Source organism: Pseudomonas sp. PWP3-1b2 (assembly GCF_049896045.1).
Lineage (GTDB): Bacteria > Pseudomonadota > Gammaproteobacteria > Pseudomonadales > Pseudomonadaceae > Aquipseudomonas > Aquipseudomonas antarctica_B.
In genome coordinates this window covers 1-52375 of the sequence record NZ_JAFCTN010000038.1, presented here as the reverse complement: position 1 = coordinate 52375, position 52375 = coordinate 1, and the positions used below count along the sequence as shown (strand labels likewise).

At 61.0% G+C, this 52375-nt stretch carries 30 protein-coding genes; 16 read left to right on the top strand and 14 right to left on the bottom strand.

The annotated features are described in order from the left end of the window. Positions 1–130: 130 nt before the first annotated feature. The gene (locus tag ACP7A2_RS21335; RefSeq protein ID WP_426135825.1) at positions 131–784 is read right to left on the bottom strand and encodes a DsbA family oxidoreductase; all 654 of its coding nucleotides are present in this window, start codon (positions 782–784) and stop codon (positions 131–133) included. 56 nt (positions 785–840) lie between these two features. After that, on the bottom strand, positions 841–1860 hold the full coding sequence (locus ACP7A2_RS21330; protein ID WP_426135824.1) for an alpha/beta fold hydrolase: 1020 nt from the start codon (positions 1858–1860) through the stop codon (positions 841–843). A gap of 182 nt (positions 1861–2042) precedes the next feature. Between ACP7A2_RS21330 and metR the strand changes: the two genes are divergently transcribed. Beyond that, a complete protein-coding gene (gene metR / locus ACP7A2_RS21325; RefSeq protein WP_057012200.1) occupies positions 2043–2960 on the top strand; it encodes a transcriptional regulator MetR in 918 nt (305 codons plus the stop codon). A 52-nt stretch (positions 2961–3012) separates the two neighbouring features. Here metR and ACP7A2_RS21320 read toward each other — a convergent pair whose 3' ends face one another. From ACP7A2_RS21320 to ACP7A2_RS21310, 3 genes are read right to left on the bottom strand one after another with little or no spacing between them, the layout of a single operon-like run. Then, entirely contained in the window at positions 3013–3519 is a 507-nt protein-coding gene (locus tag ACP7A2_RS21320; RefSeq protein WP_426135823.1) for a GNAT family N-acetyltransferase, read from the bottom strand. Further along, positions 3516–3923 carry an NUDIX hydrolase gene (locus ACP7A2_RS21315; protein WP_426135822.1) on the bottom strand — a complete coding sequence of 136 codons (408 nt, stop codon included), beginning with the start codon at positions 3921–3923 and terminating at the stop codon, positions 3516–3518. The genes ACP7A2_RS21320 and ACP7A2_RS21315 overlap by 4 nt, the downstream gene beginning before the upstream one ends. A 40-nt stretch (positions 3924–3963) precedes the next feature. Beyond that, positions 3964–5286 (bottom strand): HD domain-containing phosphohydrolase, encoded by a 1323-nt coding sequence (locus ACP7A2_RS21310; protein ID WP_426135821.1) that lies wholly within the window; start codon positions 5284–5286, stop codon positions 3964–3966. Between the two features lie 238 nt (positions 5287–5524). Between ACP7A2_RS21310 and ACP7A2_RS21305 the strand changes: the two genes are divergently transcribed. From ACP7A2_RS21305 to ACP7A2_RS21290, 4 genes are read left to right on the top strand one after another with little or no spacing between them, the layout of a single operon-like run. Beyond that, positions 5525–7399: a putative bifunctional diguanylate cyclase/phosphodiesterase gene (locus tag ACP7A2_RS21305; protein WP_426135820.1), complete on the top strand. Its 1875-nt coding sequence runs from the start codon at positions 5525–5527 to the stop codon at positions 7397–7399. A gap of 23 nt (positions 7400–7422) precedes the next feature. Beyond that, positions 7423–8391: a cytochrome-c peroxidase gene (locus ACP7A2_RS21300; protein WP_426135819.1), complete on the top strand. Its 969-nt coding sequence runs from the start codon at positions 7423–7425 to the stop codon at positions 8389–8391. A gap of 10 nt (positions 8392–8401) precedes the next feature. Then, positions 8402–10213 (top strand): DAHL domain-containing protein, encoded by a 1812-nt coding sequence (locus tag ACP7A2_RS21295; RefSeq protein ID WP_426135818.1) that lies wholly within the window; start codon positions 8402–8404, stop codon positions 10211–10213. Next, the gene (locus ACP7A2_RS21290; protein WP_426135817.1) at positions 10210–11589 is read left to right on the top strand and encodes an ATP-binding protein; all 1380 of its coding nucleotides are present in this window, start codon (positions 10210–10212) and stop codon (positions 11587–11589) included. The genes ACP7A2_RS21295 and ACP7A2_RS21290 overlap by 4 nt, the downstream gene beginning before the upstream one ends. 30 nt (positions 11590–11619) lie before the next feature. On the opposite strand, the gene ACP7A2_RS21285 is transcribed toward ACP7A2_RS21290, so the two are convergent. Next, positions 11620–12945, bottom strand: a complete 1326-nt coding sequence (locus tag ACP7A2_RS21285; protein WP_426135816.1) for an APC family permease — start codon at positions 12943–12945, stop codon at positions 11620–11622. 244 nt (positions 12946–13189) lie between these two features. Beyond that, positions 13190–14017 (bottom strand): carbon-nitrogen hydrolase family protein, encoded by an 828-nt coding sequence (locus ACP7A2_RS21280; RefSeq protein WP_426135815.1) that lies wholly within the window; start codon positions 14015–14017, stop codon positions 13190–13192. Between the two features lie 94 nt (positions 14018–14111). On the opposite strand from ACP7A2_RS21280, the gene ACP7A2_RS21275 reads away from it, so the two are divergent. The 4 genes from ACP7A2_RS21275 (at position 14112) to ACP7A2_RS21260 (ending at position 24388) form a co-directional block, all read left to right on the top strand. Further along, on the top strand, positions 14112–14876 hold the full coding sequence (locus tag ACP7A2_RS21275) for a response regulator transcription factor (protein ID WP_426135814.1): 765 nt from the start codon (positions 14112–14114) through the stop codon (positions 14874–14876). Positions 14877–14905: 29 nt separating this feature from the next. Beyond that, on the top strand, positions 14906–16525 hold the full coding sequence (locus ACP7A2_RS21270) for an FMN-binding glutamate synthase family protein (protein WP_426135813.1): 1620 nt from the start codon (positions 14906–14908) through the stop codon (positions 16523–16525). 171 nt (positions 16526–16696) lie between these two features. Continuing rightward, positions 16697–17812: an OpgC family protein gene (locus ACP7A2_RS21265; protein ID WP_426135812.1), complete on the top strand. Its 1116-nt coding sequence runs from the start codon at positions 16697–16699 to the stop codon at positions 17810–17812. 69 nt (positions 17813–17881) lie between these two features. After that, positions 17882–24388: an NEL-type E3 ubiquitin ligase domain-containing protein gene (locus tag ACP7A2_RS21260; protein WP_426135811.1), complete on the top strand. Its 6507-nt coding sequence runs from the start codon at positions 17882–17884 to the stop codon at positions 24386–24388. A gap of 4 nt (positions 24389–24392) precedes the next feature. Here the strand turns inward: ACP7A2_RS21260 and ACP7A2_RS21255 are convergent, their stop codons facing one another. Next, positions 24393–25805: an amino acid permease gene (locus ACP7A2_RS21255; RefSeq protein WP_426135810.1), complete on the bottom strand. Its 1413-nt coding sequence runs from the start codon at positions 25803–25805 to the stop codon at positions 24393–24395. 257 nt (positions 25806–26062) lie between these two features. Here ACP7A2_RS21255 and ACP7A2_RS21250 point away from each other — a divergent pair, with 257 nt between their 5' ends. From ACP7A2_RS21250 to ACP7A2_RS21230, 5 genes are all read left to right on the top strand, one after another. Then, positions 26063–31462 (top strand): hypothetical protein, encoded by a 5400-nt coding sequence (locus ACP7A2_RS21250; RefSeq protein WP_426135809.1) that lies wholly within the window; start codon positions 26063–26065, stop codon positions 31460–31462. A 193-nt stretch (positions 31463–31655) separates the two neighbouring features. Then, entirely contained in the window at positions 31656–36716 is a 5061-nt protein-coding gene (locus ACP7A2_RS21245) for a dermonecrotic toxin domain-containing protein (RefSeq protein WP_426135808.1), read from the top strand. 162 nt (positions 36717–36878) lie between these two features. Then, positions 36879–39965 carry a transglycosylase domain-containing protein gene (locus ACP7A2_RS21240; protein WP_426135807.1) on the top strand — a complete coding sequence of 1029 codons (3087 nt, stop codon included), beginning with the start codon at positions 36879–36881 and terminating at the stop codon, positions 39963–39965. A gap of 111 nt (positions 39966–40076) precedes the next feature. Then, positions 40077–40598 carry a PadR family transcriptional regulator gene (locus tag ACP7A2_RS21235; protein WP_375070089.1) on the top strand — a complete coding sequence of 174 codons (522 nt, stop codon included), beginning with the start codon at positions 40077–40079 and terminating at the stop codon, positions 40596–40598. Beyond that, entirely contained in the window at positions 40595–41362 is a 768-nt protein-coding gene (locus ACP7A2_RS21230) for a siderophore-interacting protein (RefSeq protein WP_426135806.1), read from the top strand. The genes ACP7A2_RS21235 and ACP7A2_RS21230 overlap by 4 nt, the downstream gene beginning before the upstream one ends. 114 nt (positions 41363–41476) lie before the next feature. Here ACP7A2_RS21230 and ACP7A2_RS21225 read toward each other — a convergent pair whose 3' ends face one another. Both ACP7A2_RS21225 and ACP7A2_RS21220 read right to left on the bottom strand, forming a co-directional pair. After that, positions 41477–42103, bottom strand: a complete 627-nt coding sequence (locus tag ACP7A2_RS21225) for a Pr6Pr family membrane protein (protein WP_426135805.1) — start codon at positions 42101–42103, stop codon at positions 41477–41479. A 4-nt stretch (positions 42104–42107) separates the two neighbouring features. Further along, positions 42108–42341, bottom strand: a complete 234-nt coding sequence (locus tag ACP7A2_RS21220; protein WP_348057334.1) for a VF530 family protein — start codon at positions 42339–42341, stop codon at positions 42108–42110. Between the two features lie 212 nt (positions 42342–42553). On the opposite strand from ACP7A2_RS21220, the gene ACP7A2_RS21215 reads away from it, so the two are divergent. Further along, complete coding sequence (locus ACP7A2_RS21215) at positions 42554–44572, top strand: TonB-dependent receptor (RefSeq protein ID WP_426135804.1); 2019 nt, start codon at positions 42554–42556, stop codon at positions 44570–44572. Positions 44573–45044: 472 nt separating this feature from the next. Continuing rightward, a complete protein-coding gene (locus ACP7A2_RS21210) occupies positions 45045–47462 on the top strand; it encodes a glucose/quinate/shikimate family membrane-bound PQQ-dependent dehydrogenase (protein ID WP_426135803.1) in 2418 nt (805 codons plus the stop codon). 102 nt (positions 47463–47564) lie between these two features. Here ACP7A2_RS21210 and ACP7A2_RS21205 read toward each other — a convergent pair whose 3' ends face one another. From ACP7A2_RS21205 to ACP7A2_RS21190, 4 genes are read right to left on the bottom strand one after another with little or no spacing between them, the layout of a single operon-like run. Continuing rightward, positions 47565–47984, bottom strand: coding sequence for a group I truncated hemoglobin (locus ACP7A2_RS21205; RefSeq protein ID WP_426135802.1), 420 nt, complete (start codon positions 47982–47984; stop codon positions 47565–47567). Beyond that, positions 47984–48847: a DUF3034 family protein gene (locus ACP7A2_RS21200; protein WP_426135801.1), complete on the bottom strand. Its 864-nt coding sequence runs from the start codon at positions 48845–48847 to the stop codon at positions 47984–47986. The genes ACP7A2_RS21205 and ACP7A2_RS21200 overlap by 1 nt, the downstream gene beginning before the upstream one ends. A gap of 5 nt (positions 48848–48852) precedes the next feature. Then, the gene (locus tag ACP7A2_RS21195) at positions 48853–51201 is read right to left on the bottom strand and encodes an EAL domain-containing protein (RefSeq protein ID WP_426135800.1); all 2349 of its coding nucleotides are present in this window, start codon (positions 51199–51201) and stop codon (positions 48853–48855) included. Further along, the gene (locus ACP7A2_RS21190; RefSeq protein WP_426135799.1) at positions 51185–51868 is read right to left on the bottom strand and encodes a methylamine utilization protein; all 684 of its coding nucleotides are present in this window, start codon (positions 51866–51868) and stop codon (positions 51185–51187) included. The genes ACP7A2_RS21195 and ACP7A2_RS21190 overlap by 17 nt, the downstream gene beginning before the upstream one ends. Between the last annotated feature and the right edge of the window lie 507 nt (positions 51869–52375).

The following is a 52375-nucleotide window of genomic DNA, read 5'->3' as shown; positions in this document are numbered from 1 at the left end:
GGTGCCTAGTGGTGGGGCGAAGGCCTTTTGGTTACTTTTGGGCCTTTCCAAAAGTGACCCGCTGTAAGAGCGGAACCCATCTCAGCCATCATTCAAATAACGGATATGTACTCAAAACCCCACCCAAAACTCACCCCTTCGCCTCCCGAATAATCTGCCGAATCGCCCCGACAAAGGCTTCAACCGGTTGCCCACCGCTGACCGCATACTGCCCATTAAAAACAATAGTAGGCACCGAACTCACCCCCCGAGAAACCCACAGCTTCTCCTCTTCACGCACCTCAGCCGCATACTCATCCGAAGCCAGAATCTCAGCAGCCCGCTTGCCATCCAGCCCCACACCATCAGCAATGCTCGCCAAAGTCCCATGATCAGACGGGTCCCGCCCCTCACTGAAATAAGCCGTGAACAACGCTTCCTTGAGGTTGTACTGCAACCCCTCCAACCCCGCCCAATGCAACAGCCGGTGCGCATCAAACGTGTTGTAAATCCGGCTCTGCCCGTCCGTACGAAAAGCAAACCCCAACTCAGCCCCCATATCGCGAATCCGCGCACGGTTAGCCTGGGACTCCTCAGCAGTCGAGCCGTATTTTTCCGTGATGTGCTCAACAATGTTCTGCCCTTCGGCAGGCATATTCGGATTCAGCTCAAACGGCTGAAAATGAATCTCGGCCTGCACTTCAGCGCCCAATTGATCAAGCGCTTCAGTCAACCCTCGCAGCCCGATGACGCACCAGGGGCACGACACATCGCTGACAAAATCGATTTTCAGGGGAGTACTCATGACCAGGCGACCTCGCTGGCGTCGATGCGCCGCAAAAGCTCTACGATACACCAACTTCACAGCACCTTCGAAGGCTCGCCCAAGTCAATCTGTGCCCAGTGCGCCGCATCTTCGCGATGAGCTTTGAGATACGGCAACACCGCCGTCAGCAACGGCGCCTTGAACGCCTCCTGAAAACGGTGAGCCATGCCAGGAATCAGTCTCAGCTGGCTGCCCTGGATATGCGCAGCCAGATGCACGCCGTGCATCACCGGCAACAACGGATCAGCGGTACCGTGCACCACCAGCGTCGGCACGCGCAGTTGGTTGAGCAGCGGCACGCGGCTTTGTTCGGCGAGGATCGCCATGATCTGGCGCTTCACTCCGTCAGGGTTGAACGCACGATCGTAAGACAGCGCCGCCTGATGCAGCAACATCTGGCGGTCATCTTTCACGTAGGGGCTGCCCAGCGCGGCGAGCAAATCGGCTTGCTGTTCAAGCGCCACTTCGCGATTCGGCGCGCTGCGCCGCGACAGCAGTTGCACCAGCGCCGCACTCGGTGCCGGCAGGCCTTCGGCGCCAGAGCTGGTCATGACTAACGTGAGGCTTTCGACTCGCTGCGGCGCCATCGCCGCCAGGTGTTGGGCGATCATGCCGCCCATGCTTGCGCCCAGCACGTGGAATTGCTGGATCTTCAAGGCGTCCATCAAACCCAGCGCATCGTCGGCCATATCGGTCAGCGTATACGGCGCCGCCACTGGCAGGCCGAGTTTGTAGCGCAGCACTTCGAAGGTCAGGTTGGCGCTGGCCGGCGCATGGCGCCAGGTCGACAGGCCGACGTCACGGTTGTCATAGCGAATCACCCGAAAGCCTTGCTCGCACAGCGCAACGACCACTTCATCGGGCCAGTGAATCAACTGCCCGCCCAGGCCCATCACCAGCAGCAAGGCAGGGTCAGACGCGCGGCCGATACTCTGGTAGGCAATGCTTACCTGAGCCAGATCGACCGTTTGAGTCGGGACATTGACGTCACATCGAGAAGCCGCAAAAGACGGCAGGCCGAACAATAGAGCGGCCAGTAAAAGCAACACGCGCATGAAAAACACCGAAACGCAGAACCCCAGTAGAGCGCGAGTCTGATGAAGTTTGTTAAAGCGCGCTGCCACACTTCCATGACAGTTTGATGAAGAGTGCCCGGTGGTCGAAGTCGACACGCAGAGCAACATGAGACAAACTCACGTGATTCAACTTTGACACAAATTGTCTTCATGGAGAGCCCGTGCTCGAGATCCGTCACCTCAAGACCCTCCACGCCCTGCGCGAAGCCGACAGCCTGGTGGAAGCTGCCGAGCGCCTGCACCTGACGCAGTCGGCGCTGTCCCACCAGTTCAAGGAGCTGGAAGAGCGCCTGGGCATGCAGCTGTTCGTGCGCAAGACCAAGCCGCTGCGCTTTACCAGCGCCGGTTTACGCCTGCTGCAACTGGCGGATGCCACCCTGCCGCTGCTGCGTGGCGCCGAGCGTGATATCGCGCGATTGGCCGGTGGCACCGCCGGGCGTTTGCATATGGCAATCGAGTGCCACAGCTGCTTCCAGTGGCTGATGCCAACCATCGACCAGTTCCGCGACGCCTGGCCGGAAGTCGAGTTGGACCTCGCGTCGGGCTTTGCTTTCGCGCCACTGCCCGCCCTCGCCCGTGGCGACCTGGACCTGGTCGTGACGTCTGACCCGCTGGAACTGCCGGGCATCACCTATGTGCCGCTGTTCACCTACGAAGCCATGCTGGCGGTGGCCAACCAGCATGCGCTGGCGAACAAATCGTACATCGTGCCCGAAGACCTGCTGACCGAAACCCTGATCACCTACCCGGTGGAACGCGACCGCCTGGACATCTTCACCCGGTTCCTGGAACCCGCCGACGTGGAACCGGCGCAGGTGCGCACCTCGGAGCTGACGGTGATGATGATGCAGCTGGTAGCCAGCGGTCGTGGCGTGTGCGGCATGCCGCATTGGGCGCTGCATGAATACAGCTCGCGCGGGTATGTGAAGGCCAAGCGGCTGGGCGAAAAAGGCTTGTTTGCGACGTTGTATGCGGGGATTCGGGCGGACATGCTCGACGCGCCGTATATGCGCGACTTTTTGCTGACGGCCAAGGACACGTCGTTTTCAACGCTGGATGGAGTCAGCGCAGTTCGCTAGACCCCACACATCAACTGTGTGGCTTGGGTGGGGAGCTCCCACATTTGGATCTTCAGTGGTTGCTCAACTCGCGCCACATGTGGATCTTGTCGAAGTAATCAACGCCCACCCGCACTGCCAGTGGCTCCAGGCCGTACTGGATGAAGCCGCAGCGCTGGTACAACGCAAACGCTGCGTCATTCCCGGCGGTGACGGTCAGTTGAATCAGTTTCAGGCGGGGATGCTTGCGCGCTTCGTCGAGCGCCGCCTCGACCAACTGGCGGCCCAAGCCTTGCTGCTGACAGGCCTCGGTCACGTACATACCAAACAACGTCACCTTGTGCCGCGCCTTCTCGCGTGGCTCGAAGGCCAGGCCAACAATGCCTGCCAGCTCATCGCCGTCAAACCCGCCGAGCAACCGATCCAGCGGGCTGTCCAAGCGCTTTTCCCACCAGCTCAGCGGCATCGAAGCGCGCTCCGCCACACTGGAGGTAAACGCCTGCGGGTAGGCGCCGTACGCTTCGAGCATCAACGCCCGATAGGCCTCGGCATCGCTGGCCCCCAGGGCGCGAATAATCATTGCGTCAGCGAAGCGCGGTAAAACGGCAGGATCAGGTCGCGCGTCAACGGTGCCAACTGCAGGCCACCGTCACCGGCCGGGTCGATCCAGCGCACTTCTTCGATTTCAGCCGCGGGCGTCACCGCCACGTCGATGTGCACCTGGAACAGTTCGGCTTCCACGGTGAAACCTGGCTCGTTGGCGGCCGGCGCCGAGAAGTTGCCCAAGTAGACGGCGTCGCCGGGGTCAATCGTCAGGTTCAGTTCTTCGTGCAGTTCACGGGCGAGCGCCTGGGCCGGTTGTTCGCCTGCGTCGATCTTGCCGCCAGGCTGCATGAAGGCCTGGGTACCGCGCTTGCGCACCAGCAGGGTTTGGCCGTCGCTGCCGATCAGGACGGCGGCGGCGATGCGGATGGTTGTGGACATGGAGTGAAACCTTGCAGTCAAAAAAGTGATGGTAAGGGAGTCAGGCTTGGGCCTCCTCCTCCGGGATCGTGACAAATACGCTGTACTTGGTCTTTTCCATCGCCTCAAACGCGATCAGCTTGTCCACCAACGGCAAGTTCAGCACCTTGCCCGCGTTGAGCAGCAACATGCCGTTATCGGCGTTGAGGTTACGCGCCAGAATCATCCCCGCCGCCAGCTCGCGGGTGCTCAGGACCTTGACCGACGGGTCACCCAGGGTCACATCACTGAGGAACGTCGCGCAGGCCTTGATGAAGTCCTCGACCAGATCAGGATCGTAGAGGCGCCCGGCATACTTTCGGATATAGACCAGCGCCTCGTCACTGTTCATGTGCCGCTCGAGGATCAGCCCCTTTTGCAGCTCGATGAAGTCCACCGCCAGTTTCAGCAGCCGCGAACCCATAGGGATCGCGTCCCCCTTCAGATGATCCGGAAACCCCGTGCCGTCCCAGCGCTCCTGGTGATGACGGATCAGCCGCGCGGCATCCTTCATCGGCTCCAGGGTCATCAGCAGCGACTCGCTCTGGGTCGGGTACGCCCGGTAACGCTCACGGTCGGTGCTGTGCAGCATGTCCGACGGCGAGGTCATCATGCTGTCGCTCCAGCTCAGCTTGCCGATGTTGTACAGCGCTGCGGCCATGGTCAGGTCGCGCGTACTGGCTTCATCCATGGACTGGGCAGCGCAATACACCCTGATCAGCTCGATCAACGCGCGGTTGGTCTGCTTGTCCCTGGGCAACCGCAGGTTCGCCAACAGCGAAAACACTTCGGTGCCGGTCACGTAGCTGCGCTTGAGCTCATCGTAGGCCAGGTCAAGCATGTCGGCGGTCTGCTGCAACTCGGCGGTGCGGGCTGCGACGCGTTTTTCCAGCGTCGCGTTCAGCACCTTGAGCTGGGCGTTCTGCTCCTGACTCAAGCGCTCCAGGCGCCGATGCTCAAGGGCCTGATGCAGGATCAGCGGCAACTCTTCGTCATTCCAGGGCTTGCTGATATAGCGGTGAATCTGCCCGTCGTTGATCGCCTTGATGATCGTGGTCAGGTCGGCGTAGCCGGTCAGTAGAATCCGGCTGGTGGCAGGGTACAGCTGATGGACCCTGGACAGCAGCTCAGCCCCATCCATGCCGGGCATGCGCGCATCGCTCATCACCAGATCGACAGGCCGCGCCGCCATGATGTCGAGGGCCTGGGCCCCGCTGCCGGCGAGCACGACGTCGTAGGGCTGGCCACGCAGCAGGCGCCGCAGGCTATTGAGGATCGATTCTTCATCGTCGACCAGCAAAATAGTGGGTTTATCGCAAGCGATCGTAGCAAGTGGTTCATCCATGGACTTTGCCTTCGAGTTAAACAAACGTGATCTGAGTCCAAACCCTGTACCGTGTGGATGGGCACACTGACTGGCGCTGCATGCCGCAATGCATGTGCCGCGTTGATTTGACGCCAACTGGCCGTCGATATCAAGGGAGCTCGACTATGCTGTCATGGCAGGTCGGCAATCCGACTCGCCGTAAAACCAAGGAAGAATTCGTTATGCAGTCGAGCCGTTTGCCAGTGCGCAACGCGTCATGACCCCGGATTCGGGGCGGGCCAACCGTCGTATTCTGATCGTCGATGACACCGCTTCGATCCACCAGGACTTCCGCAAGATCCTGTGTGCCGATGCCATTAGCGAGCAGTCCCTGGACAGCCTGGAGGAAACGCTGTTCGGCAATACCACCACAGTTCGCCAGGCGTTCGAGCTTGACTCTGCCTACCAGGGCCAGGAAGCCCTGACCATGGTCAACACGTCCCTGGCAAAAGGTGCGCCCTATGCGATGGTCTTTATTGACATGCGCATGCCCCCCGGCTGGGATGGCCTGCAAACCATCGAACAGCTGTGGAACGTCGACCCCAACCTGCAGATCGCCCTGTGCACCGCTTTTTCCGATTATTCGTTTGAAGCCATCGAAGCGCGGTTGAAATTCAACGACCAACTGCTGATCCTGAAAAAACCCTTCGATCACCTGGAAATCCGCCAGATGGCCAGTGCCCTGACCTGGAAATGGCAACTTGCCCAGGACATCGCACTCAAGGTGATCGGCCTGGAACGCATCATCGAAGAGCGCGTACAGGAGCTGCTTAAGGTCTCGCACTTGCTGCAATACGACATGCTGACAGAGCTGCCCAACAGCACCTTGCTGGGTGATCGGCTCACCCAGGCAATTGCCTTGGGCCGCCGACATGACACGCAACTGGCAGTGATGTTCATCGGGCTGGACCGGTTCAAGCGTATCAATAACGCCCTGGGCTACCCGGTGGGTGACAAGGTGCTCTGCCTGGTCAGCCAGAGCCTGGTGGCTGCGGTACGCGAGTCGGATTCGGTATTTCGCTACGGCTCCGACGAGTTCGTGGTGGTGCTTAACGACATCCAGCATCCCCAGCAAACCCAGCACTTCGCCCAAAAGCTGCTCAAGGCCGTGAGCACCACACGACATGTCGCGGGCCACGATCTGAGCGTGACCGCCAGCCTGGGTATCAGCCTCTGCCCCAATGACAGCGGCACTGCGGTGGAGTTGATCAAGCACGCTGAAACTGCCATGCATAACAGCAAGGAACGGGGCCCGGACGCTTTCAGCTTTTATATCAAGGACATGAACCTGCGCGCGCAGCACCAGCAAAACCTGGAAAGCGCGATCCGCCTTGCCCTGCAGCGTAATGAGTTCGTGCTGCACTACCAGCCCAAGCTGAATTTGCAAACCGGTCGAATCGTCGGCGCGGAGGCATTGATTCGCTGGTTTCAACCTGGCTCAGGCTGGGTCAGCCCGAGCGTGTTCATACCCGTCGCCGAAGACAGCGGCCTGATTGTGCGCTTGACTCAATGGGTGCTGCACAACGCCTGCGAGCAGGCGCAGGCCTGGAGAGTACGGGGCCTGCCCTCTGTCATCGTTTCCGTCAATATATCGACCATCGATGTTCGCCAACGGGATTTTGTCGCCAACCTGACGGCTATCCTGCAGCAAACCGACTTGCCGCCCGCTCAGCTGGAGCTGGAAATTACCGAAAGCGTACTGATGCAGAATGTCGACGACACGGTCGACATTCTGCAAAAGATCAAGGCCATCGGCGTACGCCTGGCGCTGGATGACTTCGGCACGGGCTACTCCAGCCTCAGCTACCTGCGCCGCTTTCCCATCGATGTGCTGAAAATCGACCAATCGTTTATTCGCGGCCTGAGCACAAACAGTCGGGACGCTCAGTTGATCAGCGCTATCATCGGCATGGGCAAGAGCCTGGGCCTGAACATCATTGCCGAAGGAGTGGAAACCGTTGAACAGCTCAAGCTTCTGCAAACCCTGGCGTGTGAAGAAGGCCAGGGCTTTCTGTTCAGCCAGGCCGTGACGGCGCAGGAGTTCGCCCAGTTACTGCAGGGCAACCGCGCTGCCTTGATGCCCGATCACTAGTTACGCTTGCAAGGAGTGCTCCCTTGGGTGAAGTCTCAATCTACCGGCTCGGCCTCATCTTCACCTTGTGGTTGGGCCTGGGTGTGCCACTGATCGCTGCGCCGCTGGATGAGGCACTCAAACCCTTGCCCGAGGCGCCTGCACTGGACCCTGCCAGGGTTGACCTGGGCCGCCAACTGTTCAACGAGCCGCGCCTGTCGGCCAACCAATCGCTGTCCTGCGCCAGTTGTCATCATTTGGCGTCCGGCGGCGCCGACGACAAGCCATTTTCCATTGGCTTTGACGGCAAGCCGGTGGGCATCAACACCCCGACGGTGTTTAACGCCAGCCACAATTTCAAGCAGTTCTGGGATGGCCGGGCAGACACACTGGAAGCGCAAGTCAAACACGTCGTCACCAGCCCCGTGGAGATGGGCAGCGACTGGGCAACGGTGGTGCGCAACCTCTCTGCCCTGCCCGCCTACCGGGCCGCGTTCGCACAGACCTACCCCGACGGTGTCACCGCCGCCAACGTGCAAAACGCCCTGGCTACCTATGGACGCACGCTGTTAACCCCCAATTCGCGGTTTGACCAGTACCTGCTGGGCAACACCGAGATCCTCAGCCGTCAGGAAAAATATGGCTACCAACGCTTCAAGGACTACGGCTGCATCGCCTGCCACCAGGGGGTCAATATCGGCGGCAATATGTTCCAGAAATTCGGCGTAATGGGCGATTACTTCAAGGCGCGCGGCAACCCGACCGAATCAGACCTGGGCCGCTACCTGTTGACCCAGGACGAAGAAGACCGGCACGTGTTCAAGGTGCCAAGCCTGCGCAATGTGGCCGTTACCGCGCCGTACTTCCACGACGCCTCGGCCAAGACCCTGGAAGAAGCGGTCGATGTGATGTTCAAGTACCAGTTGGGACGCGTACCGTCCCAGGAAGACAAAGACCTGATCATTCAGTTTCTCAAGACGCTGACCGGCGAATGGGCAGGTAAACCTTTATGAGCATACCGTCATGAGCCTGTCTCGCCGCCGCTCCGGCCAAATGCTGCTGGGCTTGATTACCCTGATGCTGGCTTCGACGCTGGTGTTTCTGTACTTGAAGTCCACCCGGGATCAGACGGCCTCTTACACGCAGTCACGGGATCTGATCCGCCAGTTGCAGCAGCTCAATGCCCAATGGGACAGCGAAGTGCTCAAGGCGAGGATCGCCCTCACCCACAACTATGACCCTCTGGTAGCACCGCTGCTGCAAATGACAAAGATCTGGGCCGACCTCGAAAACCGCAGCGCCTACCGCAATTCTGCGGACCCGCGCTGGCAGGCTAACCGGGACGCTTATCAAGCCGCCATCCGGGAAAAAGCACGGCTGGTGGATCAGTTCAAATCCCACAATGCGGTGCTGCGCAACTCCCTGGCCTTTTTACCGACCGCCGAAGATGACATCCAGGCCCAGTTCCACCGCTATGAAGGTGAGGATCGACTGCAACTGCAAAGCGTTGCCACCGACACCTACGACCTGCTGCTCAGCAGCCTGGAATTCGCCCAGGTAACCAGTGACGATCTGGCTGCCGACATCCTGGTGGGCCTGGGTAAACTGGCGGTGAATAAAGAGCGCTTGCCCAGCGATTTCCAGGCGCCGGTCGATATCCTCAGCAATCATATTTCGCTGATCCTGCGCGAGCAGCCGATGGTCAACAGCCTGCTCGAGCGGATTGCCGCCGTCCCCGTGGCCGCGCTCCTGGACGACCTGACCACCGACCTCAACCAGGATCAGCAAGCGGCTGACCTCATCGATCATAAATACCACCGTTACCTGCTGATCTTCTCGGGCATGCTGGTGGCGCTATTGCTGTACCTGGCCGTGCACCTGTTGCGCAGCTTTGCCGAGATCAGCCGGGTCAACCGCGCACTGCAAGCGGCGAACGAAACCCTGGAACAGCGCGTGGAGCGGCGCACCCAGCAGCTCAAGGACGCGCAAAGCGAGTTGATGGACAGCGCCCGCCAGGCCGGCATGGCAGAGATCGCCACCAACGTGCTGCACAACGTCGGCAACGTACTCAACAGCGTGAACATCTCCGCTGACCTGGTCACCCGCAAACTGCGCGCCAGCAAAGCATTGGGCCTGGGCAAAGCCATGCAGTTGATCAACGAGCACCAGGCTGACCTGGGCGCCTTCATAACCCACGATGAAAAAGGCAAGCTGTTGCCCGGCTACTTGAACCAGTTGGTGGACGCGATTGGCGTCGAACAACAAGCAATGGTCGATGAACTGGCGCAACTGAGTAAAAGCGTCGATCACATCAAGGACATCGTTTCCACCCAGCAGTCCTATGCCGGGGCGTCCTCGCTGCTGGAGCCGCTGCACATCAGCGCCTTGATGGAAGACGCCCTGCGCATGAACGCCGGTGCTTTGAGCCGGCACCGTGTCACGGTGGTCAAGCAGTACGCGCAGGTACCGGAGATCCTGGCGGATAAACATCGACTGCTGCTGATCATGGTCAACCTGATCAGCAACGCCAAATACGCCATGGCCAACCTGGCCGACCGGCCACGGCAAATCACCCTCACGGTTCAGCCGCAGGATGACAACACCTTGAAGATCAGCGTCAAGGACGATGGCGAAGGCATACCGGCCGAAAATATGACGCGGATATTTACCCACGGCTTCACCACCCGCAAGGAAGGCCACGGCTTTGGCTTGCACAGTTGCGCCCTGGCGGCCGTGGAAATGAAAGGCCAGCTCAGCGCCCACAGCGACGGGCCGGGCCTGGGCGCGGTATTTACCTTGACCATTCCTCTTACCCTTGCCGGAAGCCGCGCATGAACCTAGCTGCGAATCGACGCATCCTGTTGATCGATGACACACCGTCGATTCACGACGATTTCCGCAAAATTCTCATGCCGGACGTTGAGTCAAACCCGGAACTGGAGGACATGGAGTCGGCGCTGTTTGGCGAAACGACCAAACCCCGAGTCCAGAGCTTTGAACTGCACTCGGCCTATGGCGGAGAAGAAGGTTTGCAGCTGCTGACCACCGCCATGGCAGAACAACGGCCCTATGCCCTGGCCTTTGTCGACATGCGCATGCCCCAGGGCTGGGATGGCGCAAAGACCATCGAAGAGCTGTGGAAAGTCGCCCCCGACCTGCAAGTGGTGGTGTGTACCGCGTATTCGGACTATTCCTGGGAAGACCTGCTGGAGCGCCTTCACGCGCACGAGCGTTTGCTGATCCTGAAGAAACCGTTCGACAACATCGAAGTCCAGCAGATGGCCAATACCCTGGCCAATAAATGGGACATGGCCCTGCGCGCCTCCCAGCAGACCTCTCACCTGGAACGGCTGGTGGAACAACGCACGCAGGCGCTGCAAGTGGAAATCGAGGAGCGCAAGCACCTGGAAGGCCAACTGGTGCAGTCCGAAAAGCTTGCCGCGCTTGGCCAACTTGCGGCAGGTGTGGCCCATGAGATCAACAACCCGATGGGTTTTATCTCTTCCAACCTGGGCGCCCTCGACGGCTACTTCAAACAACTGCAGCAGATGCTGGACGCTTACCGACAGGCCGAGGAATGCCTGGCGCCGGGCGAACAGCGCGACCGGCTCAAGGCAATGCGCGACGATCTGGAGCTGGATTTTCTCAAGGACGACATTCCGATACTGATCCGCGAATCCAAGGACGGCATCGGCCGCGTAGTGCAGATCGTCAAGGACCTGAAAAACTTTTCGAGGGTGGACAACGACCAGACCTGGCAGTGGGCCAACCTGCAACAGGGTATCGATTCAACCCTGAATATCGTTGCCAGCGAACTCAAGTACAAGGCCGATGTGATCAAGCAGTACCAACCCTTGCCCGAGATCGAATGCCTGGCCTCGCAACTCAATCAGGTGGTGATGAATCTGGTGATCAATGCCGCGCAAGCCATGGGGCCGGAGCGCGGGCTCATTACCATCAGCAACGGCGTGGAGGGCGAGACTATCTGGCTGGAAGTCGCGGATAACGGCTGTGGCATTGCCCCTGAAACCGTGCAGAAAATTTTTGACCCGTTCTTCACCACCAAACCGGTAGGTGAAGGCACCGGGCTGGGGTTGTCATTGTCCTACGGCATCGTCAAGAAGCACGGTGGCTCTATCTCCGTCAGCAGCGAATTGGGCACGGGCACGACCTTTCGCGTGGTGTTGCCAATTCGGCAAACGGCGGCGTAGGGTACGCCGCCGAACGGGCTGCGTAGGGCGCTACGCCGCTTCCTGAAAGTCCATTTCCGGTGGCTGTTGCGAGAACCCACGCGTCAGTACGCCCAGGTAAACAAGCCCGATCGCCAACCACGCCAGGCCCAGGTAAATCGCCAGGTGATCGAGGCTGATCATCAGCCACAGGTCCGCCAGCAGGCCGATGGTCGGGAATACCAGAAACAGGATCAGCTCACGTGCACCGCGCTGTTTGGCGCCGATCCAGTAATGGAAGATCACCGACAGGTTGACCAGGCTGAACGCCAGGAATGCGCCGAAGTTGATGAACGAGGTGGAGGTGGTCACGTCCAGCTTCAACGCCAGCAAGGCCACCACGGCACACAACAGAATGCTGTTGACCGGCGTGCCAAAGCGCGCATGCAAGGTGCCGAAGAACGATTTGGGCAGCACGCCGTCGCGGCCCATGGCAAACAACAGGCGCGAACCGCTGGCCTGGGCCGACAGCCCCGAGGCAAATTGGCCGACGATCAGGCCGATCAGGAAGATCGATACAAACAAGTCGCCACCGATATTGCGCGCGATTTCATACGCGGCCGAATCCACATTGGTGAATTCGAACGACGGGTGGGCGACTTGCACGAAGTAGGACACGCCGACGAAGATCAGCCCGCCGATCAAGGTGATCAACATGATCGCCCGTGGGATGGTACGGCGTGGGTCGCGGGTTTCTTCGGTGAGGGTGCTGACGGCGTCAAAGCCCAGGAACGAATAGCAGGCGATGGCGGCGCCGCTCATGATCAGCGGCATGTGCATCTGGCCGTTGAAGAACGGGGCGAGGGTCCACAGCGGTTTGCTCGCATCGCCACCAATGTAATGGATGCACAACACCACAAACGCGATCAGTACCAATGCCTGGATCAGCATCAGCAAGGCGTTGATGCCGTTCGCCAGTTTAAGGCCGACGATATTGATGGCGCTGGTGATGCCGATAAACGCCAGCACCCAGACCCATTGCGGCACCGAAGGAAAGGCCGAATTAAGGTACGCCGCGCCGATCAGCCAGATGGCCATGGGCAGGAACAGGTAGTCGAGCAACACCGCCCAACCGGCGATAAAGCCGAGCTTGGGGCTGATCGCCTTGCGCACGTAACTGTAGGCGGAACCGGCCACCGGAAAGGCCGCGGCCATGCGTCCGTAGCTCATGGCGGTGAAGAACATCGCCACCAACGCCGCCAGGTACGCGGCGGGGACCATGCCGGCCGTGGATTGCGCCAGGATGCCGAACGTGCCGAGCACAATGATCGGCGTCATATAGGCGATGCCAAACAGCACCACCGACCCTAACGACAGGGTGCGTTGCAAACGAGCCATGAGCGATTCTCCGCTGAATTATTGGTTTTATGGCAGAACTGAAGTCGGTGAAGCCGGTGTCATTTTTTTATGTTTAAACACGCTTTTGTGGCGAGCGGGCTTGCCCCGCGTTGGGCTGCGCAGCGGCCCCAGTGAAGACAAACGCGGTGTATCAGGCAGTTCGCGCAGGCAGGTTTCAGGGCTGCTGCGCAGCCCAACGCGGGGCAAGCCCGCTCGCCACCACAAGCCCGCTCGCCACAGAGCGTCAGCCTTGGTCTTTAGGGATCAACAATTCGCGCGTCCCATCGCTGCGCTCAATCACCTCTCCCGGCAATTTCAAGCGCTGGTCATCCAGGTAGCGGTAGTCCTTGCGCGCCGCCCCAAGCTGGTCAAGATCGAGCTCAACCGTGAATTGCCCTTCTTCGCGGCCCGCTTCAAACAGCAAGCTGCCAAATGGGTCGACCAACGCGCTGCCGCCAGCGAACAACAGGCCACCGTCGCCCTCTTCCACGCGGTTGACCATCAGCGCGAACGCCTGGTTTTCCTGGGCGCGGGCCATGATGGCGGTGCGGTGTGTCGGCCCGTAGGGGTCCATGTTGCCGTTGGTGACGATCAGCAATTCAGCGCCCAGTTGCGCGTTGGCACGGGCGGTTTCCGGGAATTCGATGTCGTAGCAAATCAACAGGCCGACGCGCACGCCGTTCCACAGGCACGTGGCGTAGCGATCGCCGGGGGTGAACACGCCGCGATCCGAGGCCCACAGGTGGGTCTTGCGATAACGCAGGGCAATGCCTTCGGGGGTGATCAACAAGGTGGTGTTATAGAATTGGCCGTTGTCGCTTTCAGCCATGCCAATGACCACGGCAATCGCTCGCTCACGGGCGGCGTCAATAACGGCCTGCACCGTGGGGCCGTCCAGCGGCTCGGCGATGTCGGCGACGGTCTCGGCCGTCGGAAAACCCATCAGGTGAGTTTCCGGGAAAATGATCAGTTGCGTGTCACCGGCGCAAGCGGCAATTGCCGCCAGGGCGCGCTCAAGGTTGTAAGCTGTGCCGTTATCACGGCCTGCCAACTGGGCAAATTCGACCTTCATCAGGTATTCCTTGTTCTTTATCTGTGCCGCAGTATGCGCAGCCATAACCTGCCAGGGAATTACGCGGCGGGGGTAACCCGATAGGGGTAGATCAATGACCATGTCGCTGGAAGACATCGCCTGGCACCGTTCGGTGGGGCAAATGATAGACGCCCTGGACCAGCCCAACTTCTGGACCCAACTGGTGCGCCTGCTCAACCAATATGTGCCCTTCGACAGTTGGGTGGTGTTGCTGTTCAGCAGTGCACACCGCCCGCTGGTGTTCGCCGAATGCCCGGGCGCCGACGGCACCCCGGACCACCTGTTTCAGGACTACCTCAACGGCCTCTACCTGCTCGACCCCTTCTACATCGCCAGCCGCGAGCAGTCGCGCACCGGGCTGTTTCGCCTGGCAGAGGTCGCGCCGGAGCACTTCGAACTCACCGAGTATTACCAGCGCTACTTCCGTTTGAACGTGGTCGCCGATGAAATCCAGTTCAATTGCCACCTGCCGGATGGGCGTACCCTGTGCCTGTCCCTGGGCTCGAAACAGCGCTTTGACCCAACGCAAATCGCCCTGCTGTCGCTGATCCAACCCTGGGTGCTGAGCCTGCTGCGTCAACGTTTGCCCTTTGAGCTCAACCAGGTCAGCACGCCTGAACCGCCCAAGCAAACGGATGAATGGGGCGCGCAACTCACCGCCCGCGAGCTGGATGTGGGCCGCTTGATGCTCAGCGGTTGCTCCAGCAAGGAAATCGCTCGTAAGCTGGAAATCTCTGTTGAAACCGTGAAAGTCCATAAGAAACACATGTACAGCAAGCTAGGGATCAAATCCCAGTCGGAGCTGTTCTCGATCTTTCTTCAGGCGCAAAACGCCTAGCCGATGAGTCCGAACCCAAGGAAAACCGTATGAGCCTGTCGTTACTAAGCCGTTACGCGTTCTTTGCCGTGTGCGTCATTTTTACCCTCGCCAGCCTCCCGTTTATCCAACATGAATGGCTGTGGCCGATCACCGTGGTCACGGGCGTGTTGAGCCTGATCGGCCTTTTCGACCTGCTGCAAAGCCCCCACGCGGTGCGCCGCAACTACCCGATCCTGGGCAATATCCGCTACCTGGTGGAAGCCATCCGCCCGGAGATCCGCCAGTACCTGCTGGAGTCCGACAGCGACGCCCTGCCCTTTTCACGGGCCCAGCGTTCGCTGGTTTATTCGCGCGCCAAGAACGAAAGCGCCGACAAGCCCTTCGGCACCTTGATCGACGTGTACCAGTCGGGCTTCGAGTTTATCGGCCACTCCATGCGCCCGGCGCCGTTGAGCGACCCCGGCGCGTTTCGCGTGATGGTGGGCGGCCCGCAGTGCACGCAGCCGTACTCGGCGTCGGTGTTCAACATCTCCGCGATGAGCTTTGGCTCGCTCAGTGCCAACGCGATTCGCGCGCTGAACCAGGGCGCCAAACTCGGCAACTTTGCCCATGACACCGGCGAAGGCAGCATCAGCCCTTACCATCGCGAAAACGGCGGTGACCTGACCTGGGAACTGGGCAGCGGCTACTTCGGCTGCCGCACCAGCGACGGCCGCTTCGACCCGGAGCGTTTCGCCGTGCAGGCGCAAAACCCGCAAGTGCGCATGATCGAAATCAAAATGAGCCAGGGCGCCAAGCCCGGCCACGGCGGGATCCTGCCCAAGCACAAAGTCACCCAAGAGATCGCCGACACGCGCGGCATCATGATGGGCGAAGACTGCATCTCACCGTCGCGTCACAGCGCGTTTTCCACGCCCATCGAAATGATGCAGTTCATCGCCCAACTGCGCGAACTGTCCGGCGGCAAACCGGTGGGCTTCAAGTTCTGCCTCGGCCACCCGTGGGAGTTCATGGGCATCGCCAAAGCCATGCTTGAAACCGGCATCCTCCCGGATTTTATCGTGGTGGATGGCAAGGAAGGCGGCACCGGCGCGGCTCCCGTGGAGTTCACCGACCATATCGGCGTGCCGCTGCGTGAAGGCCTGTTGTTTGTGCACAACACGCTGGTGGGCCTGAACCTGCGCGACAAGATCAAGCTTGGCGCCAGCGGCAAGATCGTCAGTGCGTTCGATATCGCCAGCGTGCTGGCCATCGGCGCCGATTGGGCCAACTCGGCGCGCGGTTTCATGTTTGCTATCGGCTGCATTCAGTCGCAAAGCTGCCACACCAACAAATGCCCGACGGGGGTCGCGACTCAAGACCCACTGCGTCAGCGCGCGCTGGTGGTGCCGGACAAAGCCCAGCGCGTGTTCAACTTCCACCGCAACACCCTCAAGGCGTTGGCGGAGATGCTCGCCGCCGCGGGCCTGGATCACCCGTCGCAGTTGTCGGCCAAGCATCTGGTGCGGCGCATGTCGGCAACCGAAATCAAGCTGTTCTCGCAACTGCATGTATTCCTCAAGCCCGGCGAATTGCTCACCGGTGAGGTGAACGGTGAGTTCTATTCGCGCATGTGGCAGATGGCGCGCGCGGACAGTTTTGAGCCGAACGCAGAGGTGGCGGCCTGACACTCAACCTTCAGCCCGCCCGACCTGGGCGGGCTGTAGAGACATCCGGTAATACCCAGCCTTTGCAATTGCTTACAAATACCGCCAACCTGCGCCCGCCCCACGCACGGCGTGCGTCAATGCCTACGCCTGCGTGTCTTAAATGCACCCTTCGCTCAAGAGCCCGCTGCCATGCTTAACGGACGCGACCCGCGCATCGACTTTTTTCGGGGCCTGGCGTTGATCTTCATTTTCTGGGATCACGTCCCCCACAATCCCCTTGGCCAGATAACCCTGCGCAACGTCGGCTTCAGCGACGCGGCGGAAATCTTTGTGTTCCTGGCGGGTTTCGCCTCGGTGCTGGCTTACGGCAAAGTCATGCAGCGCGAAGGCTACCTGATGGCCTGCCTGAAAATCCTGCGGCGCACCTGGGTGCTGTACGTGGTGCACATCTTTTTGCTGGCGGTGCTGATGGGCATCGTGTTTTTCGCCAACAGCCACGTCGAGACCCGTGACCTGGTGCAAGAGATGGGCATGACCCACTTCATCAGCGACCCACAACGCGCGTTGCTCGATGAGCTGCTGTTGCGCTTCAAGCCCAACTTGATGGACCCCCTGCCGCTTTACATCGTGCTGCTCGGCAGTCTGCCGCTGGTGCTGCCGTTTATGCTGCGCAGACCGTGGGCGGTGGTGGCGGTGTCGCTGACCGTGTACTTGCTGGCGCCATGGATGGGTTGGAACTTGCGGGCCATTGCCGATGGCGTGTGGTACTTCAACCCGGTGACCTGGCAGTTGCTGTTTGTGCTGGGTGGCGCGGCGGCGATTCGCAGCCAGCAACCCAAAGCCGTCGAAACCCGCGCCTTGCCACGCCAGCCACTGTTCATGGCGGCGGCGGTGTATGTCGTGGTTGCCGGCGTCCTGACCCTGTCGTGGCGCTGGCCGCAGATTCATGACGCAGTGATGCCGGTGTGGATCAGCGAGTGGATCTACCCGATCAGCAAGACTGACCTGTCGCCCTTGCGCCTGTTGCATTTTCTCGCCCTCGCCTACGTCACCGCCAAGCTGCTGCCAACGGCGGGCTGGACGCAAAACCCGGTGGCCGCGCAGGTGTGCCGCATGGGGCGTTTCTCTTTGGAAGTGTTTTGCCTGGGTGTGGTGCTCGCGCCGTTGGCGGACATGCTCAACGCCATGGCAGGCGATACAGTGCCGGTGCAACTGCTGACCGCGTTGGCCGGGGTGTTGTTGATGGCCGCGCTGGGCGCCTGGCTTGAGTTGAATAAACGCTTGAGTCAGCCCCGTGCTACATAGCTAGCGCCCACTGCGGGTGGGCGAATGCTTCCATCTCCTTTTACGTCTCACAGTGAAAGGAAGCGGCTCATGCCCACCCATCAACTCACCAACGGCCTGTCCGGCCACTTGCAGTCCAGCGAATCCTGGGGCCAGCAACAGGCCCTGGAACTGCTGCGCCAGGTTATGGCGCAGTCACTGAAGAGCCTGACGCTGGCGCAGCAGCGCGATTACGTCAGGCTGCAACGCGAGGCGCACGCCGCGCTCAAGGCGGTAGAGGCCGAAAACACCCTCCAGAGAGAGCGGTTCAAAGCCAGCGGCATTGCCACACTGAGCGCCAAGCTCGGCGGCCTCGACCCTGAAAAGGCCTTCCTGCACACCCGCTACCTGGAAAAACTCGAACCCCCGTTGCCCTGGGAGCCCCGCAGCAGCAGCGCTGTTGGCGGTTTGGGCGCCGCGAAGCGCTTTCGCCGGGCCGTGGACGAATGGCAGTACCGTGCCCACCTGTCGAGCCTCTCGTTATGGGACGCGGCCTGCCTGAATTTCGACTTCGGCACCGGCACCCCTCAAGGCTCGGGTCATAGCTATGTCAACGCGTCCTACCTGACGGGCGTGGATGAAAAAAAGCTGACTGTCAGCCAATTCATCGCCATTTGCCGCGAATTGAACCTGGGCGAAAAACTGCAGGCGGATTTGACAGAAACCCTGGGCCCAGGCGGCACGCTGCAGGGCTTGATCGAGGCCAGCGCGCGCGCCAACTTACGGTTTGAAGCAATAGAAGCCTATCGCAACCGTGCCAGCAGTGACCTGACACTGGCCCTGTACGAAACGCTGGTAGCGGCCATCGATGGCAGCAGCTCGTTGCCGTTCGATACATTGAGCATGGACCTCGACAGCACTCTGCTGCCGGCCGTGCCTTTTGTGGATACCTCCGGCAAGCGCATTCCAGTGCCCCTGCTGCTGATTAATGTCGGCAGCCTCGGGGTGGTTTCGTACTTCCCGTTCCGCCCCAGTGGCGCCCTGCGGTATCACATCGATGCCAAGACCGCCGGCGCGCATTTTCTCGCTGACCTCAAGGCCAGCCATCGCGACGGTAACCTCGGCTGGTTCTCACGCCAACTGCCGTTCACCGACATCCATCAGTTCAATGACCTGTTACGCAGTGAGCCACGCCCGCCAGGCCTGAGCGTTGCGGCGAGCTTTCTTTATGAGTCGTTTCACAGGTTATTTCCTGAGCAAACGCTGGACCACGTGAGGTTTGTCGCTGACCCCAAACAGGGCCGCCCGATGAGCCTGGTGCAAGCCCTTGCCTTTCGTCATATCCAGCAATATCAGGCCAACCTCGGCCTACTCGCGACCCGACGCTCGGAGCGCGACCTGCAGGGTGTGATCGACGGCGCGGCAGCGATTGCCAGCGAAATCATGGCGCTGTTGCTGACCCCGGTACCCGGTGGCGTCAGCGGCCTGAACCGACTGATGCAAGTAGTGGTGTTCGGCAACCTGACCTACAGCCTGATCATTGGCATCAACGAAGCTGCCAAGGGCCAGGCGAATGATTTTGCCGCAGCCATGGCAGACGCAGCGGACCTGGCAGTGAACGGCTTGTTGATCTCCACCGCCGGCCGTGTGCATCGCCAACGCATGGAAAACTTGCTGCAGCGCCTGGGTGGCCCGCGCAAAGTCACCCACAGCGACGGTACTCACACATTGTGGAAGCCGGACCTGCGCCCTTACGCGATAGCGGACCAACGCCTGCTCGATGGCCAGGTACCGAATGCCCAAGGCATTTATTTGATAGACGGCCAACAATACGTGCAGGTGCAACAGGGCGAACAGCGAAGCGTGGCGCAACTTGATCCCGCCGCAAAAACGCCGGGCTTCGTACTCAAGCACCCGAACGAAAAAGGCGTTGCCGTCCCGATTGTTTTCGACCCGAAAGTACAGGCCTGGGTCCTCGACCTGCACGGTGCCGGCCAGCTTTCGGACAGCCAACTGGTTGCTCAAATGCTGCCCAATGGCGAGTCCGCAGCGTCGCCCGCGCAGATCCGCACACTGTTACGCACCACCACTACCCCCCGTGAAACCCTGGACAAAATCTGGGCGGGTGAGCTGCCGCCAGTCAACCTGGTGGAAGCGGTGAGGCGCCTGCAAGTCGACCGGGTGATCGAGCAGTTGAGCACAGGCTTTCACCGTCGCGGCAACATGCCGGCGCATGCCGATGGCGCCGTCCTCTGCCTGCTGACACAGCTGCCCACCTGGCCAGCCGAGGCGGTTATCCACGTGCACGATCAGCAAGGTCTGCGGGTAGAAAGCTACGCAGCCAAGGATGCTGCCCGGCATGCCATCAACCTTAAACGCATGGACAACGGCACTTACCTCTCCCTCGACGGCGCAGAGACCGATGTGGTCTCCCTGGAATCCATGTTCGAGTTGATTATCCGCCAGCAGCCGGCCACCTCCACCTTGGGCAAAGAAGGTACCCAACACCTCACTGAAGCCCAGCGTATTGCGCGGCTGCGCTTGCAGATCAGCGCATTGGCAAGCGCGCAGCGTATCGCGCTGTTCAGCGCCATGACGCGTTACGCCGGGCAGGCGCAACATCAAGTGCCAGGCGACGTCGCAGCGCGCGCGTTTCTGCCGATCATGGCAGGGCCCACGGGCATGGAGGTCACACCGCTGCTGGCCAAACTGCACACGCTGTTTGCGCCGTTGAGCCCTGCGAACCTGCAGCAATTGCTGGCGCAAACACCCCTGAGCCCTGCACAGCAAAGCACCTTTTTGAGCGACGGTAGCCTACCCGCCAACGTTCGCGAACACATTGAACAGCATCGCACCGCCTTACGGATTGATGCCGCGATTGACGGCCTTTATCACCCACGCACGTTCAACCCGGATGCCGATCTGTGGGCCAGGGAGTTCGCGGGCAACCTGCTGCTCAAGCACTGCAAGCGCGATTTCGTGGTCACTGAAATGGCCGACGGCGTGGCACGCAACCGCTATAAAAACAGCGGGCCGGATGACACCACCGTCGAACTGCTGCATTACGGCGAAGGTCGCTACGAGGCGTACGACATGCGCAATGGCGGTACGATTCCAGTGACACCGGCCGTCGACAGTTTTTACCTCGCCATAGGCTCAGTGTTGCAACCTGGGGAGCGCACCCTGCTGGGAATGAGTTCTGCGGCTGACGCCCTGGGTTTGCGCACCACGCTGGGCGACTTGATGAGCGAACGTCGCAGCCCCGCAGGCCTGGTCAGCTTGCTCGATTACTCGCTGGGTCAGTACCAGAAGCAGAACGTGCTGCCAAAGGACCTGCAACCCAACCCCGAAGGGCTATATGACTGGGACGGCGATCAATTACTGGGCTTATACGGCTCGTTTTACCCGGTAATGTTCGATCAGAAGGTGCGCAAGTGGCGGCTAAAGCATCCAGACAAAGTCGGTGTCGACACCCCGCGCCTGGAGCACAATCGCCACGGCGCCTGGCGTCTGGAAAGCGAACGACCGCAGACGTGGGACGACCATCATTTGTTCTCGCGCCTGGGCACCGATTTCAACGTCGATGAGCGCACCAGCGCGCGCATCCTCTCGCTCACCGATACCCCGGCCCGCGCCTTGCGCGAAGTCCATTACGCTGGCCTGCCCCCGCCGCCGCTGTTAAAGGACAGCACTAAACGGTTCGGCATCGAAGCGCAAATCCTGCATTTCATCAAGGCCATGAGCACCTATTCGGCGACGCCCTTTGCCAGGCCTGCCCTGCAATTGCAGCTGGCGTACTCACTCCCACACTGGCCGCCCAGCCACGTGGTGGAAATCCACGATGCCGACGGTCGCATCATCGCCCACGCCCCTGCGGCCAACGCAAGTGCCAGCGAGAAAATCCGCCTGTCAGAAGCGCAAAGTCGAAGTGCGGAGCCGCTGATGAACCTGGTGCGCGACGACACGTTGACCAAGGCGCTGCTGGGCGAGCTGCCGGAAAGCTTGCAGGAGCGCCTGTTCAAACTGGCGAAAAAAATCGCCGAGCACGCCCACCGTGAACGCACCCAGCTGTTCGAAGCGTTTTACGCCCAGAGCGAGCGCCCCGGCAACGGTTTGCACACGCGCTTGCGCCAGCATTACCCGCAACTGCCAGGGAGTGCGCTGCAGGCGCTTCTCGACCACGCCACGCCCAAGGAACTCAAGCGACTCAACGAGCATGACGTGGTACCACTGCGCCTTGCCGAGCAGGCCAGGTTGACCGCCAACGATGTACGCCTCAACCGCGCCTTTGAAGGCGTGTACCTGACAAGCCTGCAAAACCCCGACAGCGAAAAAATCATGCTGTACGCACTCGCCCAGCTCCCCGGTTGGCCCGCCGACGTACGCCTGGATATCCATAAACGCGGCCCAGACGGGCCAGTGCTCGAAAGCGCCGGCCACCTGGCGGGCACTGAGCACAAAAGCCTCGTACGGGTCGATGGGCGCTATCAGGCCTATGACGACAAAGGCGTGTTGATCGGCCAACCGAGCACCGCCACCACCGACCTACTCACGGCTATCTGGCAGGTATTGAGCGACGAACAGCGCACCGCACTGGGCCTGGATGACAGCGGCGACGTAACAGCGCTGCGCAACTCGATTGCCGAGCTGGCGCTCAAACAGCGCGTCGCCATTAAAGCCTTGCTGGGCATCCCGCACATTCCGTACTGGCTGCAACCGCCGATGCGCGTCGACAGCTCGTTTATTGCCTATCCGTTTAGCATGCCGGGCTGGTGGCCATTCAGCAGGACTCCTCCTGTGGATCTGGTGAGCAAGGTTCAAGAGCTTTACCCCAGTTTCAGCAGGGCGGATGCCAATAACTTGCTCGAATCACTGGGCGAAACCCAACAGCAAAAGCTGCAACAACTGGCGGAACGCAAGGCTGAATACGACGCGCTGGTCTTCGGTCTGACGCGCTGGTCGGAAGCGGAATACGCCCAGGACATCAATGACCCGTGGGGAATGAACCTGGCCCGGCGGCGCGTGACGGCGCAGCAAATTTGCAGTGCCTGGCGCCATGAGACACGGCGCCCATACGACGGTCTGCATTTCGATACCCACAGCCTGGTGCTTCGACTCAATGGCAACGGCCTGCCGGATGCGGACTTCATCCTCGGTACCCGAGGCTTCGAACACATTGAATACCTGGCAATTTCCGGGGACAGCTTTCCGGCGACGGGAGAGGCCTTCCTGAGCAAGTTTGCCAACCTCAAGACGCTGAAGCTCGACTGCATGCTTACCCAACTGCCCGGCAGCATTACTGATATGGCACGACTGGAGCGACTGGATCTGAGCGACAACAACATTACCCTCACCGATGAATCCCGCCAGCGCTTGGCGGGCCTCACGCTGCTGCAAGAGTTGAACCTGGACGGCAACCCACTGGGCCTGACCCCGGACGTATCGGGCATGAGGCGTCTGCGTGACCTGCACCTGCGCCAGACCGACATCGACACCTGGCCTATCGGCGCAGAAAGGCTGACCCGCTTGCGCAGTCTGCTGCTGCAGGAAAACCAGCTCACCACGGTGCCGCAAATACTGTTCACCGATGCCGACATGCAAGCGACGAACCGCGTTACCGTTCTGCACGACAATCCACTGGACGAGGCAACCTTGCAGCAGCTTACGGAGTACCGACACCGCACGGGCATGTTGCTGGGCGGCGCGATGCCGGGCGCCCTGCACATTCCCGCGGCCTACAATGACTTAAATGACTGGCTGGACGGCGTCCCCATAGCAGACCGAGTGGAACGCAGGGCCTTGTGGGATCAACTGAAACAGCATGAGGGCGCCAGTCCTGATGACGCTTTCCGTGTGCTGCGTGACCTGACCCAGACGCTGGCCTACAAAACCAGCGAACCCTCGAGGAAAGCCCTGACGACGAGAGTCTGGCGGGTGCTGATGGCGATGGGTGAGTCCACTGATTTGCGTGAGCGCATTTACCTGAATACCTACGTGGCAGGCACCTGTGGTGATGGGGCGCTGTTGGTGTTCATGAATATGGAGATCGAGTGCAAGATTCATAAAGCGCGGTCTCAGCCAGGCAGCCTGCAAGCCACGGAGCAACTGCTGAGGCTGGCTCGCGGCGTGTTTTACCTGCGCGCACTGGATCAGTTGGCCGAAGACTTCCTGCAAGACGAACGCATCGAGGGCAATGACCCTGATGATGCAGAGGTCAAACTCTACCTGCGAACCCAGTTGACCCAAGAGTGGGACTTGCCACTTGAGCCGCTCGGTATGTTGTATTCGGTCGAAGGCATGATCGACAGTGCAGACGTCGACAAAATCAACGACCAACTCACGGTCAAGAGGAATGAAAGGGAGTTCCAGGCGTCACTGCTCAAGGAAGAATTCTGGATCGACTACCTGGCCCAGAACTTCCCCGAACCTTTTTCTACCATCCAGGACGTCACGCGCTACAAGGAAGAAAAATTGAAGAGTGAGGTGCCGGACACACGCTCCGACACCTATCTGGAAAGGCGCCAATCATTGATCGACTTGCAAGAGGCCGAACGCCTTCGACTGGTGACCCAGTTGACCGTGGCAGCGCAAAGGTCGGTCAAGTGGGTCGACGACTAGTCGCTCAAGCCGAGCGTGGAACGCTTTCACCCCTCGGTTGCAACTTGAACACGTAGAACAACACGGTCAGCAATACCAGAAACGCCGGCCCCACATACAACGCCACACGGGTGTCCGGAAAGTAGGCCATCAGGCCCACCACCAGCACCAAAAAGGCCAGCGCCAGGTACGAACTTACCGGGTACAGCCACATGCGGTACTTGAGCCCCGCCTGCTCGGCAGGGCTCAAGCCGCGGCGGAATTTAAGCTGGGCCAGCAGGATCATCAGCCAGGTCCAGATCGCGCCGAAGGTCGCGATGGAGGTCACCCAAACGAACACCTGATCCGGCACCAGATAGTTGAGCAATACGCCCAGCAACAAGGCAAAAATCGACAACAGCAGCGCTTTGCGTGGCACGCCGTTTTTAGACGTGGTGCCAAACGTGGCCGGGGCCTGACCGTTCTGCGCCAGGCTGTAGAGCATGCGCCCGGTGCTGAAAATACCGCCGTTGCAAGAGGACAACGCGGCGGTGATCACCACAAAGTTGATGATACCGGCGGCGGTCTTGATACCCAGGCGCTCGAAGGTCATCACAAACGGGCTGCCCTGAGTGCCGATTTCATTCCACGGGTAGATCGACAGAATCACAAACAACGCGCCGACGTAGAACAGCAGAATGCGCCAGAACACCGAGCCGATGGCGCTGGGGATGGTCTTCTGCGGGTTTTTCGCTTCACCTGCGGTCAGGCCGATCATCTCCACGCCGAGGTAGGCGAACATCACCATTTGCAGGGACATCAGCACGCCTTGCACGCCATTGGGCATGAAGCCGCCATGGGCCCACAGGTTGGAAATACCCAGCGCCACGCCGTCATTGCCAAAGCCGAACGCGATGATGCCGACGCCGCCGATGACCATCGCAATGATCGTGACGATCTTGATCAAAGCGAACCAGAATTCGAACTCACCGAAGGCTTTTACCGCAATGAGGTTGATGGTGCCCATGCTGATCAGCGCCGCCAGGGCCCAGATCCAGCGTGGCGTGTCGGGGAACCACACGCCCATGTACACGGCCACGGCGGTGATCTCCGCGACGCAGGTCACCAGCCACAGGAACCAGTAGTTCCAGCCGGTGAGAAAGCCCGCCAGCGGGCCGAGGTAATCCTGGGCATATCGGCTGAACGAACCGGCGACGGGGTTGTGCACCGCCATCTCGCCGAGGGCGCGCATGATGACCAGAATGGCCAGGCCGCCGATGATGTACGACAGCATGATCGCCGGGCCGGCCATTTCGATGGCCTTGGCTGAACCCAGGAACAGGCCGACGCCGATACAGGCGCCAAGCGCCATCAAACGAATATGCCGCTCGCCAAGTTCGCGTTTGAGCGGGCCGCCTTGAACAGTGTCCTCGTGGGACGTGGAGTTGCCAACGGGCATGGGGTACCACCTTATTGTTGGAGTAACTGCTTTTTATAGGCACTGCCTCGTGAGCAGCGCAGCGAAACGCCGGTGAGTATTCCAGACTATCCCGGCAGCGTCATGCCTTGTCTCAGGGCTCTGGTGCAAGGCTTTCAGCACGCAGCGAGAAAGGCCATGGCCAATACGGAAAGGTCGCAATGCCGCCGAGAGCCCCCAGGGGCAGGATAAAGCGAGCGATTGTCAGCCAGATAATCACCCGCACCGGAATCTCATGGATGACTCACCCGAACACCTTCAACGATGCACCTGCACCCGACCCGCAAACCACCCTCGACCAGGGCCGTGAGCAACGCCGGGACGGCGACCGGCAGATGATCCAGGCGCTGATCGAGCACCTCGAAAACCGCTGGGACACGCCCACCGACCTGCTGGACATTGCACCTGCGTGCTCTCTGCACTGCTGGCTGCAACTCTACTTCCAGGCGCTCGACCGACCGCGTTTACTGAGCTGGGCCGAACGCCAACCGGTGCAGTTGGCCGACATGACCCTGCGCAAAGGCGCGCTGTACGCCAAAGACGCGACCACGCCGAGCGTCAGCCTCGATGACGACAGCGGCTGGCGGCGCCTTGCACCGCCGATTTTGGCCATCGCCCAGGTCATCGACCCGGACGCCATCGGGTTGCCCTGCCCGACACTCGAGGCTGCACAGCTGCCGCAGCAATTGAGCGCCCGCCACGTATTGCGGTTCTACGGCTACCCGCAACCGCAAAACCGCGTGCAGGGTGGCGCCGTGATCGAGGAAATGCAGCGTCTTCAGTCGTTCTGCGGCAGCGAACGCCCTTGCCCTTTGGCCACCGCGTTCGAGCAATCGAACAGCGACCTGCACAGCCTGGCCGAGCATTTGCTGGATCAGCTCACGGCGGCGGATTTGACAGAAACCGCCTTTACCCCGCTCGCCTTGCACGCGACACGGCAGGCGTTCACCTCACAATCGTTTTGCGCGAATACGCTAAACACCGCAGCGGGCTTGCTCAAAGCGATCACCCTGAACCCGCTGTTCATGGCCCTGGAACACACCGCTGAGCTGAACCCCGACAGCTATGAATTCGACCCGGTTACCCACACCATCAGCGGTACCGGCCCGACCCAGCGACGTGTCGATATCAGCCATGACCAGCTGGCGGACACGGCCCTTAACGAACAGCTTGAACGCCTGAAAAACAGTGCCCGTCGCCTGAACCTGCGCATCCCTGTGGACGCCCGATTCAGCCTGGCGCAATGGCTTGAGCTGTATGCCTTCGACGTGCCGCAAACCCATGACGCCGTGTGGGACCTGATTGAACACCTACGCGCCCGTCAACCCGCGCCCATCCCGCCTGCCTGCGACCTGGCCAACGCCGATATCGCCCTGATGCACCTGCGCCAACAACTGGCCGGCGCCCATGATCGCGACACGCTGTCGACCACGCTGGGCGGCCTGATCGCCGAGGAGACGCGCGCACCAATAACCGCCAGCCACCCGGTCACAGTGAGCGACCCCGCGCTCAGCCACCCGGCCCTCACACCTTTGGCGCCGCGCAAGCAGGCTGACCTCAAACACGCGCTGGCGCGCTACCACCTCGACCTTCCGCTGGATGAGTACGCTGCGCAAGAAACCCGGCACCGGCTGGAAACCCACTCGCCCCTGTCCCCCAGGTTCGGCAACTACTGGAGCGCCCTGGGCATGCCCCAATCGGGCGCTTTGACCCTTTCAGCCGAACAACGCGCCAGGGTTATACAGATCAGTACGGATTTCCTCCCCAGGCCCAACAAAGGCCTGCTCGATCTGTTAGGCGCCGGGCTGTTGACGAAGCCGACCAGCCCGGCCCAGGCCGATGAACAACTGCACGCGGTGCTGGCGAGCCCCACCGCACAAAAGCTGGCAGACCAGTTGATCGTCGCCGTGCAGTGGTACGGCCGCGCGCCGGATCAAACCACCACCCGCGCGAGCCGTGACGCGCTGGTGTTGGCTGCGCTGATCCTCGACCTTGATCCGCAGGCCGGCCAAACCCGCTACCGGGTGGCTGGCCTCGACCTCAATCACCGCGACTACTGGGGCTGGTCCTACACACAACTGCGCACCGCCATCGAGCTGCACCTGATCGACACTGGCGCCGCTACTGCCGAAACCACCGCCCTGGTCGCGCACATTCTGTTGGCCGGCATCGCCCCGGAATGTCTGGTGCAGGACATTCCCGACTCGCTCTACTTCATGAGTTCCCATGCCTGGATGCTCTTCAAGCAGGGCGTGATGCTCGCCGAAGCGCTTGCGGTGGGTTCATCCAGGCATCTCACGTTCAGCGACGTGATGACCCTGGCCACCCACACCTCAGACGCGGATGCGCACACACAATGGCGCGAACATTACGCCACCGGCAGCCTTATCGACTGGGCGGTTGCCAGCGGCGAACTGCAACCCGCCGCGCAAGATCAAGCCTATCGCCTGGATGAAATCGAAGCGGTCAAAACAACCCTGGCCACCCGTATCAATAGCCTGCGAGAAGCTTCGACACTCTTCACCACCCCGCTCACCACACGCCGAAGCCTTGCCCTGAAGGATCTTCAACGCGTGTTCCCCGGCAGCCGCTGGCTGACATTCGCGGGCCTGCAGTGGGGCGCGGGGCCACAGCGGGTGCCTTCCCATCAATCCCTGCCGTTTGCCAACCTGCAATCGCTGGTGGACCTGCACATGAGCGGGCGCCTGCAACCTTTCGCCGAACAATGGCGCACCTCCTGGGTGGACTTCAACCTGGCGCAGATGAAGCCACATTTCGCCAAACTCTTGGACATCAACCGGTTGTTCGAAACCCTCTCCGAAACCCGCATACAACAACTCAAAGAGGCCTATACCTGCATCATTCAATACCTGCTGTCGCAGCTTCCAGTGGCTGATCGCTCGAACCTGCAAGAAGGTGAGGTGCAACTGTTGGTGGTGCGCCAGCCGTCGAAAAAACCGCTGCTCGAACAATCGCGGCAAGAAAAAATGGCCCGAACCGGCCGGTTCGGCTTCATCCTGCGCTGCGAGGTTTTCCACAACGTTCACTACTACGAAGTGTTTGCGCTGCGTAACCAGGTGTTCAAAAACAGCCGTTTGCCGGCCGCACTCACAGTGGGAGGCGAACCGTTAAAAGTCACCACCGGTACCCCTCACAGCCCCCAGCCCACCAGCCAGCTGTACTTGGGCACCTCGCTTCCCATTGACGAACACGCCTACCTCAAAGGCAGTGCGCCACGGCTTGACCAGCATTCAACGGTGATCGTGGACAAGGTGTGGCAGTTCGAGCCGGCCCCACCGCTCGCCTCGCCACTGAGCTTCGACTCTCCCAGAAGCCGCAACCTGGCCCGCACCATCGTCGACCGGCATTTTTTCCTCGACATCGACCCCCTGCTGGCAGAGGCCAAGGGCTCAACATTGCTGGAGGAGCGGGAGAAAAACGCCGAAGCCTTGTACCAGGCGCTCCTGAACCTTATCCCGTTCTGGTCTTGCGGCAAGGACCTGGCCTCCGGCGACGCCCGGCGTCAGCTGAATGGCGCCTGGGGGTGCTTCCTCGACACGATTGGCATGTTTGTACCCACCAAGGGCCTGCTGATTGGCGGCCTGAGCCACCTGAAAAATGTTGCCCCCACGTATGTAAAACTCCTGCAACTGAGCAAACTCAGCGCGCGCTACCTGAACGGTACGCTCAACCCCCTGGAGTTCGTGCCAACGCTGGTGCGCCTTACCCGGTTTGGCCTTGTCCACCTGAACCAGTCCGGCCGATACGCATTGAGCCAAGCCCTGCGCAGCGCCCGGCACACCCTCGCACCGGGCAGCACCGTCGCCTATAACCGGCTGCAAAACAGGGCAGATGTGGGCCAAGCCACCCTGACGCGGGCCGACGGTTTAACGGATGTGCTGGTCATCAACCGCCTCAGCGCATGGCACGCTTTCGACCCGATCAGCGCCAGGCCCTACGGGCCTGCACTGATCAACTTTCGACTCGAGCACGCCATTGAAGTCACCCCGTTCAGTACGGCAGATGGCTACAAAGCCCTGGTCGCGGAACCGCTTTTCGACACGCCGCCGCTGATCATTCAACGCTCCAACGCCACCGACCTGGTGGGGCAGGAGCGCGTTTGGCGCCTGCGCCATGGCAGCCGCGATCATCTGGACGAGCTGAATTCCCCGGCATTTTTTGGGCTCACCGACGGATTCGAGGCCACGTGCCCTCCCCGCAGGCCCAAACGCAGTCCGATCCCGCTGATCTGCTTCATCAAAAAAATTCACGTACACCATCATTCAATCGAGAAGCGCCGCGTTCAGGCGCTGGAGCACATCCGGTTGATTCCCGCCTCGCTGCAACCCGCGGGCAAGCGCAAACTGGTGGTCAACCGCTGCGTGTACGAGGTGTCCCCTTACGGCATGCAGTTCAGACTGATCGCGCAGCCCCAGCAGCCACCGCTGCGCTACAAACCCGTGGCCACCGGCAAGGCCCTCGACGAGCCCGAATTTGGCTTGCCCAACCTCCAACGCGACAACGTGTTGGAGAATCAAAGTATCGCTGTGAAACTTAACGGGATCGTTGAGGGCATTGATGACGAGCGCACACTGCGGGGGCTGCTGGTCGACCTCACGGCACCGAGCGTTGCCGTGGGGCAGCACTTGGTGGTCGAGGCCGACGTGGGGGTTTTTTATAGAGCCATGGGGGCTCCCGGGGTATTGGAGGACATGCAATTGCACCTGCTGGACTTCAGCAAGGGCGGTGATCACCAGGATTTGATCAATGGCTACGCCGAGCTGAAAAACCGGTTCCTGCAGGCTGGCGGATTTATTGGCGACCAACCGCTGGTGGCACTGCCGACCCTGGAAACGCTGTACGGGCAATTGGCCCGTCGCGGTTTTTCCGAGGAGACGGTGGCGATGATGCGCGTCAAGGGCAACATGCTGAGCACACTCAAACAACGGGAGCTGTTGCTTCATGCCTCCTCGCAGGGACGATGCCTGGACATCCAGGTCGTCTCCCACCCCATCAGGGTTGAGTACTGGGGGCCCAATACCACCGTCCCCACCACCAGCACCAGCCAACTCAATAAATACCTGGCCGAACGCGCGAACGTCAGCACCCTGGCACGTCTGGACAGAACCGGGATAGGCTCGGCCAATATCACAGGGGCCACGCGCAACGAGGTGCTTCGCATGCAGGTCGCCAGGCCCGTGGTGATGTGGGAATACAGCATGATCGACCGCCCCAACTACACCGAGGTTATTCTCAGAACCGGGGCCGGCAATTGCGACCAACTGGCCCATGTGGCACGTGAGCACGTGCATGCCAACGACGGTGCCGCGCAGCTATGGGGCACGCGCCCGCCGGCCCATTCGTTCGCGCTGGTGGGCACGCCGCCGCCAGGCGTCCACCACACGGCGGACTTCAGCGAGGCGCACTGGTCGGGCTTGTGGATTTGCGATCCATGGGCATCGATTGTGTGCCCGGCGAAAGACTATATGACGCAGCTGATTGCCAGGATGGAGCTGTGGCATTCGCAAAAACTGACGGTGTTATTTCACGACGGGACTCAATACCGGTGGGGGCCAGCTAACGATCCGATTTGGTTGGGGTTGTTGAAAAACAGCATTAAATATGCGCGGCGTGAGTAGATGATCACGTTTTATCGGGGGTAAAGCGGCAACTTACGCAGTCATAAAAAAAGGCGCTAAACATGTATAACTTCAGTTCGATTATCGGTTCTTTACCCCAATAAAACCCGCCACCCATACCCATATTTCAAACTTATTAAGCTCCCGTTACTTGCTTAAGCTGCCGGTTCATTCATTGCACCAGGCAACTCTCATGTCAGTGGTTAATACTGCTACGCCCGCGGCGTCATCCGACGACAACGGCGTACATTTCGAGCTTATTTCCAACGCCCTGCCTACCTGGACCAAACAGGCCTCGCCCAAGCGCTTGAAGGCCTTGGGTGAGGCCCCAAAAAGCATCGCCGACTGGTACCGAATTCGCTCGCCCGAGCAGCCGTTATTAAAAGCAGCGGTGGCCAAACACTGGGAAACACAAAATGCCGTCGATAAGCAACTTAACAAGCTGCAAGACATCGAAACCTTCGCCGAACCGCTACTTAAAAAAGCGCTTAAAGAACACTACGGCGTGGAAGAAGATGTCCGTAATACTTACCTCAAACTGTATATTCCCACCGGCACGCCTCTGGGCGGCGTGACCAGCAGGAGCGTCTCATTGTTGCAGGCGGCCCTGCATAACTTTGCCGCAGGGGATACTTTCACCAACGATTCCGTATTTACCACCCGCCCCGACGCCCAGGGCCGCTTCGACGTCAAACACATCAAACACCGGATCACCGTCGGGCAATTCAAGACGCTGGTACGCACGCTGGATATCGGCGCCCTCTACAGCCAACATCTTGAAGAACAGCTGGGGCTCAAGCAGCCGGTGGTCGCCGGGGTTTTACGCGCCAGGGTCATCCTCAGCCAGCAAGCTGGCTTGCGCGCCGCGATCCATAGCGCATTGCTGATGGGGCATATCGATCAGGCCATGCACGCCCTGCTGCCCGGCCTGATTGAGGGCCGCGCCGACCTCACCCTCAACGGTTTGCCGGTGCGTTGCCACGACCTGGTGATGATGGACACCGTGCTCACCGGCATCGTGTTGATCGCCCCCGACCTTTTACGCAGCTGCGAGTCGGCGCCCCTGGTGGTCTACATACCCGATGACCCGGAACACCCACTCAAGCAATACCCCGATACGCGGGCGTTCGTGCAGGAACTCACCCGCCAACTTCGCCAACCCGACTATCAACGCTTCTTCTGTCGTTTCGTGCCTCAGGCCAGCCGGGGGGTATTTCTGACAGCGCTGCAAGATCGCCTGAGCAGGGTCAGTTGGCATTCCCGGCAACCGCTGGACCCACTGCCCAGCTGGCGCGCTACACCGGTCGACAAACCCGATGTGCAGCTTGGCGCCCGAGGGCTGAAACAGGGGCTCTGGAGCCACCTGTACCAGCAGCAGCTCGACAGGCTACTCAACGACAGCCGCGAGATCGCGGTGAGCACCGCCTATGCCGACCGCATGGCACGCTGGGCCTGGTGGGACAACCTTGAGAAAATCCTCTCCGACATCCTCAACGTGGCACTGCTGATCGCCACCCCACTCGTGCCGGTACTGGGCCCATTGATGCTTGCCTACAGCGCCTGGCAAATCGCCGACGACATCTTCGAGGGCCTGCTGGACTGGGCAGAGGACCGCAGCATCGAGGCCATCGAACACGCGGTGGGCGCGGCGCAAAGCCTCGTGCAATTGGGCCTGTTCGGCATCGGCTCGCAATTGGGCGAACTGGCCAAATTGAAACTGTCGGCCTTCGTCGACGGTTTGATCGCGGTGCGCTTGCCCAGTGGCAAACAAGCCCTGTGGAACCCCGACCTGACCCCGTACCGGCAAAAAGAACTGGCACCGGCGCCGACCGCCAAAGCCGACAAGGACGGTTTCCATACCGTCGCCGGCAAAAAAATCATGCGTCTGGACGCTCATCACTACGAAGTCACCAGAGACCCGGACACCGGCCAGCATCACGTGGTACATCCCGAACGGCCCGAGGCTTATCAACCCCAGGTGTACACCAACGGCGACGGCACGCTGGTGCACGAGGGCGAGCAGCCGCTGACCTGGGATACACAACGCCTGATGCAACGCCTCAGCCCGGTCACGGCCGAGCTGGCGCCTGCACAGCTGGAGCAGATTCGTAAGATCAGCGGCATCGGCACCGATGCGCTGCGGCGCATTTATGTCGAAAACACCGAACTGCCGCCGCTGCTGGACGACACCCTCGAACGGGTTGAATTGCGCCAGGACGTCGACACCCTCGTCGCGCGAGTGCGCAACGGCGAACCGACGGGCGATGCCGACAGCTGGATCGCGCAACTCCTCACCGAGCTGCCGGGATGGCCCGCCGAAAGCGCCATCGACGTCTTTGACGCCGCCGACCTGAGCGGTGAACCCATGCGCTACGGCGACACCGGCGCAGGCTTGGGGCACACCCTGCGAATCAGCCTTGAGGATGTAAACGCAGGGCGGTTGCCCGAACAGCTCGTGGCGTCTCTGAGCGAAGAAGAACTCAAAGGCCTGCTGCCCGCCGAACCGGCCGACCGGGTACAGGCCCTGCGCGATCAACTGGCCGACTACCTCAACACACAAAAAGGCGTGCTGTTCGAGCACCTGTACCGCAACGCGCAGGTCACCGACTACGCCAACGGCCAATTGCTGCAAGAGCAGGTTCCCGACCTGACTGGCACCCTGGTGCAAAGGCTGCTCAGCCACGCCCGGCCGAGTGAACGGCAGATCATGGCCGAGGAACGCCGCGTGCCGTTGCGCCTCAAGCACCTGGCCCGGGAGCTGGCGTTCGAAATCCGCGCCACCCATGCCTGCGAAGGCCTGTACACCACTGTGCCACCCAGTGCCGACACCGAACGCCTGTTGCTCAACGCGTTGCGGGTGCACAGCGATACCTTCGGCGACCTGCGCATCAGCATCCACAAAGGCACGGCCAACGGCCCGCTGCGCTGTACCGTCGGGCCCGGCGACGCGTCGATCGCCAGGGTGCTGATCCTCCAGGCCGACGGGCGCTATGCCCTCGCCGAAGCGCCTCGGCAGACCTACGACCTGTATGAGGCCCTGCTGCGCGTGCTGCCCGAAGACCGCCGCATCGCCCTCGGCTACCAAACTGCCGATGGCCGTGCGCTTGAGAAATGGCTCAGGGCCAAGCTGTTGCCACCCGCCGAACGCAGAACCGTGCTCGCACAACCGCCGACCCTGCCGGTGGCGCAACGTGAAACCCTGCTGTTATTACAACGCCCGCGCTTCAAGGCGCTGCGCCAACTGTTCAGCCCTGGCCGCTCGGTGGAAGCGCGCATCCGGCGCCTTTACCCGCGCATGACCGACAGCGAAGTACAAAGCTACGCCGCGCTGATGAGTACGCCTGAAGGGCTCGACACACTGAAGGCATTCGAGGCAGAGAAAAGAGCACTGGAGGAAGACCTGCACGAGTGGCTGCTCTCGCCCACACGCTCCTCCGTCCGCCGGCTGGCAGACGACGAGCGGCTGTTGCGAATCGATGTGAGCGCCGAGCTGCGTGAATGCTGGGAACGACAGCCGCAACACTACAGGAGCGAATATGGCGATCGACTCTTTGGCCTCAAACTTGACCTCAGTGGGCGGACCATAGAGGGCAACTTCGAGCTGTTCCCCAGGCTTCGTGCGGATTTTGGGCACGTCACCAGCCTGGATCTGACCGCCACTGATTTGCTCGATATTGACGCGGGCTTTTTGCACAACTTCCCCAACCTGTCCAGCCTGGACCTGACGGCCAACAGCTTGACCGAGCTGCCCGCGGCCTTGAGCGATATGCCTGGGCTCACCTTGCTGGGACTGTCCGATAACCCGATTCGCTGGACAGCCTCCAGCCTGACCGCGCTCAAGCACTTGCATCATTTACGCGTGCTGATCATGTCCAGTAACCCGCACCTGCTGGTACCGCCGGATATCGGCCACATGCCGGACCTGCAAGTGCTGATGCTCAACAACACCCGAATCCGCGACTGGCCGGCGGGGCTGTTCGACGTGGAGCGCCCCCTCGGCTTCGTGCTGAATATACGCAACACGTCGGTGACACGCCTGCCGGCGGTGGAACCCGGCTCCTCCCAGGCACAGGTGGTGATTCGCACCCAACTGGATCGACGCAAACTCGACTTCGACAGCGAGAACCTGATGGTCAGCCTCAGGCGTGCCCACGGTTTGGACCCTTACCGCACATACCCTGCGCGCGGCGCAACCGACAGCGTGTTCTGGCTGGAAGATCAACCGCCAGAGCAGAAGGAACACTTGCAGCTGGTATGGGATGAGCTGGAAGCCGAACACGGCTCCCAGGGGTTTTTCGAGGTGATCCGCAGCCTGCACCTGGAAGAAATCGTTTTTCAGGTACGTGAAGACGCGGACCTCTACCGGCTTAACAAAGCGCAGTTGAGCGCGAACGTGTTGCGCATGCTCAAGAACATGCACGTCGACGACGGCTTGCGCGAACGCTTGTTCACCCTGGCCTCCGCGCCGTTCACCTGCGCCGACGCCGGTGCCGAAATCTTCAATGCCATGGGTATCGAGGTACTGGTATTCGAGGCTTATCGCGATTCGACGCCGCAGAACCTGGGGCCGGCGTTGGCCCGGCTGGCGAAACAGAAATCGCGCCTGCAACAGGTCAACCTCATCGCCCAGGCGGATGTGCGCCACCGCATCACTGCCCTCGAAGACGGCGGCCTGGGCCAGCACCTGAACACCGAAGTGGTCGACGGGCTGCGCGGCGAGGTCGATGAAGTGCAGGTGTATGCCGCGTATCAAACGGCCTTGCGAGAACGCCTCGAATTGCCCTGGCTGGCCAGCCACATGGCCTACAGGACCTCGGCAGGGGTCAGCCCTGAACAGCTCGATCAAGCCTGCGCCAGCGTGCTGGCACTGGAGCAAGGCGACGGGCTGGTTGACCAGATGCTGCAGCATAATTTCTGGCGCGATTACCTGATGGAAACCCACCCGCAGGCATTTCGAGACAACCTGAGCCTGCATTCGGACGCCACCAGCGGTGTCGACGATTTGCGCTATGCGCAGAAGGATTGGGCGCTGGATCAAAAAAAACCGGCGGACCAAAGAGACGCGCAGGTCAGCCAGCAGCTGTTTCAACAATTGGCACTGCTGGCTGACAAAATGGGCGTGCCTCATAGCGTAGTGCTGACGGGCGAGGAGATGAGTGACGCGACTTATCTGCGCCTACTCGGCGACAGCGTGCGCGACGAGGGAGAGCTGGCGCGGCGTTTGACCCGTGAGGTGTTAAGCCGGTTGGCCTGACCGCCGACCGGGTTTTACCGGCGTGCAGTGTGCCGACGAAGTCGCCGGGCAAGATCAGCGGGGCTTACTTGACGGGTTGATCACAATTTCCCTCGCAGCCCGCCCCCCAGCGACTACGCTTGATCCAAGCCCGATCAATCTGCGTGAAGGGATCAATCGACTATGGGCGCACGGTGGCAAACCGAATCGACAGAGGCTGCGAAACTACAAGGCAGTTCGGACCCAGCGCCTTTACCCAAAAATAAACCCAAGCGCCGCTATTGGCGGCGACTGTTTTGGCTGATCGTGCTGATGGGGCTGGTTGCCCTGGGTTTTGCCGCCGCCAAGGAAATGCGCACCTCGCGCCTGCAAGCCCGGGAACTCAGCCGTCTGGCCCACGACCTCACCTACCAGGTCAAACCCGGCGCCAGCGACGCCATGGTCTACCCCGGCGCCGGGCCTTTTGATCGCCGCCTGGGCTACAGCGACCTCGGCACCTTCCTGCCGCGCCTGCTCAAGCGCGGGTATGTGATCGACGCTCAGGCGCGGTTCTCGCCCGCGCTGATGGATTACGCAGGTAAAGGCCTGTTCGTGCCTTACGCAGAGAAAATCCAGGCCGGGCTGTCGATCACTGACTGCCGCGCGGTGCCGCTGTATCAGTACAACTACCCGCAACAGCTGTATTCAAGCTTCGACGCGATTCCGCCGCTGGTGGTCAGCAGCCTGTTGTTTATCGAAAACCGCAACCTGCTTGACCCCGCGCAACCGCAGGCCAACCCCGCCGTGGATTGGCCGCGCTTTGCCAAGGCGGCGTGGTCGCAGGTCGCCAAGCTGCTCCACCTGCCGGGCCAGAGTGCCGGTGGCAGCACCCTGGCGACTCAGCTGGAAAAATACCGGCACTCACCCGATGGCCTGACCGTGTCGGGCAGCGAGAAACTGCGGCAGATGTTTTCCGCCGCCGTGCGCGCTTACCACGACGGCCCCGACACCCTGCCCGCGCGCAAAAATATCCTGCGCGATTACCTCAACAGCGTGCCGCTGTCGGCAGTGCCAGGGCACGGTGAAGTGCACGGCATGGCCGAGGGTTTGCGCGTGTGGTACGGCGCCGATTTCAACCAGGTCAATGCAGCGCTGACCGGCCCGGTGAACCCACAACAAGGCTTGGCGCTGCGCGAAGTGTTGTCGCTGATCATTGCCCAGCGCCGGCCTTCCCATTACCTGGCCAAGGGGCGCGATGAACTGGCGCAGCTTACCGACAGCCACCTGCGCTTGCTGGCCCAGAACGGGGTGATCGAACCGGCGCTGTTGCAGGCCGCACTGGCGAGCAAGGTGACGTATCGCGACTGGGTGCAACAACCCACGGTGCAGCCGATTGAAACCAACAAGGGCATCAGCGTGGCGCGCAGCCGCCTGGCCGTGTTGCTCAACCGGCCGCTGTACGACCTGGATCGCCTCGACCTCTCGGCCACCAGCACCCTGCAAGGCCAATTGCAGGGCCAGGTCAGCGACTACCTCAAGCACCTCGCCGACCCGGAGTACGCCCGTCAGGTCGGCCTGCTCGGCGAACGCCTGCTCACCCCCGCCAGCACTGCGCAAGTGCGCTACAGCTTCACGCTGTTTGAGTTGACCGCCGACGGCTCGCGGGTACGCGTACAAACCGACAACACCGACCAACCCTTCGACATCAACGAAGGCAGCAAGCTGGAGCTGGGTTCCACCGCCAAGCTGCGGGTGCTCACCACCTACCTGCAAATCATCAGCGAGTTGCACGACAAGTACGCCGCCCAGGCGCCCGCCGCGTTGAAAAAAATCAGCGTGGATGACCAGGACCGCCTGAGCCGCTGGGCCCTCGATTACCTGATCCAGGCGCCCGATAAATCCCTGGCAGGCATGCTTGATGCCGCCCTCGACCGCACTTACTCGGCCAGCCCCGGCGAAAGCTTTTTCACCGGCGGCGGCCTGCACCGTTTCCACAATTTTCGCAGCCAGGACAACGGCCGCAACCCCAGCCTGCGCGACGCCTTGCGTGAATCCATCAACCTGCCGTTCATTCGGCTGATGCGTGACGTGGTGCGCTATGTCACCTATGCGGGCGAGAACAACAGCGCGCAATTGCTCAAGGACGACAACGACCCGCGTCGTCAGGAATACCTCGCCGGTTTTGCCGACCGCGAAGGCACCACGTTCCTGCGCAAGTTCTGGAAGAAGTATCAGAAGAAAGACACCCAGGCGCGCCTCGACACCTTCCTCGACAGCGTGCGCCCCACGCCGATTCGCCTGGCTGCTGTGCACCGTTATTTGCTGCCAAACGCCAGCCAGCAGAGCTTCAACCTGTTTGTGCGGGCACACATGACCGGGGTCAAAAGCACGCTCAAACTGACCGACGAGCGCCTCGAAAAACTCTATAAAGACTATGGCCCCGGCGCCTACAACCTGCCGGACCAAGGCTATATCGCCAAGGTGCATCCCCTGGATTTGTGGTTGCTGGGCTACCTGCTCAACCACCCTGAAGCCACGTTGAGCGAGGCGGTAAAAGCCAGCCAGTTCGAACGCCAGGAGGTCTACAGCTGGCTGTTTAAAAGCCGCCATCAAAGCGCGCGGGACAGCCGCATCCGCACCATGCTGGAGGTCGAAGCGTTCCTGGATATTCATCAGCGCTGGCAAGCGGTGGGCTACCCGTTTGACCACCTGGTACCGTCTCTGGCCACCGCCATCGGCAGCTCCGGTGACCGCCCGGCGGCGTTGGCAGAATTGATGGGCATCATCCTCAATGACGGCGTGCGGCCCAAAGTGCTGCGCATCGACACGCTGCATTTTGCTGCCGATACGCCCTACGAAACCCGCGTGGTCAATGACCCGGCGCCCGGCAAGCAGGTGATCGCCGTGGAAGTGGCGCGTGCCCTGCGCGGCGCCTTGTCGCAAGTTGTCGACGCCGGTACGGCCAAACGCGTGGCCGGCAGTTTCAAACTGGCCGACAGCACGCCGCTGGCCATGGGCGGCAAGACCGGCACCGGGGATAACCGCATCGAAGCCATCGGCGCCGGTGGGCGGATTCTCAGTTCCAAATCGATCAACCGCACCGCCACCTTTGTGTTCTACCTGGGCGAGCATCACTTCGGCACGCTCACAGCGTTTGTGCCGGGCCAATCCGCCGAGCACTTCACCTTTACCTCGGCATTGCCGGTGCAGGTGCTTAAGGGCATGGCGCCGATTTTGTTGCCGTATTTGCAACCGGGCAGCCTGACGCAGTGTCTGCCTCGGGCGCCGTGATTGTGTAACGCCAGGGAGAGGTAACGCCAGGCAAACCGTCTGTCGGGAGTTCTTGCGCGACGACTAAGATATATCTTACGTTATATCTAGACACACATAGAGGCTCCCACCATGCGAGACCATCCTCACCAGCGCGACGGGTTTGACCCGCGTGCCGGCCGCGGTCGCGGCCCTCGGGTATTTGCACCCGGCGATTTGAAATTGCTGCTGCCGGCGTTGATCGCCGAACAGCCTTGCCACGGCTACGACCTGATCCGCCAAATTGAAAGCCTGTTCGACGGCGCCTACACCCCCAGCCCCGGCGTGATCTACCCGACCCTGACCTTTCTGGAAGAAAGCGATTTGATTCAGGGCGACGCCGACGGCGGAAAAAAACGCTACACAATCACCGACGCCGGTCGTCTCTTCCTAAGCGAGCAAGCAGTTGCACTGGACGGCGTGCGCATGCGCATCGACGTCAGCAAACGCTCGCTGCGCGGCCAGGACCGCCCGCCGCAGATTCACGAGGCGGTGCACAACCTGCGCCACGCATTGCATTCGCACCACGGGCGCTGGAGCCCGGAAGAAATCGTTCGTGTCGCGGCGTTGCTCAATCGCACCGCTCAATCCATCGCCGACGGGAAAGACCAATGACTACCCAAGCCATCCACCGCGTGACCCACGAAATCAAACGTCGCCGCCTCGACGTGCTGCGGGTGGTTGATATCACCCCACGCATGCGCCGCATTACCCTGGGCGGGCCTGAACTGGCCGGTTTTATCAGCCTGGGCAGCGATGACCATATCAAACTGCTGTTCCCGCAGAACGCCGCCGAACGCGCCGCGCTGGAAAGCCCGACGTTCAACATCAAGGGCGACGGTCCGCAACCGGCCATGCGCGACTACACGCCACGGCGTTATGACCTGAGCGCTGGCGAGCTGGACATCGACTTCGTGCTGCACGGCGATGGCCCTGCGTCCACCTGGGCCGATCAGGTGCAGGTTGGCCAGCACCTGTACATCGGCGGGCCACGGGGCTCGATGATCGTTCCGGATATCTTCGACAGCTACCTGCTGATCGGCGACGAAACCGCCCTGCCCGCCATCGGCCGACGCCTGGAAGAATTGCCGGCCGGGCGCAAGGTGCTGGCGGTGATTGAGATTGCCAACGCAGGCGAAAAGCAGACGCTGAACAGTGCTGCTGAAGTTGAAGTGATTTGGGTAATTCGCGGCCAGGATGCCCTGCTTGAAACCGTGCAGAAACTAACGCTGCCGGGCGGTTCGCTGTACAGCTTTGTGGCTACCGAAACGAAGCTGTCACGCCAAGTACGGCGTGTGTTGCTGGACACGCACAAGGTCAATGAGGAATTCCTCAAGGCCGTGGGTTACTGGCGCGCCGAGGGCAGCGAAGAAGAGTGATACATCAAACACACTGAAGCTCCAATGTGGGAGCTGGCTTGCCTGCGATAGCTGTGCATCAGACAAAACTGCTTTGACTGCCTCACCGCCATCGCAGGCAAGCCAGCTCCCACATTAGTTCGACGGTGTCTTCAGGAACTTGTCCAGCCCCAGCACCGCCAACGCGATCACTACAAACCCCGCCAGAATCCCCCCGGCATTCACAAACACCTGTGGATAACCGAGCGTGTCCACGTTAATGAACGGGTACTGATACTGCCCGAGCAAATGCCCGCGCAGCAGCGCATAAGCGAAGTACACCAATGGGTAAATCAACCAGCCACCCAGGTGTTTCAGGCGCAAAGTACCTTTGGGCACACAGCGCCACCAGTACAGGCAGAACAGCAGCGGCATCACGTCGTGGAGCAATTCGTCGGCAATGAATTGAAAGCCTTCAGGGCTCCACAAATGCCGCAGCAACACGTTATAGGCCAGGCTCACCACGATGATGCTCGCGGCAATCCCACTGCTGATTGCAGGCGTGAGGAAAAACCGCTTCGCGACCGAATTCCGATCCACCAGCGCATAGCTCAGCACCACTACCACGAGGGTGTTGGTCAGCACCGTGAAGAAACTGAAGAAATTGATCAACCCGCCCAACAGGCTGGCGCCAGAGGCCAGCCGCGAATAAAAGATCAGGTATTGCTGAATCGCCAACCCCACCCAGCCGGCCAGCGCCGCAGCCGCAACAAAGCGTTTCATCAGCTCAATCCAGCGGGCGTTTGGTGCGCATCAGCTTGACGTACAAGCTTTCGACTTTCTCGCGTGCCCACGGGGTTTTGCGCAAAAACGTCAGGCTCGACTTGATGCTCGGGTCGCTCTTGAAGCAGCGGATATCGATGCGCTCGGCCAGGCCGTCCCATTCATAGTGTTCCACCAGCGTCGTGAGGACGTGTTGCAGGGTTACGCCGTGGAGCGGGTCGTTGCTTGTCGCGGTCATGCCAGGCCTTTTGCAAAAAGAGAAAACACAGCCGCGCACCTTAGCCGACGGGGCGTGACGGTGGAAGCATCGCATTGAATATAGCCCCTGAAAGAAAGTTCCCCTTTTCAGCGAAAAAAGAGATGTTATATTGTAACCATAAGTATCAAAAGTAACCGTTTCGATACCGTTTCAAGCCTTCTCTTTTCTGCCGTTTTGCCAAGGAATGTCCGATGTCCCTCTCCTCCCTGTGGCGCTTGACCCCGCTGGCCGCCGCCCTGTTGATCTGCTCCGAAGCCAACGCCCTTGAACTGCAACCCCAAGTCATCACCGGCAACCCGCTGGGCAGTGAACAACTGGCCTCGCCGACCACCGTGCTGGAAGGCGATGACCTGACCCTGCAACAAAAAGGCAGCCTCGGCGAAACCCTGAACAAGCAGCCCGGCGTGTCGTCGTCCTACTTCGGGCCTGGCGCCAGCCGGCCGATCATCCGTGGCCAGGATGGAGACCGTATCCGCATTCTGCGCAATGGCGTGGGCGCGCTGGATGCGTCGTCGCTGTCCTACGACCACGCCGTGCCGCTGGACCCGATCAACGTGGATCGCATTGAAATCGTACGCGGCCCGGCGGCGTTGCTGTACGGCGGCAGCGCCATCGGCGGCGTGGTCAACACGTTCGACAATCGCATTCCCACTGAAGCCATCGAAGGCATCCATGGCGCCGGTGAATTGCGCTACGGCGGCTCCGACACCACGCGCAGCAGTGCCGGCAAACTGGAAGCCGGCAATGGCAGCTTCGCCTTGCACCTGGACGCCAATGCGCGGGAATTCAACGACCTGAAAATTCCGGGTTTTGCGCGCAGCCGCCACGCTCCGGACACTGAAGACGGCCCCGGCAAAAACGGGCGCCTGGGCAACAGCGACGGGCGCCAGGACGGCGGCGCGTTGGGCGGCTCCTACACCTGGGACGACGGTTATGCCGGGCTGTCCTACAGCAACTACGACAGCAACTACGGCTCCCCCGCCGAGCAAGACGTGCGCATCCGCATGAAGCAGGATCACTACGCGTTCGCCTCCGAATTTCGCAACCTGCAAGGCCCCTTCACCTCGGTCAAACTCGACGCGGGCTACACCGACTACGAACACCGCGAGATCGAAGGCGGCGAAACCGGCACGGTGTTCAAGAACAAGGGTTATGAAGCGCGCGTCGAAGCGCGCCATCAGCCGATCGGCCCATTCAATGGCGTGGTCGGCGCACAGGTAACCCGCAACGAGTTCTCGGCCCTGGGCGAAGAAGCCTTTGTGCCGCAGACCGACACCACTGCCGGCGCGTTGTTTATTCTTGAGGAAATGCAGGCCACCGAGCGCCTCAAACTCAGCCTTGGCGGCCGTGTGGAACACACAGACGTCGACCCGGACGCCAAGGGCAATGCGCGCTTTGCCGGTGCCGACAAGCGCAATGACTTCACCGCGGGCAGCCTGTCGTCCGGCGCGGTCTACACCCTCACGCCCGTCTGGTCGCTGGCCGCTACCCTGGGTTACACCGAGCGTGCGCCGACGTTTTACGAGTTGTATGCCAACGGTGCGCACGTCGCCACCGGCACCTTTGAGCTGGGCAATGCCAACCTGAAGAAAGAAAAAGCCGTGTCCAGCGACCTGGCCCTGCGCTTCGACAATGGCACCCACAAAGGCAGCGTCGGCGTGTTCTACAGCCGCTTCTCCAACTACATCGGCCTGCTCGGCACGGGCCGCACGCTGAACGATGAGGGCGAGGAAGACGCAGGCGGCATCCCCGAGTACGAATACTCCGGCGTGCGCGCGCGTTTCGCTGGCTTCGAAGCCCAGGATCACTGGAAACTCGGCGAAAGCGCCTACGGCAAATTTGCCCTGGAGCTGTCGGGCGACTACACCCGCGCCACCAACCTGGATACCGGCGAGGCCTTGCCACGCATCGCGCCGTTACGCCTGAACAGTGGCCTGCTGTGGGAACTCGACCGCTGGCAGGCACGCATCGATGTGGAACATGCCGCTGGCCAAGGCCGTGTGCCGGACAACGAAAGCGGCACCGACGGCTACACCACGCTGGGCGCGAGCGCGGGTTATCACTTCAACATGGGCGGGAGCCAGTGGCTGGCGTTTGTGAACGGTGAAAACCTGACGAATCAGACCGTGCGGTACGCCAGCTCGATCCTGCGTGATATCGCGCCGGCGCCGGGCAGAAGTGTGCAGTTCGGCGTACGGACCACGTTCTAACCCTCACCGCAACTCCCCTGTGGAACCTGGCTTGGGTGGGAGCCGGGCTTGCCCGCGATGCAAACACCTCGGTTTTTCGGTAATACCGAGGTGACGCTATCGCAGGCAAGCCAGCTCCCACACGAGTGAGCGTTTACCGTCTTTTTTGCAGCGACACTTGGTCACTGTTACCAGATCGGAAATGATGCATCTCTCGATTGACTCTTTCTCAAATCGAGCAGGCGCTTTATCCTTGTCGGCAACAAACTGAAACGTTTCACGCCCCGGTCGACCCCACCTTGACGATTTTTCCTGCCCGTAGAGACAGCGCTGTCTTACACCCGACTGCGCCTGGGGATAAATCGCTTGCCTGTGGATAACCCCGCTATCCCCAGAAAAACCGGATTTACGCTGAACCAAGCCCGCGCCGAATCGTCATCTACAGTGAAGCACGGGGTTACATAATTATTCCAACGTAACGGAGAAACACACTATGAGCACTGATGGTGCTTCAAGCCCGAGTCGCCTGCTGCCCAGGCTGCTAGGCGTCTTGCTGCTGATCATGGGGCTGGCCTTGCTGGCCGGCGGCGTCAAGCTGAGCATGCTCGGCGGCTCGCTGTACTACCTGCTGGCCGGTATCGGCATCGCCGTCACCGGCGTTTTGCTGCTGGCTACCCGCCGCGCTGCATTGGGTTTGTACGCATTGGTGCTGTTCGCCAGCACCGTGTGGGCACTGTGGGAAGTCGGCCTGGACTGGTGGCAGTTGGTGCCGCGCCTGGCCCTGTTGTTCGCCTTGGGCATCGTCATGTTGCTCCCGTGGTTCCGTCGCCCGCTGTTGCGTGGTCAGGCCGCGCCGATGGGCACTGCGGCACTGAGCGTCGCCGTGGTATTGGCCGGCGCGACCGCGCTTGCCAGCCAATTCACCAACCCGGGTGAAATGGTCAAGACCGGCCAACTGGATCGCGACGCCGTCCCTGGCATGGCCAGCGCAGCGCCGACCCAAGCCGATGGCGACTGGAATTCCTATGGCCGTTCGGCCTTCGGTGACCGTTACTCGCCGCTGGCGCAGATCACCCCGGAAAACGCTCATAAGCTGGTGCCAGCCTGGACCTTCCGCACTGGCGACATCCCTGGCGCAGGCGATCCCGGTGAGACCACCGCGGAAAACACCCCGCTGAAAGTCAACGGCATGCTTTACGTGTGTACCCCGCACAGCCAAGTGATTGCCCTGGACCCGGACACCGGCAAGGAAATCTGGCGTTTCGACCCGAAGATCAGCACCGAAGGTGCCCAGAACTTCAAGGGTTGGGCGCACATGACCTGCCGTGGTGTGTCGTATCACGATGACGCTGTGTACGCGTCCGAGCAGAGCCCTACCGGTTCCGCCAGCCCGGCGCCAGTCAGCGCTGTCTGCCCGAAACGCATCTTCGTGCCAACCGCCGACACCCGTCTGATCGCCCTGAACGCCGACACCGGCAAGATGTGCGAAGACTTCGGTGACAAGGGTCAGGTCGACCTGCGTGCCAACATCGGCAGCTTCGCCCCAGGCGGTTACTACTCCACCTCGCCGCCAGCCGTGACCAAAAACCTGGTCGTGATCGGTGGTCACGTGACCGACAACGTCTCCACTGACGAGCCAAGCGGCGTAATCCGCGCGTTCGACGTGCACACCGGCAAGCTGGTGTGGAACTGGGACAGCGGCAACCCGGACGACACCACCCCGTTGGCCGAAGGCAAAACCTACACCCGCAACTCGCCGAACATGTGGTCCATGTTCAGCGTCGATGAAAAACTCGGCATGCTTTACCTGCCGATGGGCAACCAGATGCCCGACCAGTACGGCGGCGACCGTACCCCGGACTCTGAAAAATACAGCGCTGGCCTGACCGCGCTGGACATCGACACTGGCCACGTGAAGTGGACCTTCCAGTTCACCCACCATGACCTGTGGGACATGGACGTGGGCGGCCAGCCTTCGCTGATCGACATCAAAACCGCTGACGGCGTCAAGCCAGCGGTCATGGCATCGACCAAGCAAGGCAGCATCTACGTGCTGGACCGCAGCAATGGGCAGCCGGTGGTACCGATCAATGAAATCCCTGTACCGCAAGGCGCAGTGGCCGGTGATCACACCTCCCCTACCCAACCCAAGTCCGACCTGAACTTCATGCCGCCGCCGTTGAAAGAACGCGACATGTGGGGCGTGACTCCGTTCGACCAGATGATCTGCCGGATCGACTTCAAGTCGATGCGCTACGACGGCCCGTTCACGCCGCCATCGCTGCAAGGCTCGATCGTTTACCCGGGTAACTTCGGTGTGTTCGACTGGGGCGGCATCTCCGTCGACCCGGTACGCCAGATCGCCTTCGTGAACCCGAGCTACATGGCGTTCAAATCGAAGTTGATACCGGCAGCCGAGATCGCCAAGCAAGGCCCGCGCGTCAGTGAAACCGAAGGCGTACAGCCGAACAAAGGCGCGCCGTACGGCGTGATCCTGGAAGCGCTGCTGTCGCCGATGGGCCTGCCGTGCCAGGCACCGGCGTGGGGTTATGTGGCAGCGGTCGACCTGACCACGCATAAAACCATCTGGATGCACAAAAACGGCACCGTGCGCGACAGCTCGCCGGTTCCGCTCCCGCTGACCATGGGCGTGCCTAGCCTGGGCGGTACGTTCACCACCGCCGGTGGCGTGGCGTTCCTCAGCGGTACCCTTGACCAGTACCTGCGTGCCTATGACGTGAAGAACGGCAAGCAACTGTGGGAAGGCCGCCTGCCAGCAGGCGCGCAGACCACACCGATGACCTACACCGGCAAGGACGGCAAGCAGTACGTGCTGGTCATGGCGGGTGGTCATGGTTCCCTGGGTACCAAGCAGGGTGACTATGTGATGGCGTTTAAACTGCCGGATTAAGCAACACCGGCGGCAAGAAAAAGGCGGCTACCTGTTGAAGGTAGCCGCCTTTTTTCATGCACGGTACACACCCAAATGTGGGCGCTGGCAGTGTCAGAGAGGTCAGTGCCCGATCACTTCGCTGCGCATCGGCGCCAATCGCGCAATCAAGCGGTTCTGCACCGGCACCGAAATGCCTTCGCTGTCCATCGCCTTGATCAAGTCTTCCACCAACGCGTTGAAGTCGCTGCGGCTCAGGTTCTGGCCCTTATGACTTTCAGCCATGCTGTCACCGGTGTAGGTGCACGGGCCGCCCGCTTCCACACAAAACTGCTCGATCAACTTGTTGCGCAAGCGCTGGATATCGACGTGGCGAAAGCGCTCGACGATACGTTCATCGCGGGCGATGTTGAGCAACATGCCTTCGACAATCCGAGTAAGGCCCGGCAGCGCGCCGAGGTCACGGTAAAGGCTGTCATCCTTGGGCGGTTGTTGCGCACAGGCACTGATCAGCAGCACCAACAGCACAGGTAAAAAGCGCATCAGAAGCTCCCCTGCACAGACAGATAGGTTCCGTTCTGGTTACCCAGCGTGGCAATCTCCCCCAGGCGTGCGTAAGCCAATACAAACGACACATGCTTGTTCGGGAAATAGCCGACAAATACATCCGCCCAATCACTTTCACCGGCAAACGACAGGTTGTCTGGCTTCTGGCGATACTCCACGCCCAACGCCCAGCGCGGGTTGAACAACACGGCAACCGAGCCCTCCTTGAGCAGGCTGCGACTGTCGCGACGATCGCCGCCAAAGCCGAGCAGGCCGGTTTCATTCGCCCGGCTGTAACGCAGGCTGCCGTTGACCAGTACGTTGTAGCCAAAGGCTGCGCCCATGAACAAGCGGCTCGCGGCCAGGTAGCCTTCAACGTCACTGTCGCGCTTGGCGCCCACCAGGCTTGGGATATCGAAATTTGTCTGGTGCTTGTATTCAAGGCCCACGGAAACCTGGGGCAGCGCGTCGTAGATGACGTCGCCAAACAAACGCACCTTAAGGCCGAACACGTCCTGGCCGAGGTTGTCTGTGGGCAGGTTGAGCTTGTGCACCAGGCTGCCAAGGTCGAAGCGCTGGCGAGCGAAGGACACCTCCACGCGGTTGTCATAGGCCAGCGCCAGCCCGGCCACGTCCAGCCGATAATCCGGCAGGTTGACCGTGGTGGCGAAGGCCGTCGCGCCCCACTCATGCTGCTCACCGTAACCGGTGAGCACAGCCCATGGCGTGATCCCCCCGCCCGCCGCACCTTCAAGGCTGCTGGCCCCACCGGTGGCAATCAAACGCCCGTTATCGGCAAGCGCCGATTGCAGGGTCAGGGTGTAAAAACAGCCGATCAATAGACAAAAACGCACCGTCATACCACTCAATGAACCCAAGAAGTTTGCGGGCTGAGCGGCAACGCCACCCAGGCTTCGAAAGCGTCGGCACTCAACGGCCGGCTGATCAAATATCCCTGGGCCGTGTCGCACTGCCAACGCTCAAGCAGGCGCAGGCTATGGGCGTACTCGACGCCCTCGGCAACCACCTTGAGGCCCAGGTTGTGACTCATCTCGATGGTGGACCGCACGATCACTGCGTCTTCGCTGGTTTCATCAAGGTTGCGCACAAAGGATTGGTCGATCTTCAACTCTTGCACCGGCAGGCGCTTAAGGTGCGCCAGCGACGAATAGCCAGTGCCGAAGTCATCCACCGACAGGCTGATGCCGCAATCGCGCAGCAGGTGCAAGACTTTCAGGGCTTTTTCCGGCTCGCGCATCACTGCACTTTCAGTGATCTCGAACAGCAATTGCTCGGCCGGCAAGCCGTAGCGACGCAACAAGGCCGTCACCCGGTGAGCCAGTTCATCATCGAGCAAATCATCCGCCGAGATATTCAACGACAGTTGCAGGTACAGCCCACGGCGGTTCCATTCACACAGCTGGCGAATGCCCTCTTCGATCACCCATTGAGTCAGTATTTTAATGCTGCCCGAGCGCTCGGCCAGAGGGATGAATTCCGCCGGCGAGACCATGCCGAACTGAGGATGCTGCCAGCGCAGCAGCGCTTCGGCCTGGCGCACATGCCCTTGGCGAATGTCGAGTTTGGGTTGGTAATGCAGCAGCAACTGGCCTTGACCGGGCGCGTGCCGCAGGTCACGAATCAGCGTGATCTGACGCCGATGCGCGAGGTCACGGCCCTGCTCGTAGACCTGCAAGCGGCCAGGCATCAGCGCTGCGTCCTTCATCGCAATCGCCGCGCGCTCCAGCAAGGTGGGTGCGCTTTCGCCGTCGGCGGGGTAGGACGCGATACCCAGGCGGCAATCCAGCGCCAGGTCGTGGCCGCCGACGCGCTGGGGCCGCAGCAACAGCTGTTGAAGTTTATCGGCCACACCGACCGCTTCATCGCTGCCCGCCCCTTCCAGCAACAACAGAAACTCGTCGGCAATCAAATGCGCCAGGGTGTCGCCGGGGCGCAACGCGGCTTGCAGGCGCCGGCTGACATCCATCAGCAGCAGGTCCACCGCCTCTGGCCCGGCCGTTTCACTGGCCGCGCGCAGGTTATCGATACCCAGGTAAATCAGCGCCATCGGGCGCTGGGTGGAAATCGCACTGCCCAGGCGCTCCATGACCAACGCACGGTTGGGCAAGCCGGTGAGACGATCGTGCAGGGAATTGTGCGCCAGTTGCTGTTCGCGTTCGGCGATACCACTCTGCATCGCGTTGACGGCTTGGGCCAACCGCCCCAGCTCGTCGCTGCGCGCCAGGTTCAACGGCGTCTGGTAGTCGCCCTGGCCAATACGTTCAGCCGCCAGGGCCAGGGCCTGGACCGGGCGCGACACACTGCGCGCCAACAGCAAGGCGCCGATCAGCGAGGCAATCAAGGCGATCAAGGCAATGCCAAGGATCTTTTCATCCAACGGCACAAAGGCCTGCATCGCGTTGTCCAGCGGACTCTGCAATAACGCCAGCACCTGGCCGTCGTCATCACTGGCCAAGACCAGCGACTGGTTGAGAAAACTGTGGGCCAGGTGTTCGGTGGTGGACACGCCGCTGCGCGTGGCTTCCCCCAGCATCAGGTGAACGATGCTGTCCTGCAGCACCTGAGGTTGGGTACTGACCAGTTCACCGGGGTGCTGGCGATCAATCGCCAGGAACGACACTTCCAGGTTACTCAGCGAACGCAGCTCCCCGGCAAACGCGCTGTCCATGCTGAAGCCCATCACCACCCGGGCAATCGGCAGCGGCGCCAGCACCGGCGCTTCCACCAATAGATGCGGCTTGCCTTGCAAGGGCACCATCAACACGGCTTGGCGGTTACGCCGCGCCTCGCGTAACGCATTGTCATAACGAAAAGCCGAGCCTTCGGGCACTTCATCGAGGGTGCTGGCGATGACGTTGCCGTCCATGCCGAGCAGGATCATGTCGCTGGCATTGATACGCTTGCCGTGGTTGAGCAGCACCGAACGCAGGGTCGCAGAATCACCGCTGGCCACCGCTTCACGGAAACCGAAGTCCGCCGCCAGCAATTGAACGCCATCGGCCAAGCGCCGACCGCGCACCTCCAGCAAGCGCTCGAACACCCGCGAGCCCACCTCCAATTGAGCCATGGCCTGACCGCGCACGGCAGAACGGGTCGCAGCTTTCACGCTGAAGTACAGCGCACCGATCACCACCAGCAACAGCAGGATCAGGACACTGGCGACCCGCGCCTGGAAGCTATTGCGCAGTTTCACGGGCAGCTCGATTGAACGCATCGCCAAACGCAGTGGGCGCTGGCGCGGTCGGCACATCCGCAGAGCCCGGTTCCAGGCTCAACTGCACGTCGTGGCGCAGGCCGGCATCGGGAAGGTTCACTACTGCGCCATCGAGCGGCTGCATATTGGCCAGTCGCGGGTGCCACAGCGTGAGGTGGTAAGCACCGGCCGGCAGCCCCTCGAAGCGCAGATGGCCGCGGGCATCGCTGACACCGAAGCGCGGGTCATCGGTGACGTAGACATAGCCGAGCATCCAGTCATGAATGTTGCAGCCGAGTACCACCACACCGGGCTTATCGAACAACAAAGGGGCGGCAGGCGTGCCCTCGTAAAGACGCAGCTCAAAGCGTTTGGCAGCAGAAAACGAGTAAACCTGGTGGCGAATGTTGTCGCTGTTCGGAAAGCGGATTTGCGTGCCGGTGTGCACCGCCAGCACGTGGGGCGCAAACTGCTGGCCGCGCTGGTCCATATCGGCCTTCAGCGCACCGGCCGGCGCGCCAACCGGGCCTTGCAGCGTCACGACCGCATCAACCACCGGCGTGCCATCGGCCTGGCGCATCACGACCTCAAGCGCCGCCGCCCAGGCGACTTCGTGAAGCGAAAACAACGCAACGACAAGGGAAAGTTGCTGAAAAATCCTGGCCATTAGGGTCCGCACAAAATAAGAGAAAGAGGCGGCCTGCCGTGGCACAAAACGGTTCAACGAGCATTACGGCGTAAATGATGCCGCAAATAAGGCCAATTGCCACCATTGAATCTACAGCGAAGCCTGACCATCGGTCGACAAAAACCTACGCAAGCGGTCAGGCACTGTAGAGGTTATCGACACACCTTAGAAAAGCTGTAGTCGACAAAGGGGGAGTGGTCAACCGCAACCACTTAACGTGCGCGATCGCAGCCCTGAATCGTCACCTGTTCCCGCCGCTCAGCGAAGCCTGTATGTGGGAGCGGGCTTGCCTGCGATGGCATCAACTGGTTTCGCCTGAACGACCGAGGTGCCTTCATCGCAGGCAAGCCAGCTCCCACAGAGAAGCGGATCCGTGTGTGGAGGTATTGAAGTTGTACTCGGTCAGAAATGTGGGAGCGGGCTTGCTCGCGAAGGCGGTGGGTCTGTTGATGGATTTGGTGGCTGATACACCGCATTCGCGAGCAA

Bases quoted from the DNA above. Each gene is read 5' to 3' on its own strand.
- ACP7A2_RS21335 (WP_426135825.1), bottom strand. From the start codon at position 784: ATGAGTACTCCCCTGAAAATCGATTTTGTCAGCGATGTGTCGTGCCCC.
- ACP7A2_RS21330 (WP_426135824.1), bottom strand. From the start codon at position 1,860: ATGCGCGTGTTGCTTTTACTGGCCGCTCTATTGTTCGGCCTGCCGTCT.
- ACP7A2_RS21320 (WP_426135823.1), bottom strand. From the start codon at position 3,519: ATGATTATTCGCGCCCTGGGGGCCAGCGATGCCGAGGCCTATCGGGCG.
- ACP7A2_RS21315 (WP_426135822.1), bottom strand. From the start codon at position 3,923: ATGTCCACAACCATCCGCATCGCCGCCGCCGTCCTGATCGGCAGCGAC.
- ACP7A2_RS21310 (WP_426135821.1), bottom strand. From the start codon at position 5,286: ATGGATGAACCACTTGCTACGATCGCTTGCGATAAACCCACTATTTTG.
- ACP7A2_RS21305 (WP_426135820.1), top strand. From the start codon at position 5,525: ATGACCCCGGATTCGGGGCGGGCCAACCGTCGTATTCTGATCGTCGAT.
- ACP7A2_RS21295 (WP_426135818.1), top strand. From the start codon at position 8,402: ATGAGCCTGTCTCGCCGCCGCTCCGGCCAAATGCTGCTGGGCTTGATT.
- ACP7A2_RS21290 (WP_426135817.1), top strand. From the start codon at position 10,210: ATGAACCTAGCTGCGAATCGACGCATCCTGTTGATCGATGACACACCG.
- ACP7A2_RS21285 (WP_426135816.1), bottom strand. From the start codon at position 12,945: ATGGCTCGTTTGCAACGCACCCTGTCGTTAGGGTCGGTGGTGCTGTTT.
- ACP7A2_RS21280 (WP_426135815.1), bottom strand. From the start codon at position 14,017: ATGAAGGTCGAATTTGCCCAGTTGGCAGGCCGTGATAACGGCACAGCT.
- ACP7A2_RS21275 (WP_426135814.1), top strand. From the start codon at position 14,112: ATGACCATGTCGCTGGAAGACATCGCCTGGCACCGTTCGGTGGGGCAA.
- ACP7A2_RS21270 (WP_426135813.1), top strand. From the start codon at position 14,906: ATGAGCCTGTCGTTACTAAGCCGTTACGCGTTCTTTGCCGTGTGCGTC.
- ACP7A2_RS21265 (WP_426135812.1), top strand. From the start codon at position 16,697: ATGCTTAACGGACGCGACCCGCGCATCGACTTTTTTCGGGGCCTGGCG.
- ACP7A2_RS21260 (WP_426135811.1), top strand. From the start codon at position 17,882: ATGCCCACCCATCAACTCACCAACGGCCTGTCCGGCCACTTGCAGTCC.
- ACP7A2_RS21255 (WP_426135810.1), bottom strand. From the start codon at position 25,805: ATGCCCGTTGGCAACTCCACGTCCCACGAGGACACTGTTCAAGGCGGC.
- ACP7A2_RS21250 (WP_426135809.1), top strand. From the start codon at position 26,063: ATGACTCACCCGAACACCTTCAACGATGCACCTGCACCCGACCCGCAA.
- ACP7A2_RS21245 (WP_426135808.1), top strand. From the start codon at position 31,656: ATGTCAGTGGTTAATACTGCTACGCCCGCGGCGTCATCCGACGACAAC.
- ACP7A2_RS21240 (WP_426135807.1), top strand. From the start codon at position 36,879: ATGGGCGCACGGTGGCAAACCGAATCGACAGAGGCTGCGAAACTACAA.
- ACP7A2_RS21235 (WP_375070089.1), top strand. From the start codon at position 40,077: ATGCGAGACCATCCTCACCAGCGCGACGGGTTTGACCCGCGTGCCGGC.
- ACP7A2_RS21230 (WP_426135806.1), top strand. From the start codon at position 40,595: ATGACTACCCAAGCCATCCACCGCGTGACCCACGAAATCAAACGTCGC.
- ACP7A2_RS21225 (WP_426135805.1), bottom strand. From the start codon at position 42,103: ATGAAACGCTTTGTTGCGGCTGCGGCGCTGGCCGGCTGGGTGGGGTTG.
- ACP7A2_RS21220 (WP_348057334.1), bottom strand. From the start codon at position 42,341: ATGACCGCGACAAGCAACGACCCGCTCCACGGCGTAACCCTGCAACAC.
- ACP7A2_RS21215 (WP_426135804.1), top strand. From the start codon at position 42,554: ATGTCCCTCTCCTCCCTGTGGCGCTTGACCCCGCTGGCCGCCGCCCTG.
- ACP7A2_RS21210 (WP_426135803.1), top strand. From the start codon at position 45,045: ATGAGCACTGATGGTGCTTCAAGCCCGAGTCGCCTGCTGCCCAGGCTG.
- ACP7A2_RS21205 (WP_426135802.1), bottom strand. From the start codon at position 47,984: ATGCGCTTTTTACCTGTGCTGTTGGTGCTGCTGATCAGTGCCTGTGCG.
- ACP7A2_RS21200 (WP_426135801.1), bottom strand. From the start codon at position 48,847: ATGACGGTGCGTTTTTGTCTATTGATCGGCTGTTTTTACACCCTGACC.
- ACP7A2_RS21190 (WP_426135799.1), bottom strand. From the start codon at position 51,868: ATGGCCAGGATTTTTCAGCAACTTTCCCTTGTCGTTGCGTTGTTTTCG.